Annotated in this window: 47 protein-coding genes, 1 tRNA gene, 1 other RNA gene and 1 pseudogene (2 of these 50 only partly in view); 13 read left to right on the plus strand and 37 right to left on the minus strand. The window is 72.1% G+C overall.

From position 1 onward, the window contains the following. Positions 1–2,026, minus strand: partial view of an immune inhibitor A domain-containing protein gene (locus E6R62_RS17735; RefSeq protein WP_206308756.1) — the 5' portion only. Its footprint begins 386 nt before the window's first position; 2,026 of the gene's 2,412 nt are visible here — the first part of the coding sequence; the start codon lies at positions 2,024–2,026; its stop codon lies beyond the left edge, outside the window. Between the two features lie 435 nt (positions 2,027–2,461). On the opposite strand from E6R62_RS17735, the gene E6R62_RS17740 reads away from it, so the two are divergent. Continuing rightward, positions 2,462–2,761, plus strand: coding sequence for a hypothetical protein (locus E6R62_RS17740; protein WP_136214414.1), 300 nt, complete (start codon positions 2,462–2,464; stop codon positions 2,759–2,761). Between the two features lie 81 nt (positions 2,762–2,842). Here the strand turns inward: E6R62_RS17740 and E6R62_RS17745 are convergent, their stop codons facing one another. Together E6R62_RS17745 and E6R62_RS17750 are read right to left on the minus strand one after the other, a co-directional pair. After that, positions 2,843–3,568: an RDD family protein gene (locus E6R62_RS17745; protein WP_136214415.1), complete on the minus strand. Its 726-nt coding sequence runs from the start codon at positions 3,566–3,568 to the stop codon at positions 2,843–2,845. Between the two features lie 132 nt (positions 3,569–3,700). Beyond that, complete coding sequence (locus E6R62_RS17750) at positions 3,701–5,053, minus strand: RDD family protein (RefSeq protein ID WP_240801730.1); 1,353 nt, start codon at positions 5,051–5,053, stop codon at positions 3,701–3,703. A gap of 272 nt (positions 5,054–5,325) precedes the next feature. On the opposite strand from E6R62_RS17750, the gene E6R62_RS17755 reads away from it, so the two are divergent. Beyond that, positions 5,326–5,805: an SsgA family sporulation/cell division regulator gene (locus E6R62_RS17755; RefSeq protein ID WP_136214417.1), complete on the plus strand. Its 480-nt coding sequence runs from the start codon at positions 5,326–5,328 to the stop codon at positions 5,803–5,805. Positions 5,806–5,847: 42 nt separating this feature from the next. Here the strand turns inward: E6R62_RS17755 and E6R62_RS17760 are convergent, their stop codons facing one another. Next, entirely contained in the window at positions 5,848–7,329 is a 1,482-nt protein-coding gene (locus tag E6R62_RS17760) for an FAD-binding oxidoreductase (RefSeq protein ID WP_136214418.1), read from the minus strand. Positions 7,330–7,425: 96 nt separating this feature from the next. Between E6R62_RS17760 and E6R62_RS17765 the strand changes: the two genes are divergently transcribed. Then, positions 7,426–8,934 carry a lipopolysaccharide assembly protein LapB gene (locus E6R62_RS17765; protein ID WP_240801731.1) on the plus strand — a complete coding sequence of 503 codons (1,509 nt, stop codon included), beginning with the start codon at positions 7,426–7,428 and terminating at the stop codon, positions 8,932–8,934. Between the two features lie 95 nt (positions 8,935–9,029). Here the strand turns inward: E6R62_RS17765 and hppD are convergent, their stop codons facing one another. Further along, the gene (hppD, locus tag E6R62_RS17770) at positions 9,030–10,184 is read right to left on the minus strand and encodes a 4-hydroxyphenylpyruvate dioxygenase (protein ID WP_136214419.1); all 1,155 of its coding nucleotides are present in this window, start codon (positions 10,182–10,184) and stop codon (positions 9,030–9,032) included. Between the two features lie 134 nt (positions 10,185–10,318). Between hppD and E6R62_RS17775 the strand changes: the two genes are divergently transcribed. From E6R62_RS17775 to E6R62_RS17785, 3 genes are all read left to right on the plus strand, one after another. Beyond that, the gene (locus E6R62_RS17775; RefSeq protein WP_136214469.1) at positions 10,319–10,789 is read left to right on the plus strand and encodes an Lrp/AsnC family transcriptional regulator; all 471 of its coding nucleotides are present in this window, start codon (positions 10,319–10,321) and stop codon (positions 10,787–10,789) included. A 65-nt stretch (positions 10,790–10,854) separates the two neighbouring features. Further along, a complete protein-coding gene (locus E6R62_RS17780) occupies positions 10,855–11,457 on the plus strand; it encodes a transcriptional regulator (RefSeq protein WP_136214420.1) in 603 nt (200 codons plus the stop codon). Then, positions 11,454–12,800, plus strand: a complete 1,347-nt coding sequence (locus E6R62_RS17785; protein ID WP_136214421.1) for an MFS transporter — start codon at positions 11,454–11,456, stop codon at positions 12,798–12,800. The genes E6R62_RS17780 and E6R62_RS17785 overlap by 4 nt, the downstream gene beginning before the upstream one ends. Here the strand turns inward: E6R62_RS17785 and E6R62_RS17790 are convergent. From E6R62_RS17790 to E6R62_RS17805, 4 genes are all read right to left on the minus strand, one after another. Next, positions 12,769–13,566 carry a S16 family serine protease gene (locus E6R62_RS17790; RefSeq protein WP_136214422.1) on the minus strand — a complete coding sequence of 266 codons (798 nt, stop codon included), beginning with the start codon at positions 13,564–13,566 and terminating at the stop codon, positions 12,769–12,771. The two genes, E6R62_RS17785 and E6R62_RS17790, sit on opposite strands and share 32 nt — an antisense overlap. A 225-nt stretch (positions 13,567–13,791) precedes the next feature. Beyond that, entirely contained in the window at positions 13,792–14,433 is a 642-nt protein-coding gene (locus tag E6R62_RS17795) for an IclR family transcriptional regulator (RefSeq protein ID WP_136214423.1), read from the minus strand. Between the two features lie 459 nt (positions 14,434–14,892). Beyond that, positions 14,893–16,677: a DEAD/DEAH box helicase gene (locus E6R62_RS17800; RefSeq protein WP_136214424.1), complete on the minus strand. Its 1,785-nt coding sequence runs from the start codon at positions 16,675–16,677 to the stop codon at positions 14,893–14,895. Between the two features lie 464 nt (positions 16,678–17,141). After that, on the minus strand, positions 17,142–18,656 hold the full coding sequence (locus E6R62_RS17805; RefSeq protein WP_136214425.1) for an MFS transporter: 1,515 nt from the start codon (positions 18,654–18,656) through the stop codon (positions 17,142–17,144). Between the two features lie 181 nt (positions 18,657–18,837). Here E6R62_RS17805 and E6R62_RS17810 point away from each other — a divergent pair. After that, positions 18,838–18,909, plus strand: a tRNA-Cys gene (locus tag E6R62_RS17810). A gap of 60 nt (positions 18,910–18,969) precedes the next feature. Here the strand turns inward: E6R62_RS17810 and E6R62_RS17815 are convergent. The 12 genes from E6R62_RS17815 to E6R62_RS17870 form a co-directional block, all read right to left on the minus strand. Further along, a complete protein-coding gene (locus tag E6R62_RS17815; protein WP_136214426.1) occupies positions 18,970–19,683 on the minus strand; it encodes a hypothetical protein in 714 nt (237 codons plus the stop codon). Beyond that, positions 19,680–22,028 carry a hypothetical protein gene (locus E6R62_RS17820; RefSeq protein WP_136214427.1) on the minus strand — a complete coding sequence of 783 codons (2,349 nt, stop codon included), beginning with the start codon at positions 22,026–22,028 and terminating at the stop codon, positions 19,680–19,682. Before E6R62_RS17820 ends, E6R62_RS17815 begins: the two co-directional genes overlap by 4 nt. Before the next feature lie 50 nt (positions 22,029–22,078). Then, entirely contained in the window at positions 22,079–22,504 is a 426-nt protein-coding gene (locus tag E6R62_RS17825) for a hypothetical protein (protein ID WP_136214428.1), read from the minus strand. A 37-nt stretch (positions 22,505–22,541) separates the two neighbouring features. Next, complete coding sequence (gene mycP / locus E6R62_RS17830) at positions 22,542–23,684, minus strand: type VII secretion-associated serine protease mycosin (protein WP_240801732.1); 1,143 nt, start codon at positions 23,682–23,684, stop codon at positions 22,542–22,544. Positions 23,685–23,735: 51 nt separating this feature from the next. Next, positions 23,736–25,157, minus strand: coding sequence for a WXG100 family type VII secretion target (locus E6R62_RS17835; protein ID WP_136214430.1), 1,422 nt, complete (start codon positions 25,155–25,157; stop codon positions 23,736–23,738). Beyond that, entirely contained in the window at positions 25,157–25,675 is a 519-nt protein-coding gene (locus E6R62_RS17840) for a DUF2563 family protein (protein WP_240801733.1), read from the minus strand. The genes E6R62_RS17835 and E6R62_RS17840 overlap by 1 nt, the downstream gene beginning before the upstream one ends. Positions 25,676–25,842: 167 nt before the next feature. After that, positions 25,843–28,146, minus strand: a complete 2,304-nt coding sequence (locus E6R62_RS17845; protein WP_136214471.1) for a xanthine dehydrogenase family protein molybdopterin-binding subunit — start codon at positions 28,144–28,146, stop codon at positions 25,843–25,845. 29 nt (positions 28,147–28,175) lie between these two features. Then, a complete protein-coding gene (locus tag E6R62_RS39575) occupies positions 28,176–30,152 on the minus strand; it encodes a 2Fe-2S iron-sulfur cluster-binding protein (protein WP_168714091.1) in 1,977 nt (658 codons plus the stop codon). After that, positions 30,149–31,063 carry a xanthine dehydrogenase family protein subunit M gene (locus E6R62_RS17855; RefSeq protein WP_136214472.1) on the minus strand — a complete coding sequence of 305 codons (915 nt, stop codon included), beginning with the start codon at positions 31,061–31,063 and terminating at the stop codon, positions 30,149–30,151. The genes E6R62_RS39575 and E6R62_RS17855 overlap by 4 nt, the downstream gene beginning before the upstream one ends. A gap of 331 nt (positions 31,064–31,394) precedes the next feature. Beyond that, entirely contained in the window at positions 31,395–33,020 is a 1,626-nt protein-coding gene (locus E6R62_RS17860; protein ID WP_136214431.1) for a beta-N-acetylhexosaminidase, read from the minus strand. A 269-nt stretch (positions 33,021–33,289) separates the two neighbouring features. Next, a complete protein-coding gene (locus tag E6R62_RS17865) occupies positions 33,290–33,574 on the minus strand; it encodes a DUF3039 domain-containing protein (protein WP_007264396.1) in 285 nt (94 codons plus the stop codon). 29 nt (positions 33,575–33,603) lie between these two features. Then, positions 33,604–34,164, minus strand: coding sequence for a YqgE/AlgH family protein (locus tag E6R62_RS17870; protein WP_136214432.1), 561 nt, complete (start codon positions 34,162–34,164; stop codon positions 33,604–33,606). Positions 34,165–34,525: 361 nt separating this feature from the next. On the opposite strand from E6R62_RS17870, the gene murA reads away from it, so the two are divergent. After that, positions 34,526–35,866, plus strand: coding sequence for a UDP-N-acetylglucosamine 1-carboxyvinyltransferase (gene murA, locus E6R62_RS17875; protein WP_136214433.1), 1,341 nt, complete (start codon positions 34,526–34,528; stop codon positions 35,864–35,866). Between the two features lie 138 nt (positions 35,867–36,004). Here the strand turns inward: murA and E6R62_RS17880 are convergent, their stop codons facing one another. The 8 genes from E6R62_RS17880 to E6R62_RS17915 all read right to left on the minus strand — a co-directional run bounded on the left by E6R62_RS17880 (position 36,005) and on the right by E6R62_RS17915 (position 46,052). Next, complete coding sequence (locus tag E6R62_RS17880; protein ID WP_007264399.1) at positions 36,005–36,286, minus strand: HU family DNA-binding protein; 282 nt, start codon at positions 36,284–36,286, stop codon at positions 36,005–36,007. A gap of 307 nt (positions 36,287–36,593) precedes the next feature. Then, positions 36,594–38,018, minus strand: a complete 1,425-nt coding sequence (locus tag E6R62_RS17885) for an NAD-dependent malic enzyme (RefSeq protein WP_136214434.1) — start codon at positions 38,016–38,018, stop codon at positions 36,594–36,596. Between the two features lie 474 nt (positions 38,019–38,492). Then, positions 38,493–40,808, minus strand: coding sequence for a UvrD-helicase domain-containing protein (locus tag E6R62_RS17890; protein ID WP_136214435.1), 2,316 nt, complete (start codon positions 40,806–40,808; stop codon positions 38,493–38,495). Between the two features lie 163 nt (positions 40,809–40,971). Further along, entirely contained in the window at positions 40,972–41,541 is a 570-nt protein-coding gene (locus tag E6R62_RS17895; RefSeq protein WP_136214436.1) for an ABATE domain-containing protein, read from the minus strand. Positions 41,542–41,728: 187 nt separating this feature from the next. Next, a complete protein-coding gene (locus tag E6R62_RS17900; protein ID WP_136214473.1) occupies positions 41,729–42,271 on the minus strand; it encodes a GNAT family N-acetyltransferase in 543 nt (180 codons plus the stop codon). A gap of 69 nt (positions 42,272–42,340) precedes the next feature. After that, positions 42,341–43,501 (minus strand): uroporphyrinogen-III synthase, encoded by a 1,161-nt coding sequence (locus E6R62_RS17905; RefSeq protein ID WP_136214437.1) that lies wholly within the window; start codon positions 43,499–43,501, stop codon positions 42,341–42,343. A 114-nt stretch (positions 43,502–43,615) separates the two neighbouring features. Continuing rightward, positions 43,616–44,989 carry a nitrate/nitrite transporter gene (locus E6R62_RS17910; RefSeq protein ID WP_136214438.1) on the minus strand — a complete coding sequence of 458 codons (1,374 nt, stop codon included), beginning with the start codon at positions 44,987–44,989 and terminating at the stop codon, positions 43,616–43,618. Positions 44,990–45,086: 97 nt separating this feature from the next. Continuing rightward, complete coding sequence (locus E6R62_RS17915; RefSeq protein WP_136214439.1) at positions 45,087–46,052, minus strand: LysR family transcriptional regulator; 966 nt, start codon at positions 46,050–46,052, stop codon at positions 45,087–45,089. A 97-nt stretch (positions 46,053–46,149) separates the two neighbouring features. On the opposite strand from E6R62_RS17915, the gene E6R62_RS17920 reads away from it, so the two are divergent. The 3 genes and pseudogenes from E6R62_RS17920 (at position 46,150) to E6R62_RS17930 (ending at position 47,845) form a co-directional block, all read left to right on the plus strand. After that, entirely contained in the window at positions 46,150–47,505 is a 1,356-nt protein-coding gene (locus tag E6R62_RS17920; protein ID WP_240801734.1) for an MFS transporter, read from the plus strand. Beyond that, a complete protein-coding gene (locus E6R62_RS17925) occupies positions 47,426–47,656 on the plus strand; it encodes a type II toxin-antitoxin system Phd/YefM family antitoxin (protein ID WP_136214440.1) in 231 nt (76 codons plus the stop codon). Before E6R62_RS17920 ends, E6R62_RS17925 begins: the two co-directional genes overlap by 80 nt. Further along, a pseudogene (locus E6R62_RS17930) lies at positions 47,653–47,845 on the plus strand (type II toxin-antitoxin system YoeB family toxin). The gene E6R62_RS17925 and the pseudogene E6R62_RS17930 overlap by 4 nt, the downstream one beginning before the upstream one ends. Positions 47,846–47,965: 120 nt before the next feature. Here E6R62_RS17930 and ssrA read toward each other — a convergent pair. The 5 genes from ssrA to ftsE form a co-directional block, all read right to left on the minus strand. Beyond that, positions 47,966–48,354: a transfer-messenger RNA gene (gene ssrA, locus E6R62_RS17935) on the minus strand. Between the two features lie 111 nt (positions 48,355–48,465). Continuing rightward, positions 48,466–48,951, minus strand: coding sequence for an SsrA-binding protein SmpB (gene smpB, locus E6R62_RS17940; protein WP_136214441.1), 486 nt, complete (start codon positions 48,949–48,951; stop codon positions 48,466–48,468). A gap of 18 nt (positions 48,952–48,969) precedes the next feature. Continuing rightward, positions 48,970–50,157: a S41 family peptidase gene (locus E6R62_RS17945; RefSeq protein ID WP_136214442.1), complete on the minus strand. Its 1,188-nt coding sequence runs from the start codon at positions 50,155–50,157 to the stop codon at positions 48,970–48,972. Between the two features lie 87 nt (positions 50,158–50,244). After that, positions 50,245–51,228, minus strand: coding sequence for a permease-like cell division protein FtsX (gene ftsX, locus E6R62_RS17950; protein WP_136214443.1), 984 nt, complete (start codon positions 51,226–51,228; stop codon positions 50,245–50,247). A 9-nt stretch (positions 51,229–51,237) separates the two neighbouring features. Continuing rightward, positions 51,238–51,927, minus strand: a complete 690-nt coding sequence (ftsE, locus tag E6R62_RS17955; protein WP_136214444.1) for a cell division ATP-binding protein FtsE — start codon at positions 51,925–51,927, stop codon at positions 51,238–51,240. 222 nt (positions 51,928–52,149) lie between these two features. On the opposite strand from ftsE, the gene E6R62_RS17960 reads away from it, so the two are divergent. Then, positions 52,150–52,338 carry a hypothetical protein gene (locus E6R62_RS17960; RefSeq protein WP_136214445.1) on the plus strand — a complete coding sequence of 63 codons (189 nt, stop codon included), beginning with the start codon at positions 52,150–52,152 and terminating at the stop codon, positions 52,336–52,338. A 179-nt stretch (positions 52,339–52,517) separates the two neighbouring features. Here E6R62_RS17960 and prfB read toward each other — a convergent pair whose 3' ends face one another. Then, the gene (prfB, locus tag E6R62_RS17965; RefSeq protein WP_136214446.1) at positions 52,518–53,627 is read right to left on the minus strand and encodes a peptide chain release factor 2; all 1,110 of its coding nucleotides are present in this window, start codon (positions 53,625–53,627) and stop codon (positions 52,518–52,520) included. A gap of 317 nt (positions 53,628–53,944) precedes the next feature. Here prfB and E6R62_RS17970 point away from each other — a divergent pair, with 317 nt between their 5' ends. Continuing rightward, on the plus strand, positions 53,945–54,985 hold the full coding sequence (locus tag E6R62_RS17970; RefSeq protein ID WP_206308758.1) for an isopenicillin N synthase family oxygenase: 1,041 nt from the start codon (positions 53,945–53,947) through the stop codon (positions 54,983–54,985). Between the two features lie 61 nt (positions 54,986–55,046). Here E6R62_RS17970 and E6R62_RS17975 read toward each other — a convergent pair whose 3' ends face one another. Both E6R62_RS17975 and E6R62_RS17980 read right to left on the minus strand, forming a co-directional pair. Beyond that, positions 55,047–56,303, minus strand: coding sequence for a serine/threonine-protein kinase (locus tag E6R62_RS17975; protein ID WP_136214447.1), 1,257 nt, complete (start codon positions 56,301–56,303; stop codon positions 55,047–55,049). A 167-nt stretch (positions 56,304–56,470) separates the two neighbouring features. Continuing rightward, positions 56,471–57,346 carry the 3' portion of a serine/threonine-protein kinase gene (locus E6R62_RS17980; RefSeq protein ID WP_136214448.1) on the minus strand. The gene runs 837 nt beyond the window's last position, so the window shows 876 of its 1,713 coding nt (coding positions 838–1,713); its start codon lies beyond the right edge, outside the window — the gene reads right to left on this strand; the stop codon is at positions 56,471–56,473.

Consider the following 57,346-nt stretch of genomic DNA (forward strand, 5'->3'; position numbering starts at 1 on the left):
GACCGTCCTGGTAGGGGTAGTGCTCCACCCAGTTCGGCTTGGTGTTGGCGAAGCCGAAGTTGTACGGGCCGACCTTGAGGGTCGAGTCGTACGAGACGTAGCGACGGTTCTCCGCCAGGTAGTACTGCGCGTACTCCTTGGTGAAGCCGGCGCCGACCCGGGAGAAGCCCTTGCCGGTCCAGCCGTTGTCGCCGTTCTCGGCGCCGTCGGTGAACAGCGCGGAGCCGTCCGCGGTGAGGGTGATGGCGTCGGCCGTGAAGCCCTTGCCGCCCGCGCCGCCGTCCGTCTGGTAGCGGAAGCGGAGGTCGATCTTCTTGCCCGCGTAGGCGTCGAGCGGGAAGTTCAGCTGCTTCCAGGCGCCGGAGACACCGGTCAGCGAGGGGGCGCCGGAGGCGTCGGCCGGGATGGCCGCACCGTCGGCGGTGCCGGCGAGGGGCGTCCAGGTGGCGCCGCCGTCCGTGGACACCTCGGTGTACAGGAAGTCGTAGTCCTGCTCGATGTCCCACCAGCCCTTGAGGGACAGGGCGGCGGAGGACTTGCCGGTCAGGTCGACCGAGCGGGTCAGGGTGTTCTTGAGGTCGTCACCCATGTTGCTCCACCACTGCGAGGAGCCCTCGGCGGGAGCGACGATGTCCGTCTTGACCTGCTTCTTCGGCAGCTCGACGAGCAGACCCTGCTTGTCCTTGGTGTTGTACTCGGCGACGCCCAGCTTGTGGGTGGACTTCGTCGCGGCCTTGGCCTTGTCGTAGTTCAGCCAGCCCAGCTGGAGCTTGCTCCAGGCGTCCATGTCGCCCGGGAGGTTGCCTATGGAGTCCTTGCCGTCGCCGAGCCAGGAGCCCGCCGACATCAGGGACCAGAAGCCGACGCTGTTGTCGCCGCCGCCGGAGGTGTCGTAGAGGTCCGGCAGACCGAGGTCGTGGCCGTACTCGTGCGCGAAGACGCCGAGGCCGCCGTTCTCCGGCTGCATCGTGTAGTCGCCGACCCAGATGCCGGTGTCGCCGATCTGCGTGCCGCCGGCCTTGTTGTTCGCCGGGCCGGTCTTGCCGACATCGGTGCCGTAGGCGTACCAACGGTGCGCCCACAGGGCGTTGGTGCCCTGCACGCCGCCGCCGGCCGACTCGTCCTCGCCCGCGTGGACGATCTGGAAGTGGTCGATGTAGCCGTCGGGCTCGTTGAAGTTGCCGTCGCCGTCGTAGTCGTTGCGGTCCCACTGGTCGTACTGCGCCAGGGTCGCCTTGATCTCGGCGTCGGTCTTGCCGGCCTTCTTCTGGGCGTCGACCCAGGCGTTGACGCCGTCCTTGACGGTGTCCCAGACGTTGGAGCAGTTCGTCTGGCCGCAGTAGTTCGAGCCGTAACGGGCCTCGTTGTACGGGATCTTGACCCAGTCGGCGACCTGGCCGTCGACCGAGTAGCGACCCGAGGAGGTCTTCTCGTAGTAGGTCTTCAGCGAGTTCTTGCCCTGGCCGGTACCGAAGTACAGGTCCTGGAAGTAGTCCCGGCTGAAGTCCTTGCGCCAGGCCGTGCTGTTGTTCGTCGCGCGGTCCGGCTGCGCGATCGTGTTGTGCGCGGGCCCCGGGGTACCGCCGTACTTCGGCGCCGGCGGCTTGGGACCGTTGGGGCCGTCCGGGTCGTACATGGTCGTGTTGTCGACCTGGTCGCCGAACTCGACGAGGATCGTGAAGATCTTGTCGGTCTTCTCGCGACCCAGCTCGACGTACTTCTTGTCGTCCAGCTTGACGACCTTGGAGGCCCCGCGCTGCTCGACGGCCTTCTTGCCGCTCAGCACCTGGTCGAGGGCGGCCTCGCGCGCCTGCGCCTGCTGCTTGCTGAACGGGCCGGGCAGGTCGTGCTTGACCTGCTCCTTCGCCGCAGCGGTCGGGTCCTGACGCTCCGCTGCGGGTGCGCCACCCCAACTCGTGTCCGCTTGTGCCGTGGTGAAGAAGGCGCCCGCGGCCGCGGTCGCGGCCAGCGTCACGGCGATTGCCGCGCCGCGCAGCGCACGCCTTCCCTTGGAGTTGCCGGTCACTTGATGTCGTTCCCCTCCCGCGGCCGCAGCGTTGGTCGGAACGTCTCCAAAGGAGTGGGGGGTTCCGCGCGGCGCGCGTCTCAAGTGACGACATTTGACCGGAGAGACGCGAGAAAAGACAGACCTTGACTTGTTCCTTACAAGTGCACTATGCGGGCAAGGAGTTCCGCTATTCGGACGTTCGTCGCCAGTCGGGGCGAAGGGGCGCTTCCCGACCTCCACACGCCCCTGGAGTCATACCGGAGGACGGCCGGAGAACCACCCGGGGATGCACGGGAAATGACGCCGTGCGCCCCCCGTGCTCCCGCGCGAAGCCACCCTCCGGTTAGGGCACGCTTACTGACGGTTCCTCTCGGGCATGCCCCGTCGTAGAGTCTCTTGACGCGCGACGAGTTGAGCCGACTCTCCCTCACCGCCTTGAGGACGGATACCGCCATGCCGCGTCCGACTGCCGCACAGCTCGCCTACGGCTCCGCCACCGTCATCGTGTCGACGATCGCCATGCTGCTGCTGTCGCAGACGAGCACGGGGATCGGGATCGCGGTCATCTCCGCCGCCGCGCTCGCCCTCGGACTACTCGTCGCGCTCACCGTGCCCATCCCCCGCCGGCGCGGCAGGCACGCCGCCGGACGGTCCGCCGCGGCGCCGACGGCGACCGAACTCCCCCTCGACGCGCCCTCGCGGGCGCGGGTCCCCGAGCCGAGGGCCGCCTCCGAGCACCCCGTGCACCACTGAGCCCGGGCGTACGGCGGCGCGGACGACCGGTCCCCGAGGGGACGGCCGCCCGCACCGGTCGCCGTGACGGGCCCGAAGGGCTCAGGCCGAGCGCACCACCACCGTCTTCGCCACCTTGTCGTGCAGCCCCTGCTTGTACGGCTTGTCGATCAGCATCGACACGATCAGCGCGAGCGGCCACAGGCAGAAGCAACAGATCAGCGTCGGCACCCACAGCACCGCGCCGCGGCTGAGCGCGGCTCCGGAGGGCGGCACGCTGCCGTCGTTGAGCATCGCGACGCGCAGCCCCAGCAGCCGCTTGCCGACGGTCTGGCCGTTCTTCTTGGTGAACCACCAGTCGTAGCCGACGTACGCGAGGATCGAGATCAGCGTCCAGAGCAGACCGCTGCCGTTGTACGACTTGGTGATGACCTCGGTGACGTCCTCGCCCTTGCCCGTGTCGACGGCGTACCTGCGGGAGCCGAACGGCAACTGGATGAGGAACAGCGGGACCGCGACGATGATCAGGTCGATGATCCGCGCGCCGAGCCGCTTGCCGAAGTCCGCGAGCGGGGGCATGCCCGCGAGGGGGTCCGGCACCCCGTACGGGTGCCCGGCGCCGCCGCTGCCGTTGTACGGGGGCGGCGGGGGCGGATAGCCCCCGCCGCCGGGTCCACCGGGTCCGCCGGTGGGCGGGGGGTACCCGCCGCTGCCGGGCGGCGGCGAACCGTACGGCGAACCGCCCGACGGCGGCGTCGGTTCCTGGGGCCTCTTGCGGAACGGGTCGTCCTCGGGCGGCTGGTCCGGCGGCGGCTGATCGGTGCTCATGGCCCGAGTCGACCCCGGACGCGCGCACCCCGCAACGGGACGGCGTCCGTCCGGGGGGCGACGGTCCCCCGGGCAGGCCCCGCCGGGCCGCACCGGGGGCGAGGCGGGGCCTCGGGAAGCCGCCCGCCAGGCCTAGCGGGCCACGTACGTCTTCGCCGCCTTGTCGTGCCAGGCCTGGCGGCGGGGGCGGTCGACCAGGCACCAGAGGCTGCCCGGGATGCCGACGGTCGCGTACACCAGCCAGCGGCACAGGGCCGCGGCGAAGGTGGGCGGACGCCGGGTGGTGGTGGCCAGGACGCGGACGCCGAGCAGCTTCTTCCCCGGGGTGCGGCCCCAACGGGCGGTGGGCAGGACCTCGTAGAGGACTCCGAAGAGCAGGACGGCGGCGAGTACGAGGCCCAGGTAGCCGGTGACGGTGGCGTCGAGCAGCCAGACGGTGGTGTGCCGGCCGATCCCCCGGGCGGCGTCGACCTTGGCCTCGACGTGGGCCGTCACCCGGGGCACGAGGGGCCGGGCGACCGCCGCCGCGACGCCGCCGAGGACCAGGGAGTCCAGGAGACGGGCCAGGGCTCGGCGGAAGAGGCCGGAGGGGCGGACCGCGCGCTCGGCCATGCGCTCGAAGACGGCGTGCGCGGTGGGGGGCGAGACGGCGGGGGGCGGGACGGCGGGAAGGGGAGCGGCGGGGGCGGCCGGTCGTTCGGGGGCCTCCGACGCGGTCGGTGGGGTGCGCTCGGCGGCGGGCTCGGGTCGCGCCGGCTCGGGGGCGGGCCTGGGCGCCGACACCGCCGGGCGGGGTCGGGCCGGGGCGGGCCGGGGGGAGGTCGCCTCGGGCCAGGAGGAGGTGACCCCGGACGGCGCGTCGCCGCCGCCGGGAGCGGCGGGCCACGCGAGAGCCGGGGCGGGCTCGGGGGCGGGCGCGGCGGGGGCGGGGGGCGCGGCCACCGGTGACCGGGCCGACAGGATGCCCACCTGCGCGGGCGCCTGCGCCGGGTACCGGTCCACCGGCGGCGCGGCGAGCGCCGCGGGGGCGGACTTCGCCCCGGCGGGCTCCTCCGGGTGACCCCAGGACACCCGGACGTCGCGCGGGCCGCCGAAGCCCGCCTGGTGCGCGGGGTCCGCCTGCCAGGCGGCCTGCTCGCCCACTGCGGCGGCGCCGACCGGCTGCCGGTCGCGGTCCCGGTCGCGGTCGGATGCCCGCTCGGGTTCCCGGCCGGGGCCGGTACCGCGGTCGCGTTCCCGGGTCGGTTCCGGCTCCGGGTCGAGGTCGGCGTCGGCATCGGCATCGGCATCGGCGTCGGGCAGCGCCTCGGTCATCGACGTTTCGTCCAGGAAGACCGGGCCCGTCTCGTCCGCGGGCGTGGCGGGCCGGCTCGTACCCGGAACCCACGCCGAGCCGTTCCAGTACCGCATGTACCCGGGGATGGAGGGATCGGGGTAGTAGCCCTCGCGGGCCGCGTGCTCGCCGTCACCAGGGGAGGCCGTCAATGTCCCCAACTCCGATCGTGGCTTGAGGCTGTGAAGGGCAGGACCATAGCGAAGAACCTCCCTCCGGCAGGTCCGGTAACGGGAGAATCCAAGCCTTCGAGCGAACCCTTTCCCCAGCCGCCCGGTTTCGGTCATCCGACAGATTTCGGCCAATCTCCGCCCGACCGCGCGAAGTCGCGTCATACCCCGGCAGATCGGGGCTCTCTCCGGGCGTGGGGCTCGATCCCGGCCCCGCGCACCGGACGCGAGATCCGCAACGAAGTGAGGCCGTCATGCACCACCCCGTCATCGAGCGCGAGCTGGAACTCAAGCTGGTCATGTCCCCCGAGCGCACCATCCCCGTCCCCGCCAGGCTGCTCTACCTGACGGACGACCCGTACGCCGTGCACATCACCTTCCACACCGGCTCCAGCGCCCCGGTGCACTGGACCTTCGCGCGCGAGCTGCTGGTCGAGGGCGTGTTCCGTCCGTGCGGTCACGGGGACGTCCGGATCTGGCCCACGAAGATCGACAACCGGGCCGTGCTGTCGATGGCGCTCAGCTCCCCCGACGGCGACGCCCTGCTGGAGGCCCCCGCCGCCTGCGTGTCGGCGTGGCTGGAGCGGACCCTGCGCGCGGTCCCGCCGGGGACGGAGGCCGAGCGGCTGGGCCTGGACGCCGCGCTGGCGGAGCTGCTCACCCCGACCCCGGCGGACGACCTGTGGCTGCGGGACCCGTGGCCCTCGGACGAGTCGCCGGACGGGGACTCCTGAGGGCCTCGGGGTGCGCGGACCGGGGGCGCGGGACGACCGGCGTCAGAACACCTTGCCGGGGTTCAGCAGGCCCAGCGGGTCGAAGGCGCGCTTCACGTTGCGCTGCACCTCCAGCCCCACGGGTCCCAACTCACGGGCGAGCCAGTCCTTCTTCAGGACGCCGACGCCGTGCTCGCCGGTGATGGTGCCGCCCAGGGACAGCCCGAGCGCCATGATCGCGTCGAAGGACGAGCGGGCCCGTCGCGCCTCGTCCTCGTCGGCCGGGTCGAAGCAGACCACCGGGTGGGTGTTGCCGTCACCCGCGTGCGCGCAGACCCCGATGAGCAAGTCGTGCGCACGGGCGATCTCGCTGGTCCCGTCCAGCATCTCGGCGAGCCGCGAGCGCGGGACGCACACGTCGTCGATCATCGTCGCGGGCCGCAGCGCCTCCAGCGCGGTCAGCGACATGCGCCGGGCCTGGAGCAGCAGTTCCGACTCCGCCTCGTCCTCGGCCGGCACGACGGCGGTGGCCCCGGCGGCGGTGCACAGTTCCGCGACGGCGGCGAGGTCGTCGGGCGCGTGCGGGGTGTCGAAGGCGGCGAGCAGCAGCGCCTCGGTGCTCTCCGGCAGGCCCATCTTGCCGAGGGCGTTGACGGCCCTGACCGTCGTACGGTCCATCAGCTCCAGCAGCGAGGGCGTCAGACCCGCCTCCATGACGGCGCAGACGGCCGCGCAGGCGGCCGCGGCCGAGGGGAACTCGGCGGCGAGCGCGAGCTGCCGCGGCGGCGCGGGGCGCAGCCCGAGCACCGCCCCGACGACGACGCCGAGGCTGCCCTCGGAGCCGACGAACAGGCGGGTGATGTCGTACCCGGCGACGCCCTTGGCGGTGCGTCGGCCGGTGCGCAGGAGCCGCCCGTCGGCGAGGACGACATCGAGGCCGAGGACGTACTCGGCGGTGACGCCGTACTTGACGCAGCACAGGCCGCCGGACGCGGTGCCGATGTTGCCGCCGATGGTGCACTGCTCCCAGCTGGAGGGGTCGGGCGGGTAGTACAGGCCCTGGGCGGCGACGGCGCGGGAGAGGACGGCGTTGACCACGCCAGGCTCGACGACGGCGATCCGGTCGACGGCGGAGATCTCCAGGATGCGGTCCATCTTCACCAGGGAGAGCACGATGCAGCCGTCGGAGGCGTTGGCGGCGCCCGACAGGCCCGTACGGGCGCCCTGGGGAACCACGGGGACGCGCAGGGCGGTCGCGGTGCGCAGCACGTGCTGCACCTGCTCCACGGTCCGGGGCAGGACGACGGCGGCCGGTGTGCCGGCGGCGCAGAAGCTCGCCATGTCGGTGGCGTAGGAGGCGGTCACCTGGGGGTCGGACAGGACCGCTTCCGCGGGCAGCCCGTCGAGGAGCGCTTGGAGGAGGGCCTCGCGGGACGCCTCGTGGCGTGCCTCGTCGGGTTCCTCGCGGGGTGCGGCGTCGTGGGGGTTCGCGCGGGGGGTGTCGTGGGGGTTCGCGCGGGGTGAGGTGGAGAGGTCGTCATCCATGGGCTCAGCGTGGCACCTGGGGCCATAGGTGTGAACACGGACGCGACCCTCTTCGGACACCCCGGCGCACTCTTCATATTGACGCACAGTGAACGCATGGACCGTATCGACTACGCATCGGAGCAGGCCGAGCCGGCCGTGACGTTCACCGGCCGCAAGACGCTCGTGGCGGCCGCGGTCGCGGTGGTCCTGATCGTCGGGGCCCTGGTGATCAGGCCCGCCCGCACCGGGGACGACGCGCGCCCGCCGGGGCCGAGCCAGCGGGCGGCGTCGGCGATGGGCCTGGGCGCCCCGGCGGCGGCCGTGGACCTGACGGCGCTGGTCGCGGACCGGGAGAAATGGCTCGCCAAGCACCCAGATGACGATGCCTCCTGGGCCGTGCTCGGATCGGCCTATCTGGAGCAGGCGCGGCGCACGGCCGCCCCGGACTGGTTCCCGAAGGCGGAGGGGGCCCTGAAACGGTCGCTGGAGTTGCGGCCCCCCGAGAAGGGCAACTTCGACGCGATGACGGGCATGGGCGCGCTGGCCAACGCCCGGCGCGACTTCGGGACCGCGAAGAAGTGGGGCGAGTTGGTACGGGCGCAGGCGCCGCGGCGCTGGACGGCGTACCCCGTGCTCGTGGACGCGTACTCCGGGCTCGGCGACTACAAGGCCGCGCAGAAGGCGCTGGAGCGGCTGGACGAGCTGCACTCGGGGCTGGCGGCGTACGTCAAGGCCTCCGAGGTGTACCGGGACCGCGGCTGGCGCGAGGACGCGGTGATGGCGATGGAGCACGCGGCCGGCGCGGCGAAGGCCCCGGCGGAGAAGGCGTACACGCTGTTCCGGCTCGGGGAGCTGTCCTGGGAGCGGGGCGACCCGGAGGAGGCGCTGAGCCAGTACGAGGCGGCGCTGCGGACGGATCCGGCGCAGGCGGAGGCCTTGGGCGGCCGGGCCCGGGCCCTGGCCTCGCTGGGGCGGGGCGGTGAGGCGGTACGGGACTACCGGATGGCGCTGGGGCGGGCGGCGCTGCCGCGCCTGCAACTGGAGCTGGGCGAGCTGCTGGAGTCGATGGGGCGGGCGGAGGAGGCCCGGGTGCCGTACGAGGCGCTCGGGGCCCTGGCGGCGGCCGAGGGCGCGCAGCCGGTGGACGAGAACGTGGTGCTCGGGCTCTACGAGGCCGACCACCGCGATCCCGAGGCGGCGGTGCGCCGGCTGACGCAGGAGTGGGGGCGGCACAAGAGCATGGAGGTCGCGGACGCGCTGGGGTGGGCGCTGCACCGTACGGGCGACGACGCGATGGCGCTGGAGTACGCGAAGAAGGCGACGGAACCGGGGCTGCGCAGCGCGGAGTTCTCCTACCACCGGGCGGTGATCGAGCGCGGCCTGGGCGACGAGGCGGGGGCGCGGCGGCACTTGCAGGAGGCCCTGCGGACGAACCCGGGCTTCTCGCCGCTGCGGGGCCCGCTGGCGAAGGAGACCCTCGCCGCCCTGGCCCAGCCCCCTCCGGGCGGCCCGGAGAACATGCAGCCGGCCACCCCCTGGGTCGCCCCGGACCTCCCGAAGGCCGCCCCCAAACCGAAGCCCTCGCAACCCGGCCCCGCCAAAACCGACCAGACGGGCACCTGAGACGCCTCCCCGGCCCCGGCACCGACCGGCCCCGCACGCCACGGCCCCGCCGCCCCCTGAGGGGGGCGGCGGGGCCGTGCGGCGGTCGGCGCGGCTTACAGGTTGCCGCGCTTCTCCTGCTCGCGCTCGATCGCTTCGAACAGCGCCTTGAAGTTGCCCTTGCCGAACCCCATCGACCCGTGCCGCTCGATGATCTCGAAGAACACGGTCGGCCGGTCCTGCACCGGCTTGGTGAAGATCTGCAGCAGGTAGCCGTCCTCGTCGCGGTCGACGAGGATCTTGAGCTCGCGCAGCGTCTCCACCGGCACCCGCGTCTCGCCGGCCCACTCGCCGAGCGTGTCGTAGTACGAGTCCGGGGTGTCGAGGAACTGCACGCCCGCCGCCCGCATGGACCGAACCGTCGCCACGATGTCGTTGGAGGCCAGCGCGATGTGCTGGACGCCCGCACCGCCGTAGAACTCCAGGTACTCGTCGATCTGCGACTTCTTCTTCGCGATCGCCGGCTCGTTGATCGGGAACTTCACCTTGAGGGTGCCGTCCGCGACCACCTTCGACATCAGCGCCGAGTACTCGGTCGCGATGTCGTCGCCCACGAACTCCTTCATGTTCGTGAAGCCCATGACCTTGTTGTAGAACGCCACCCACTCGTTCATCCGACCGAGCTCGACGTTGCCCACGCAGTGGTCGATCGCCTGGAAGGTGCGCTTGGCCGGCGGCTCGACCATCGGGTCGACGGCGACGAAGCCCGGCAGGTAGGGGCCGGAGTACTCCTTGCGCTCCACCAGGGTGTGGCGGGTCTGGCCGTAGGTCGCGATCGCGGCGAGGACGACCGTGCCGTGCTCGTCCTTGACCTCGTACGGCTCGTCCAGCCCGCGCGCGCCGTGCTCGACGGCGTACGCGTACGCCGCACGGGCGTCCGGGACCTCGATCGCGAGGTCGATCACGCCGTCGCCGTGCTCGGCGACGTGCTCGGCGAGGAACCGGCCGTGGTCCGTGGCCGCCTTGATGACGGAGGTCAGGACGAAGCGGGCGGAGCCGTTGGTCAGGACGTAGCTGGCCGTCTCGCGGACGCCGTTCTCCGGTCCGGAGTAGGCGACGAGCTTCATGCCGAACGCGGTGGAGTAGTAGTGCGCGGCCTGCTTGGCGTTGCCGACGGCGAAGACGACCGCGTCCATGCCCTTCACGGGGAAGGGGTCGGCCTCACGCGCGGTGGCCGGGGTGGTTTCGAGGTTCGCCAAAGACTCAGTCATGAGCGCAGAGTCCCGCCGATCCACAAGCTGCGCAATAGTTTCGATTTCCGCTGTACACATTGCCCAGCACGGTCCGAGACTGGCTGGGAGATCTGTGCAGTATGACCACCCCGCCGCTCGGTCCGGAGGAAGCCATGGGAATCGACGAACTGGACGGGCGCCTGATCGTGCTCCTGGCGCGTGAGCCCCGGATCGGGGTGCTGGAGGCGTCCCGGCGGCTCGGCGTGGCGCGCGGCACGGCGCAGGCGCGCCTGGACCGGCTCCAGTCGAAGGGGGTCATCCGCGGTTTCGGTCCGCAGGTCGATCCGGCGGCGCTCGGCTACCCGGTGACCGCCTTCGCCACGCTGGAGATCAAACAGGGCCAAGGGGCCGACGTACGGGCCCACCTGGACGGGGTGCCGGAGGTGCTGGAGCTCCACACGACGACCGGGCAGGGGGACATGTTGTGCCGGCTGGTGGCCCGCTCCAACGCGGACCTCCAACGGGTGATCGACCGGGTGGTCGGCTTCGAGGGGATCGTGCGGGCCTCCACGGCGATCGTGATGGAGAACCCGGTGCCCCTGCGGATCATCCCGCTGGTCGAACAGGCCGCCGCTGACGACTGATTGACCCCCTGACGAGTTGCAAAGAAACCCTTGCATAGGACTCTTTGCAACTCTACGGTGAGTCCGTGCCCGAGACGCCGGAAGTCCCAGAGCCCCAGGTCCGCACCCTCGACGCCCGCTCACTGCGCGGCATCGCCCACCCTCTGCGCATGCGCATGTTGGCCGCCCTCCGCCACGACGGGCCGGCCACCGCCTCCCGGCTCGCCGAGCGGCTCGGCGAGTCGAGCGGGTCCACCAGCTACCACCTGCGCCAGCTCGCCGCCTACGGGTTCGTCGAGGACGCGCCCGAGCACGGCAAGGGCCGCGAGCGGTGGTGGAAGGCCTCCCACGACGGCATGCGGTTCGACGAGTCGCTGCTCTACGACGACGACCCGGCCACCCGCGGCGCGGCGGACTTCTTCCTGCACGAGGTCGCGACCATCCACGCGCAGGAGGTGAGCACCTGGCTCGGCAACGCCCACACCTGGTCGGCCGCGTGGCGACGCGGCTCCGATCTCAGCGACTTCACGCTGCACCTGACGGCCGAGGAGAGCCTCGACCTGATCCACAAGATGCACGACCTGGTCAACGGCTTCCGCGACCTGCCACCCGCCGAGGGCCGATTGCCGGTCCGCGTCCACACCCACGCGTTCCCCCGCCAAGGCGCCCGCGCGCGGCGCACGTCATGAGCAAACGTCCCCTCGCCGCGGTCCTGACCGCCAACACCGTCTCCATAGCGGGCAGTTCCCTCACCCTCATCGGGGTGCCCTGGTTCGTGCTCCAGACCACCGGAAGCGCCGGCCGGGCCGGGGTCGTCGCCTTCTGCGCCACTCTGCCCGTGATCGTGGCGGCCCTCGTCGGCGGCCCCGTCATCGACCGGATCGGACGCCGCCGGGTGTCCGCCGCCTCCGACCTGATCTGCGCGCTGTCCGTCGGCGCCATCCCGCTGCTGCACTACGCGGGGCTGCTGGAGTTCTGGATGCTGTGCGCCCTGATGGCGCTCGGCGGCCTCGTCCACACCCCGGGCCTGACCGCCCGCGGCGTCCTGCTCCCCGACCTCGCCGAACACGCCGGCACCCCCCTCGCCCGTGCGGCCGGTTTCTACGACGCCGTCTCGCGCGGTGCCCGCATGATCGGGGCCGCCCTGGCCGGACTGTTGATCGCCGCGTTCGGGGCCGAGTCGATCCTGCTCGTGGACGCCGCCACCTTCGCCGCGTCGGCTCTGCTGGTCACCGCCTTCCTGCGGGGCGTGCCGGCGGCCGAGCCGCAGCGTGCCGCGGGGAAGATCTCGTTCGCCGGCTACCGGGGCGAACTCGCGGAGGGCTGGGGCTTCGTGACCCGGTCGCGGCTGCTGCTGGGCATCACCTTGATGGTGATGACGACCAACGGCCTGGACCAGGGCTGGTCCTCGGTCCTGCTGCCCGTGCACGGCCGCGAGGCCCTCGGCGGTCCCGCCGCGATCGGCCTGATGGTGTCCCTGTTCGGCGGCTCCGCGCTGCTCGGCGCGCTCCTCTACGGGATGTGGGGCGAGCGGCTGGACCGCCGGACGGTGTTCGCGGTGGCGTTCCTGCTGTGCGGGGCGCCCCGGTACCTGGTGGCCGCCGTCACCGACACCCCGTGGCCGCTCGCGGTGACCATGGCGCTGTCGGGGCTGGGGGCGGGCGTGCTCAACCCGATCCTGTCCACGGTGGTCTACGAGCAGGTGCCGGACGCGCTGCGCAGCCGGGTCGCCGGGGTGACCACGGCGGGCTGTGAGTTGACGATGCCGCTGGGCGGTCTCGCGGCGGGCATGCTGGTCGACGGTTTCGGCGCCGCCCCGGCGCTCCTCGCCTTCGGCGGCGTCTGCCTGTTGGCGACGCTGAGCCCCCTGGTGTTCCCGGCCTGGCGCGGCATGGACCGTCCGGCGCTCCCGGGAGGACCGGAGGTGCCGGGAGGGCCGGAGGGCGCGCGGGTGGCGGCGGCCGGTGCCCCCGTGCCGGCGGCGGGTCCGCCCGTACCGGTCAGCAGGACGGAACCGGCGCCCCTCGGTTGAGTGCGCGGAGGGCGTCCACCGCGCTGGTCAACGAGGTGACGGGGATCAGCCGGAGTCCCTCGGGGAGCTCGGAGCGGGCGTCGGAGCACTCCGCCTTCGGGACGAGGAACACGCTCGCCCCGTCGCGCTTGGCGGCCTGCGTCTTGAGGGCGACACCGCCGACCGCGCCGACGTCGCCCCCGGCGTCGATGGTTCCCGTACCGGCGATGACGCGGCCTCCGGTGAGGTCGCCGCCGCTGCCGTCGCCGTCGAGCTTGTCGACGATGCCCAGGGAGAACAGCAGGCCGGCGCTGGGGCCGCCGACGTCGGCCAGGTGGAGCTCGGCCTTCACCGTCTTGGGGTCCTTGCGCAGGTAACCGAGCGCGGCCTCGGAGGCGCTCGACTGGGACGTGGCCATTTCCTCCAGGTTGTGCTGCTCGATCTCCTTGTCGCTTCCGCCCGACGGGTAGACGGCCTCCCGGGGCATGACGGCCCGGGTGTGGTCGAACCAGCGGGAGACGAGTTCGGGCAGCCGTACCGTCGAGGAGGGGCCGGTGGCCTGGATGGTGGTCATCCGCAGCTGGCCCCTGGTCTCCCGGGTGGGGGCGCCGGTGACGACGATGACGGGCTTGCCGTCGCGCGCGCCGAGCACGTCGGCGGTGAGCCCCGGCTGGGCGATCACGAAGGGCAGCGGCGCGAAGGCCGCCGCGACGAACAGCCCGAGGACGGGCAGGGCGCAGAGGCCCAGGGCAGCGGGACGCGGCAGACGTGTGAGGCGAGAGAGCACTCGGTCAATCTATCGGGCCCGTGCGGAACGCCATCGTGCGCACGCCAGTGCCCGCGCCCCGGCGGACCGGGACCCGGCGCCCGCCCCGCCCCGCCGCAGGAGGCCTCGGCGCGAGCCCGTAGGCGCCACATCACGCGCGCCGGCCCATCGGCGCGGGCCGGTGGCGCGGGCGTCGGCGCGGGCCGGTGGCGCGGACATCGGCGCGGGGCGGTGGCGCGGAAGGGCTCAGCGCAGGGCGTCGGCGACCTCGCGGGCCGCGTCGACCACGCGCGGGCCGACCCGCTCGGGCACGGCGTCGGCCAGCATGACCACGCCGACGCTGCCCTCCAAGCCGGTGATGCCGACCAGTGGCGCCGCGGCGCCACTGGCGCCCGCTTCGAGCTCCCCGTGGGTCAGGGTGTACCCGGGCTCCGTGAGCGCGCCCTGACGGGCGGCCAGGATGGCCCGCCCGGCGGCCCCGCGGTCCAGCGGGTGGCGGAAGCCGGCCCGGTAGGCCACGTGGTAGTCGGTCCAGGTCGGTTCCACGACGGCCACCGCGAGCGCCTCGGTGCCGTCGACGAGCGTCAGGTGCGCGGTGGCCCCGATGTCCTCGGCGAGGGAGCGCAGCGCGGGCAGGGCCGCCTCGCGGACGAGCGGGTGGACCTGACGTCCCAGCCGGAGCACGCCGAGCCCGACCCTGGCCCGGCCGCCGAGGTCGCGGCGGACCAGGGCGTGCTGTTCGAGCGTGGCGAGCAGACGGTAGACGACGGTGCGGTTGACACCGAGGCGGTTGGAGAGCTCGGTGACGGTCAGACCGTGGTCGGTGTCCGCGAGCAGCTTGAGAACCCTGAGCCCTCGGTCGAGGGTCTGGGAGGTTTCCGCAGTCACGACGCCTCTCCCTCTTTCACTGGGCGGCGGTGACTCTCGCGGGGTGGAGCGCTGCCGGTCCCTCGGCGACGCACGGAGAGGCCGCCGGTTGCGGCCATGGCATGGCTCCGGCTGCGCTCCCGCGGCGGCGCTGCCACGGGGCGTTCGATGCGGGGACAGTAGCGAGCAGGTCCGCTTAGCGGAAGACCTCGTCCACAATCCGGGCGCCTAGCGCCGGTTTGTTCCGTTTTTTTCCGGCCCGTGTGTCAATTCGTGATGTTCTTGCGTCTGAATTTCTTTCGAGTGACAACCACTGCCCCGCGTTCATGTCCGTAGCGGACCCGCGCCGCGTCGAGCGACCGACCGAGGGACGAACGCCCCATATCGAATCCGACGTCGATCACGTCGATCAACGGTACGAGGGCCGATCGCGCACGGACCGGTCCTCGTACCCGCGGCGACGCGCGGTGACGACACGCGTCACCGCATCCGGGTGGCCCACTCCTGGACCTTCTTGATGCGCTCCCGCAGCTGCCCCGCCGTCGCCTCCGCGCTCGGCGGGCCGCCGCACACCCGGCGCAGCTCCGTGTGGATCACCCCGTGCGGCTTGCCGCTCTGGTGGACGTACGCGCCGACCATCGTGTTCAGCGACTTGCGGAGCTCCAGCAGCTCCTTGTGCGAAACCACAGGGCGCCGGTCGGCGGGCAGCTCCAGCAGGTCCGCCTCGGTGTCCGGCTTGCGCCGGCTGTGCGCGATCTGCCGGGACTGCCGCTTCTGGAGCAGCATCTGCACCTGGTCGGGCTCCAGCAGTCCGGGGATGCCCAGGTAGTCCTGTTCCTCCTCGCTGCCGGGGTGCGCCTGCATGCCGAATTCGGCGCCGTCGTAGAGCACCCGGTCGAAGACGGCGTCGGACTCCAGCGCCTCGAAGGACATCTGCTCGTCCTCGCCGGTGTCCTCGTCCTCCAGTTTGTTCGCCTCGTCCATTTCCTTCTCGGACTCGGCATAAGGGTCTTCCTCACCCTGTTTCTTCGGTTTGTCGAGAACGTGGTCCCGTTCGACTTCCATCTCATTGGCGAATCCGAGCAGGTACGGAATCGTCGGAAGGAACACGGAAGCGGTCTCGCCGCGCCGGCGTGAACGTACGAAACGACCCACGGCCTGCGCGAAGAACAGCGGTGTCGAAATGGTGGTGGCATAAACGCCCACGGCGAGGCGCGGTACGTCGACGCCTTCCGACACCATCCGCACCGCGACCATCCAGCGGTCGTCGCCCGCGCTGAAGTCGTCGATCCGCTTCGAGGCCCCGGTGTCGTCGGACAGGACGACGGTCGGCTTGCTCCCGGTGATCTCCCGGATCAGCTTGGCGTACGCGCGCGCCGAGTCCTGGTCGGAGGCGATGACGAGGCCGCCGGCGTCGGGGATGCCCTTGCGGACCTCCGTCAGCCGCTGGTCGGCGGCGCGCAGTACGTTCGGCATCCAGTCGCCGCGCGGGTCCAGCGCGGTGCGCCAGGCCTGCGAGATGGCGTCCTTGGTCATCGGCTCGCCCAGGCGGGCGGCGATCTCGTCGCCCGCCTTGGTGCGCCAGCGCATGTTGCCGCTGTAGGAGAGGAAGATGACGGGCCGCACGACGCCGTCGCCGAGGGCGTTCCCGTAGCCGTAGGTGTAGTCGGCCGACGACCGCCGGATGCCGTCGTTGCCTTCCTCGTACGTCACGAACGGGATCGGGTTGGTGTCGGACCGGAAGGGCGTACCGGTCAGCGCGAGCCGGCGGGTGGCCGGGTCGAACGCCTCCAGGCAGGCCTCGCCCCAGGACTTGGAGTCGCCCGCGTGGTGGATCTCGTCGAGGATCACCAGGGTCTTGCGTTGCTCGCACCGGTTGCGGTGCAGCATCGGGCGGACGCCGACGCCCGCGTAGGTGACGGCGACGCCGTGGTAGTCCTTGCTCAGCGGTCCGGCGGAGTACTCCGGGTCGAGCCGGATGCCTATCCGGGCGGCGGCCTCGGCCCACTGCTTCTTGAGGTGCTCGGTCGGCGCGACGACGGTCACCTGCTGCACGACGTGGTGGTGCAGCAGCCAGGAGGCGAGGGTCAGCGCGAAGGTGGTCTTGCCCGCGCCGGGGGTCGCGACGGCGAGGAAGTCGCGCGGCTGCGTCTCCAGGTATCGGCCCAGCGCACTCTCCTGCCAGGCACGCAGCTTGCTGGCGGTACCCCACGGCGCGCGACCGGGGAAGGCGGGTGAGAGGTGGTGGGAGGCGGTAGTAGTCACGGTCTCCGGTTCGTCGCTCTCGGCAGTCGTACGTAGGACAACCGGGCCACCCTACCGGTGCGGGACCGCCCCCCGACGAGGGACAGGCCCGCGACCTCGACGGGTGCGGCGAGCGTCACACGGGCCCGGTGCCCACCACCCGACTCGGCGCAGGCCCCGGGCTCGGGCCCGGGCCGAACCACGGGAGTGCCGCCCGGCCGGACCGGGGTCGCGGCGGGGTCGCGGGTCCGGGTGGGGACTTGGCCGGGTCGGGGGCCGGCGGGGCGGGGGCGGGCCTGGCCGGGGCGGCGTCAGGGTTCGGGCAGGGACGGGTCCGGCCTGGCCGGGCGGGGTCCAGCCCGGGTCGAGATCCGACGGGTCGGGGCCCGGGTGGGACTTGGCCGGATCGGAGGCCGGCGGGGCGCGGGCGGGCCTGGCCGGATCGAGGGCTGGCGGGTCGGGGCCCGGGCGAGGTCAGGGCGGGGTCAGGCCTGGCCCGGTCGAGGGCCGGCAGGGTTGGGGGCCCGGGCGGGGTCAGGGCCTGGCCGGGGGGGGTCCAGCCGGGTCGCGACCCAGGCGCCGACCAGCGCCACGGCGGCCATGGGCAGGAACACGGCCACGAACGCGGTCGGGTGCGAGGCGGTCGCGCCCGCGCCCCGCGCGAGGCCGTGCCCGGCGCCGACCGCACCCCCGCCGAGCGCCGCGAACGCCGCGCCGCCCGCCGCCAGCAGCACCACGTTCGCCAGCGCGTCCGAGATCTGCAGCGCGGCGGAGTTGGCCCCGGCCTCCTGCGGCGGGGACAACTTCATCAGCAACACACCCGTCGGTCCGATGACGAGGCCCATGCCGAAACACCCCAGACCCCACGCCAGCGCCGGCGTCCACACCGGCACCCAAGGCACCAGCACGGCCGGCGCCGTCGCGATGGCCACGGCCACCATCACCATCCCGGCCACCATCAGCCGCTGCCGGTACGGCTCCATCCGCCCCTTGGACTGCACCCACGAACCGACCGCCCACGTCAGCCCGCCGAGCGCCAGCGAGAACCCCGCCATGGTCGGGCTCAGACCCCGCTGGGTGACCAGCATCAGCGGCACGAAGCTCTCCGCCGCGATGAACGCCCCGGCCGCGACCCCGCGCAGCAGCACCACCGACGGCAGCCCCCGCCGCGCCCGGTACGTCCCGCGCGGCAGCAACCCCCGCACCGCCGGCACCAACAGGGCCGCGCCCACGACGCCCGGCAGCAGCGACAGCCACCGCAGGTCCTGGGCCGCGTACTGGAGCAACCCCGCGCCCGCGGAGATGCCGAGGGCCAGCCGGATACGCCGTCGGTCGAACGGGTCCGGGCCGTCCGCCGTCCGCACCGGGCCGCCCGCGGTCCGGCGGATCGCCGGCAGGGCCACGACCAGCGGTACGACGACCAGCACGGGGATCGCCAGGAACACCCAGCGCCACCCGAGCCGCTCGGTCACCGTCCCGGCGGCCAGCGGCCCCACGATCGACGGCACCACCCAGCTCGCGGCGAAGGCCGCCATGATGGCGGGCCTCAGCCGTTCCTCGTAGGCCCGGCTGACGACGACGTACAGGGCGACGATCACCAGCCCGCCCCCGAACCCCTGCACCGCCCGCCCGAGCAGGAACACCCACATCACACCGGCGGTCCCCGACACCACCAGCCCGGCGGCGAACGCCCCGATCCCGACGGCGAGCGGCCGCAGCGGACCCTGGAGGTCGGCCCACTGGCCGGCGAGCACCATGCCGAAGAGGCTGGTCGTGAAGTAGGCGGAGAAGGCGAAGGCGTAGAGCCCGATCCCGTCCAACTCGCGGGCCGCGACGGGCATCGCCGTGCCCACGGCGGTGGCCTCGAAGGCGATCAGGAATATGACGGAGACCATCCCGATGCTCAGCGTCCGGTACGGCGGTGCGAGGACCCCACCCTGCGACGGGGGCGGAACGGACGCGTCGGCCGTCTGGGGGACACGGGGCTTCAGGACACTCATCGCCCCAGGGTAAGGTCCGTAGCCCGGTCTCGACCCTGTCATTTTGACGGATCCGCCGCTCCGCCTCCGGGCCTACGCCCGCCCCGGTTGTGAACGGAGCATGGCAGTCGCATTGCACCCCGGCCGCCCCCCTTCCCCGCCTCCCCCACCCCCTCGTACGGTCGACCCATCACCACCACCCAGCCGTGTGCCCGAGTGGTTGAGGGACTCGCCTGCAAAGCGAGTTACGCCGGTTCGATTCCGGTCACGGCTTCCGAAGCGGCCCGCCCCGGGACTCCACCCCCGGGAGCGGGCCGCGGCTTTGCCCGTTCCGCTACCGGGTGGGGGCGGCCTTCTCCTTCACCACCAAGCGCTCCGGCAGACCACCGCCGTCCTTACAGCCCAGCTCCTTGGCCATGGCCCGCGCGGCGGAGTGGACGATGGTGAGGTTCGCCTCGCGCGGGGCGGCATCGACCGTGGTGCTCGACATGTCGCCGACGCTCGCGCGCGCCGCGATCGGCACGGACTTCTCCGGGCCACCCAGCCGCGTGCTAACACAGTCGAAGTAGAGCCGCGCCTGCCGTGCGTTGGCGAGGGCATTGCGGCCCAGGTCGTACTCCCAGTAGTAGCCCTGGCCGCTCTCACTGTGCTCGTACTTGCGCGTGGCCTCGCTCTCAATCTCGAAGCTCACGAAGACAACGTGGCGATTCATCGAATCGACCGGCCTGGCTTCACACACAGCGTCGACGTGGGATTCCCCGTTCGCTTGAAAGCCCTGCACCAACGCACGCGCCGCCGAGGACACGTCCTGGACGTCCCTGGGCGGCGGCTTGAACGCGGCTCCGGCCGTCAGCAGGTTCAACGCCCGGACGGCATCGGCAGTGAGTAGCCCCCCGGGGCACACCTCGGAACCGGTCAACTCGCGGGGAGCCTGATCCGGCTCATCGGCCCCGCATCCGCCGAGGAGCATGCCGATGGCCAACAACGGTACGGGCAACCGTCGCCAAGGCATCGCACCGAATCTGCGGGCCGGAACCACGTTGTTCATCCTCCCCACTTCTTTGGGGTCACGGGATCGTTGCCCATGTTCGCTTCGTTGCGCCCGCCTGTGGAGTAGCCGGAGCTGAGAGACTCCCGGAGATCTTCGTCGAACGGGTCCTTGTCGCTCACCGGGTGTCGACGCAAGAAGTTGTCGACCGGTGCGTACGCCAAGGCCTCACCCTGTGCGTACACCTCCGCCCTGTCGGCGTGGACCTTGCCGTCGTGGATGTCCTTCTGCCGTTGCTTCTCGTCCGCGGACCAGTCACCGACGAGGTCACCGGCAACCTGCTCCATCGCACCGGTGCCCAGGTCGACTCCGAGCGGCACCAGTACAGCCGCAGCGCCCGCGGCGGCAGCGGTAGCCGGCAGGAAGGCGACACCAGCGGCGATCACGCCAGTCGCCGCGGACTCCGTCCATCCCGTCTGCTTCTCCAGAGCCCTCTCGTAATTCTCGTTCCATTTGTCGGCCTCAGCCTGGATCTGTTTCCCACGGGACTCGTCCAAGGTTCCTTGGAATTCGCCACTCGTTCGTGCGGCCTCCCTCAAGCTGCTCTGGTTGAGCGTGCCGTCCGGGCCCACCTGGGCTTCCAAGACGGAGGCCGCGAAGAGCGATTCCGCTCTGGACATGGTCAAGTACGAGTCAGGATGCTGACCGAGACTGCTGAGGAACCTACGAGCCTCCGCGCGCTCGACTGTGACGTGGCCGTCCCCTTCTTGCCTCGCGAAGACGCTTTCACTGTCATTGCCACGTAGCGCGTAGTTGAGATCGTCGATGTAGCCGGCGCCCATACGCCCCAGGCTGTCGGAAATCGTTTCCTGCTCTTTGAGTAGCTCGGCGTCCCCGCCGTACTTGGTAACCACTTCGTGCATGACACGCGCACCGGCCTCGGTGCGGACCAGGTGGGGCGCGGGGTCGTCCCAGGCGTGGCCGAGGGTGGCGGCTTCGAGGGCGTGCCCCAAGGCGTCCGGCATGTACTTTTGGATCTTGGGGAAGTCGTCGGGGTTGAACCCCTCCATGTCGATGGTCGCGTCGTACTTCGCATGGCCGAAGAAGTCGAGGTAGTTCTTGATCGGCTTCTTGTCCGCGCCCGTACCCAGGTCCGGGTGACCGGACTTCTCCGTGCCGTCCTGGTTGTAGGCATGCGGTTCGCGCTCCGGGTCGAAGAACTGGGACGCGGCGTCGGGGCTGTGGCCCAGCGCCTCCAGGAAGCTGGTCACCGGGTCGTAGCCCGCGCCGTTGATGCCGGAGGGGTTGAGCATGTTCTTGCCGTAGCCGTTGAGCTGCCGCGACTGGTTGAAGAAGTCAGGATCCTTGGCGTGGATCTGGGTCGCGTGTTCCGCGATCGGCAGCAGAAACTTGGGGTCGTAGTTCCCGTACCGCATGATGCCGCCGAGCAGCTGGTAGCCGAAGGGCGGATTCTGCTCGTACTTCGCAAGCGGGATGCGCTCGGTGCCGAGCTTGCGCAACTCCAGCGCGAAGCTCGGCGGCAGGCTCGGTTCGGACGTGGACCGGGTCGCCGTCGCGAGGTTAAGGCCCAGGTTCTGCTGAAGCTGCTGGACGTCCTTGAGACGCTGCGGGTCCTGCTTCGCGTAGTCGTAAGTATCGGTCGACATCTGCCCGTAGAACTCCAGCGCGCCCTTGGGGCCGAGCGCCCCGTAGAACGCGGTGGAGAACTCCGCCTTCTTCGCGTTGTCCGCCAGCAGCTCGTTCAGTTCTGTCAGCTCGGCATGGGAGAGAGCGCGCCCCTTGTGCGCCAGATCGATGGCGTGCCCGGCCTGTTCGGCGGTGAGGTCGGCGTACTTGGGAGCACTGAAGTTGTGATCCTCGGCCACGTTCGCGTTGAGCAGGCGGGCCAGCGACTGGTCGACGTCGTCACAGGTGTCGATGATCGCGTCGATCTTGGCCTGCCACAGGGGCAGGTTGTCGCGGATCGACTGCTGGTAGTCGGGGTCGTGCCGTGCGGCGTTGCGCTCCGCGTCGGTGACCAGCGGGGCGGGCGAGACCTTCCCCTTGCCGTCCACCCGGAAACCGGCGGCGGGGGCCTCTTCGTCGGTGATTTTCTTCAGCTGTTCGCGGGAGGATTTGAAGGTGGCGTGCCCCTCGGTCAGAGCTTGGTGGATGCCCTTGGCCTCCTTGGCGGCGTCCTCGAACTCCTTGGCCGTCTTGTCGACGAACGACCGTCCCACGCTGGCGGTGACCCCGCGCCATTCGGCTTTGTCGGCCTTCGCCTTCATGCCGTTACGGGCTGCCTCGGCGAGTTCGTCCAGTTTCTTGACCATCGCCGCCCAGTCGCTTATCGCGGTCGCGAGCTGGTCGATGGGGGCGTTCAGGACGTTCTCGTACGACAACACGGGTCTACGCCGCCTTCCAGCGTGCCGGGGCCACTACTTGAGGTACTCGTCTACTTGAGGTACTCGTCGATCTTGGAGCTGGTGAACTCGGCGTAGAGCTGCTTCTCCTCCTTGTTGTGCGAGGAGAGGGAGTAGTTCAGGCCGTTGGAGATGGTGGCGCATCCTGCGACGAGGGTCTTCACCTGACTCTCCCAGCGGTGCGCCGCCTTGAGCAGGGCGGCCCCGGTGGCGAACCCCTCCTTGGACAGCGCTCCGGCGGCCGTGGCGGTGGAGGTGTCGGCGTGCTTGCCGTCGGTGGACAGACGCTCGTGGAGTGTGAAGGCTTCAGTGCCGACGGCCCCGATGTGGTCCTGATTGAGCTCCAGGTCCCCGCCACCGGTGCCGCCGCCGGGTTCGGTGGGGACGCGGTTGAGCCGCATGGACACGTTGGCCGCGGCAGTGGCGCGCGCGGTGGCCCACTCTTCGTCGAAGGACATGCGGTGCTCTCCTTGGGTGGGTGGGGTGTCGGGGCCCTCAGCGTCGTGAGCGCTGCTGGATGACGACCGCCGTGACTGCACCGCCGATGATCAGGCAGGCTCCGAGTCCGAGGGCGATCCAGGGCAGGGCGCTGCCGGTGTCGTCCTTCTTCGCCTGGGCCTGCGGCGCGGACTTACCGGGCGCGGGGGCGGCTTTGCCGCCGGGCGCGGGGCTGGGCGACGCGGCCGCCGCGAGGTCGGGCAGCGGGTACACGTCGGCCGGCCCGGGGTCGCCGGGCGTGGGGACCGCGATGCGGGGGCGGACGACGCCGTAGCCGACGTAGTCGTTGCGCTGCGCGCCGTCCTTGGGCTTCCCGGCGGTGTTCAGGAGGACGCGGAGGATCTGGTTGTTGGTCCAGTCGGGGTGGACGGACCAGAGCAGCGCGGCGGAGGCGGAGGCGAGGGCAGTGGCCTCGCTTGTACCGCTGCTATTACAAAGTCCTGTTCCGCCGTCGCAGCCAGAAACGATATCTTTCCCGGGCGCCACAATGTCCACGTAACGGTTGTGCTGGGACTCCTTCGTTGGCCCGCCCTTGGCGTCGACCGCCCCAACACCCACCACTCCAGGTGTCGCCGCTGGCCAAATTACGCCCTCATTGCCGTCGTTCCCAACGCTGGCAAAGATCAATTTGCCTTTACCTAGGGCGTACTTGACGGCACTGTCCAAATCGTCGCTTTGATTGATGCCGCCCATCGAAACGTTGAGAATCTTGGCGTCCGAATCAGCGGCAAAGCGGATAGCCTGAATCATCGAACGGAAGGGGGCGGTGCCATCGCCCCCGAAATCGACCCGCAGAGGTAGGATTTTCGCACCAGGTGCCAGACCAAACGCACTGTCCGCACCGCCGGGACCCTTGCCATTGCCTGCGATGACCGCAGCGATGGCCGTACCGTGGTGGCTGTGGTCAGTGCGTTCGTCACCCGTGTAGCTGGCGGAAGCGAAATTCTTACCCGGCAGCACCTGACCCTCAAGCTCAGGGATGCGCTTTACGCCGGTGTCTATTACCGCAACGGTGACATCCTTGCCCGTGCTGATCGACCAGATGTCGTCGGCCTTCATGGCATCGAGATGCCACTGCGTAGACCTAACGGTCTCCGCTTGAGCCGGAGTCGCGGCGACCCCGGCCAGCAGCAGACCCACCAGGGCTGAGGTCGCCTTCCGCATGCGCATCCCGTGCAACGTCCGTTCTGCTCAGTCGATCACTGGCGGCATAGTAGGGCGATCCGCCTGCCAGGTTTCTTCGTCCTCAGCCAGGTAATCGGGGCGTTCGCCCCCTCGGCCGTCGCGCCGCTTACCCGGGGCATGACTACCGGCGCCTGCGACGGGACCAGCTCCCGTCCCGTTGCGTACAAGGCCGGAGCCGCCTTGGGTGAACGGTCGACCACCTGTGGCTGACTGCCCGCCGATGCCGGTCTGACGGCCGCCGACGACCCCGCCCGGCTCCATGGCCAGTCGACGGCCCGCAGTTGCACCAGGGCCCCCGTGGGGACCACTCATGCCGCTTCCCATGCCACCGCCCGTCATTCCGCGTCCCATCTGGGAACCTTCCGCGCCGATGACCGTACCGCGCGGGATACCCGCGCTAGGCCCTCGGGGCGTCACCGGGCGCCCGCCGACGATGCCGGTCTCGCGCGGAGGCAACCCGAGGCTGCCGCTGGCCTTGCCGGGAGGCATGGTCGGACGCGGGAATGTACCTCCGCCGACCGGCTTGGCCGAGTTGGTGGTCGGGGGAAGCGTAAGCGGGGGAACTACCTGAAGAGGGGAAGGGCCGCCTCTCGGAACGACCGGCCCCGGGCCAGTCGGCAGATTAACCGTCGGAGGAAGGCTCGCAGGCGGCAGCGTGCCGACGGTGTTCAGGTCTACGTTGACGTTACGGTCGGGAGCTGGCTGAAGTCCTCCGGTTGTCGGAGCCACAGTTGGGGGCAGTTCCGATCCGGAGTGCGGGTGGTATGCGGACTTACTTGCGCTCCCGCTGCTGCCCGGTGTCGATGTCGTGTACCCGGAACCGACGCCCGAGTCAGAGCTATCGCTAGGCCCAGTGCCCGGGCGCGCCACATCGGAGGAGGTGACGGCATAGTCCCCGCCTGGTACGAAGCGCGCCGGCGGCGGCGGGAACGTCGGGGCCTGCGCCGCGTTCATGTTGCGCGACGACTCGTCGTACGACTCTGCCAGCTTCTTCAGCTGCTGCACCGCCTGGAGGCGGTCCGCCTCCAGCTTCTGCGCCGCCAGTGAGCCGATCTTCGCCGAGTCCGGGTCGTTATGGAACTTGCGCGCGGCCTCCAGGTTTTCCTTGGCCGACGTGTCGACGCCCGGTGTGGTCTGGGCCTCGTACATGTGCTGCGTCGCGATCGTCATCCACTTCGAGGCGTCCTTGCTGTAGTCCGCCAGACGCAGCGTCGCGTTGCCCGCCGAGTTCACCCAGGTCTGGAAGGACGTCGCGGCCTCGCCTTCCCAGCCCGACACCTTGTGGTTCTTGAGGTTCTCGCCGATCTCCTTGATCGCGATGGCGGCTTCCTCAAGCTGGGTCGCCCGGGCGCGGACCACCTCCGGCTTGATCGAGGCGATCATCGCCATGAGCTGTTCGTGGGTGTAGCCGTCGAAGCTCGTCACCATCAGTAATCGACCTCCGTCTTGCTCGGCGCCGGCGTGGGTGTCTGGCCGCCCTGCGGTTGCTGCTGCGGCTGGTCGTGCCCGGCCGAGGGATCGCGGTCGCGGACGTAGTGTTCCTTCGCCCGCTGCGCGATCGCCAGCATCCGCTGCCGCGTCTCCTCGTCCATGTCCGCGAACCCCTTGCCGCCCGTGAGGATCGCGATCCCGAGACCCTCGATCTGGTCCGCCAGGCCCTTCGACAGGGTCGTCAGCTGCGTGTGCACGGTCCCGTATGCCTTGAACAGCGCGTCCGCCTCCGCGAACCCTGTGCCCAGCGTTCCCGCCGGCAGCGTGCCGTCCTGGAGCTTGTTCGGGTCCGCCTGGGAGCCGCCGAGCTTCTTGAGCTGGGCGTCGACCAGCTTCTTGAAGCCGTTCAGCGTTTCGTACTCGACTTCCAGCGCCTTCGCCTGGCGCATGATCGCGTCCGCCAGGCCGTTGCTCGCGCCGACGATGCCTGCCAGCCCGCCGTTCTCCTCCGCCACGATGGCCTCCCCGACTCCCCGTCATCCCCGTGAACCCCTTCGGGAGCGGCGCCCGCACAGCGTCCCCGCCCCCGTACCGATCACTCTAGCGACCGGCGCCGACAGCCCCAAGCGCCGGGTTGCACCTGCAAGGCGGGGTCGACCGGGCCCCAACCCCGGTCAGGGGGTCAGGAGTTCGGTACCGCAACCGCCGCCGATGGCCGGATCGGGAGCCTGTTCACCGGGCGGCCCGTCGCCGATCGGACCGCCGAGGCGATGGCCGCCGGGGTCGTCACCACCGGGACCGCGCTCGCCGCCTTCGCGCCGAACGGGGCCACCACGTCCCGCTCTTCCACCAGCTTCACGATCCGCACCGCCGGGGCGTCCAGCGACGTCGGCAGGGCGTAGCCGGTCAGGTCGGGGTGGCGGATCACCCCCGCCACCGAGCGGAGGTTTTCGGTCAGCGCAGCGCCCACGCCCTGCGTGACGCCCGCTTCGATACGGGCCTCCAGCTGGGCGGGGTTGAGGATCCGGCCCACGTCCTGCGCCACGGCCAGTTCGACCACACGCACCGAGCCGAGCTCCACGTCGACGTCCACCACCGCGCGGATCGCGCAGAACGCGAGGCCTACGAAGGCGTCGCCCTGGCCGTGCTCGTCCAGGGGTTCGGTCGGGTGGGGGCGGCACTGGGCCGTCGCCCAGAGTTCCTTGCCTGTCATGGCCTCCGCCACCGTGGTGGAGAACGCGCCGTCGTACGACGTGATCCGGCCGTCCTGGATCTGGAGGAGCTCCGTCGACATCCCCAGCTTGTGGGCCATCGGCTGGAGGAGTTGGGTGCGGACCATCTTCGCGGCCCGCTCGACCGCGCCCCCCGACACCCAGGTGTGGCGGCCGTGCGCCGCCGGACCGGCCGGCGGCTGGTCGGTGTCGACCGGGGCCGTCACGACCTCCTCCACGCCCAGGATCTCCTGGACGATCTGGCGGGCGAGCGTCGAGAAGCCCTGGCCGGTGTCGACGGCCGCGCAGATGACGGTCGCCACGCCGTCGACCACCTTCACGGTGGCGGTGGAGACCTCGTCGGCCCCCTCCGCTCCGAGCATGTGCACCATGCCCACGCCGTACCCGACCCCGCGCCGGACCGCGCCCGGCTCGCCGGCGCCCTCCGGGCCGCCCGGCAGCAGCCACTCCTCCTCCGGGGTGTCCTTCGGGAGTGGGGGAAGGGGGAAGTCGCGTACGGAACGCAGGAGTTCCGCGACCGGCGCCGGGCAGGTCACCGTCTGCCCCGTCGGCAGCAGGTCGCCCGTGGCCAGTACGTTGCGCATCCGCAGTTCCGCGCCGTCGATGCCGAGCGCGGCGGCCAGCTTGTCCATCTGGCCCTCGTAAGCGGCGCACACCTGCATCGCGCCCTCGCCCCGCACGTGTCCGGAGGGCGGGTTGTTGGTGCGTACCGCCCAGCCCTCGACGAAGGCGTGCGGCACGACGTACGGGCCGCACGCGAAGGCCACGGCCGCCGCGAGGGACTCCGCGGAGGCGTCGGCGTAGGCGCCCGCGTCCATCAGGATCTGGGCCTCGACCTTGACCAGTCGGCCCTCCGCGTCCGCGTGGTGGCGGTAGCGCAGCAGCGTCGGGTGGCGGTGGGCGTGGCCGAGGAAGGACTCCTCGCGGGTGGCGGCCAGCTTCACCGGGCAGCCCGTGCGGAGCGCCAGCAGCCCGAGCGGGAGTTGGAAGGCGGGGTCCTCGCGGTCGGCCGTCGCGCCCGGGACGCCGGTGACGACGACCCGTACCCGGTCCGGCTCCAGCCCGAAGCAGGCCGCGGCCAGGTCGCGGTCGGTGTGCGGGTCGGTGGAGGCGGTGTAGATCTCCACTCCCCCGTCGGGTCGCGGCACGGCCAGCCCGGCCTCGGCGCCGATGGGTGCGGGGTCCTGGCGGCCGATCCGGTACAGGCCCTCGACGACCACCTCGCCGGTGGCCTCGGGGTCGCCGTAGCGCAGCGGGATGTGTCGGATCAGGTTGCCGTCGGGGTGCAGGGGCGGGGCGCCGAAGGAGTGCTCGGGGTCGGTGATCGCGTCCAGCGGCTCGTACTCGACCGTGATGGCGGCCGCGGCGAGGCGCGCCGTGTCGGGGTGGTCGGCGGCGACGGCGGCGATGGGCTCGCCGTGGTGGCGGACCACGTCGTGGGCGAAGACGGGCCGGTCGGCGATGCGGCGGCCGTGGGTGGTGGCGCCGGGGACGTCGGCGTGGGTGACGACGGCGCGCACGCCGGGCATGGCGGCGGCGGCCGTGGTGTCGATGGAGAGGATGCGGGCGTGGGCGTGCGGGGAGCGGAGCACGGCGGCCCAGAGCAGGCCCTCGGCCCACAGGTCGGCGGCGTAGGGGAAGGTGCCCTCGGTCTTGGCGCGGGCGTGCGCGGAGGGGACGGAGACCCCGATTCCGCGCAGGACTTCGGGGGCTTCCTCCCCGCTGCTGCCGCCGGTCGCCACCGTCGTCGTCATCAGGGTGGTCGTGGCCGCGTCGTGCCCGCTCACGCCATGCCTCCGTTGTGGTGGATGCCGCCCTCGCCCGGTGCGGCCTGGTGCGGGATGCGGGGCTCGGCGGTCGCCGAGTCGTCCGCGGTGACGGCCTCGCGCTCGGCCACGACCTCGCGGACCGCCTCGATGACGCCCTTGTAGCCGGAGCAGCGGCAGAGGTTGCCGCAGAGCGCCTGCCGGGTCTCCAGCTCGCTGGGGGCGTGGTTGCCTTCCAGCAGGTCGTGGATGGTCATGGCCATGCCCGGTACGCAGAAACCGCACTGCACCGCACCCGACCTGCACAACGCCTGCTGCACGTCGGAGAGTTCCCCGTCCGTCGCGAGCCCCTCGACGGTGCGGACCTCGCTGGACGCGGCCGTCGCGGCCGGGACCAGGCAGGACGCGACGAGGCGTCCGTCGACCTGCACCGCGCAGGCCCCGCACTCGCCCTGCGAGCAGCCGTCCTTGGCGCCGGCCAGCCCGAGGCGTTCGCGCAGCACGTACAGGAGGGATTCGCCGATCCACGCACCGGTGACGGGCCGGTCGGCCCCGTTGACGCGCAGGACGTACGAGGCGAGCGGGTGCTCGTGGTGCGGGGCGGGGGTGTCGATGGGGATGTCGTCGTACGTCGCGTCCCCGGCCGGGAAACCGGCGGTGGTGTCCGCACCCGGGAGTGCCTCGCCGCTGTCGGTGTTTCCCGCACCCGGCGCGTACACCGCGGCGGCTTCGCCCACCGGCACCTGCGCGGCCCCGCCGAAGGTGTGCCCAAGCTCCGGCTCCGGCTCCGGCCCGTGCCCCGGCTCCGGCCCGGCCCCGGGAGCGCCGAACCCGTGCCCCGCCTCGGGCTCCGACCCGTGCGCCGCCTCGGGCTCCGATCCGTGCGCCGGCCGGGGCTCCGGTCCCGTGCCGGACTCCGCCATCGACCCCGCGAATCCGTGCCCGTCCCCGGGCCCGGCCTCCGCGCCCACCGGACGCGGCCGTTCCTCCTCGACCGGCATCCGCGCCGCCCCGTGGGCCGCGTCGATGTCCGGAGCGGCGTACACGGCGGGCTCCGGCTCCGGCTCCCCCATCGACCCGGCACCCGACACCGGGACCGACCCGGTCATCGAGACCGACTCCGGCAGCGGGACCGACTCCGGCAGCGGCGTGCCCACGCCGGGGCCGCCCAGCACGCGGGGACCGCGCCCCGGCGCACCATCCGCCGGGCCCGGGTCTTCCGCGCCCGGCAACACGCCGGAGCTCATCGAGGTGTCGTACGCCGGCGTCGCCCAGGGCGCCGCGGCGCCGCCCGGCAGGGTCGCCGGGGCCTGGCTCCAGTCGGAGGACGCCGTACCGGCCCCGAACGCCCACTGACCGGTGGCCTGCGGGTCCTCGGCCTGTTCCGCGCCCGGGAAGTGCCATTCGGCCGTGGACCCCGGGTCGGGCTCGTGTCCGGTGTCCGGCCGGTACCCGTCCTGCCGGCTCCCGTCCGGCCGGTATCCGTCCGACTGGTAGCCGTCCGACTGGTAGCCGTCCTGTTGGTAGCCGTCCGGCCGGTGTCCCGCGTCCTGTCCGGGGCCCGCGTCGTCCCGCGCGCCATCGGCGAACGCCGCCGCCACCGAGGCCGGGAGCGGGATCGAGGCCGGGATCGGCGCGCGCGCCGGAGCGGCACCCGCGCCACCGTCCGTACCGGCCGCCTCGGGCCAGGGCGTCGGCATCGTCCACGTACCGGTGGCCGAGGGGTCCGTACTGGCCGAGCCCAGCGGCACGATCATCGGCGGGGGCACGTACCCGTGCCCGGGCGCCGCCAGCGGCTCCCCGCCGTCGAGGGCGTCCAGCATGTCCTGCGGCAGCTTCACGAAGGCCGTGGCCTCGGAGTCGTACTCGCCGCCCTGCGGCACCGGTTCCCAGCCCCAGGCGGCCCCGGCGTGACCCGCCGCGTCCGCGCCTGCGGCGGTCCCCGCGGAGCCCGCGCCCCCGGTCGTTCCGCTCACGTTCTCGTTCTCACTCATGAGGTCAGCGCCCTCCCCAGGGCCCTCCGTGCCAGTACGGCCACCGTCCGCCGCAGATGCAGTACCCCGGCGGCCACCGGTTCCCCCTGGTCGGGCACGCAGGCGGCCGCGACGTACTCGCCGAACGCCTCCAGCGCCTCGGGGGCCAGGCCGCGTTCGCCGTCCCAGTCGATCAGCGAGGCCACCCACTGCTCGGCCTCCAGCGGCCGCAGCGGCATCGGCGCGACCGCGCCGATCGCGCAGCGCACACCCCGGCGCGCGGGGTCCAGAACAAGCCCCACGGACGCCACCGCGCGCCCCGGGCCGGTGCGCCCCGTCGCCTTCAGGAACACCTGCGGCGCGTGCAGCAGCGGCACCCGGACGAAGCCGATCAGCTCGCCCGGCCGCAGCATCTCGCGCCCGGCCAGCAGGTGGGAGACCGGGATCTCCCGCCGGGCCACGCCCGAGTCGCCGAGGCCACCGGGCCCGACGATGACGAGGACCGCCTCCAGCGCCGCCAGCACCGGCAGCGCGTCACCGGTCGGGGCGGCCGAGGCGATGTTCCCACCGAGAGTGCCCGCGTTGCGGATCTGCGGCGGCCCGGCGGCCCGTGCGGCGGCAGCGAGCGCCGGGATGAGGGCGGCGAAATCCGGCCGCCCCATCCGGGCGTGGGTGAGCCCCGCGCCGAGCAGCGCGTGGCCGTCCTGGTACTGCCAGCCGCGGATCTCGTTGATCCGGCCGAGGCCGACGAGCGCGGCCGGCCGCAGCAGTCCCGCGTTGACGGCGGCCATCAGGTCGGTGCCACCGGCCACGGGCACGGCGGCGGGCATGGCGGTGAGTGCCGCGACCGCCTCGTCGAGCGAGGTCGGCAGCGTGACGGACTGCACCGCCTGAGGCCCCTGAGGCCCCTGAGGTGAATGCGGTGTGTGCAGTGCATGCGGTGCGTGCGTGGTCAACCCAGCTGCCCCTTCCCGATGTCCCGGTCCCGGCGCTCACGCCTGTCCGCCGTACGGTACGTGCTCACCGCCGGGACGTGGCAACTCTGGCACATCTTCCGGGTCTCCCGGCGCGAGGGTCGCCCTCGCAGCACGCGCGCCCCCGCCACCTTCGCCGTGACCCCACAAGTCCCCCGCTTTCGCCGGGTTTCGGCCGAATCGGCAAAGAATTCCGACAAATCCCGCAAGTTTTCCCAACCCACCGGAACGCTTGCGAAACCCTGCGAAGCACCCCGTCCGGCGCTCCACCGCGAACCGGTTGCCCGGGTCACACGATTGGGGGCTCCCCTTCGATCGGCCGTCCGCGCACACCCGGGCGCCGCTGCCGGGGCGACGGCCCCCCGGGCGGCCGGTAGTCCACCCCGAGCGCGTCGAGCCGCGCGTAGTGGCCGGCCATCCGCGCCTCGAAGGCCTCCGCGTCCCGCTTCGCCGGCTCCGGCAGTCGCGACCACACCACCTCGGCGAAAGCGGCCAACCGGGGGAACGCCTGGTAGTCGACGCGGCTCTGGTTTTCCGTCACCTCGGTCCACAAGTTGGCCTGCGCGCCCAAAACGTGCGCCGCCGCCTCCGGCGACAATGTCGGAGGAACCGGCTCGAAGCGGTACACGTCGGCCAGGGTCCGCACGTATCCGATCGGCATCGGCTCATCGGGGCCGGCCGCCTGGCGGTGGTCCAAGTACACGTGTTCCTGGGGGCACATCACCACGTCGTGGCCCGCCTCGGCCGCGGCGACGCCGCCGGCGTAACCGCGCCAGGAGGACACCGCCGCGCCCGGTGCCAGGCCGCCCTCCAGGATCTCGTCCCATCCGATCAGGCGTCGGCCGCGCTCGGCGAGCCAGCGGTCGAAGTGCCGGATGAACCAGGACTGGAGGCCGTCCTCCCCGTCGAGTCCCAACTCGCGGATGCGTGCCTGCGCCGCCGCGGACGCCCGCCACTGTGCCTTGGGGCACTCGTCGCCGCCCACGTGCACGAAGGGCGAGACCTCCGCCGGGAACAGCTCCAGCAACTCCTCGAAAACCCCTTCGTAGAAGCGCAGTACCGCCTCGGAGGGCGCCAGTACGTTCTCGCTGACGCCCCAGTCGTCCCACACGCCCAGCGCGGCCGTGTCCACGACGTCGGTGTTCCCCAACTCGGGATAGGCCGCGATGGCCGCCTGCGAGTGCCCCGGCACGTCGATCTCGGGAACCACCCGGACGTGGCGCTGCGCCGCGTAGGCGACGATCTCGCGGATGTCGTCCTGGGTGTAGTGCCCGCCGTGCGGCGTCTCGTTCCACAGGGGCGAGGCGCGGTGGCCCCAGCGGCTGCGCGGCCGCCACGCGCCGACTTCGGTGAGTCTCGGGTGGCGCTTGATCTCCACCCGCCACCCCTGATCGTCGGTCAGGTGCAGGTGCAGGACGTTCAGCTTGTGCGCCGCGAGCAGGTCGATGTAGCGCAGCACGCCGTCCTTGGGCATGAAGTGCCGGGCGACGTCGAGCATCATCCCGCGCCATCCGAAGCGGGGGCCGTCGTCCACCACCCCGTGCGGGAGTTCCCAGACGCGTCCCGGCAGCGGGGCCCGGCGGTAGGCGTCGGGGCCGAGCAGTTGACGCAGCGTCTGGGCGCCCCAGAACACGCCGGCCGCCGACCCGCCCGCCAGCTCCACCCCGTCCCCGGCGATCACGAGCCGGTACTCCTCGCCCGCCAGGCCCGCGTCCAGCGCGAGCCGTACGTCGCCGCGCGCGCCCGGCGCCGCTTCGGGGAAGGCGAATCCGGTGGCGGCCCCCAGTTCCCGCCGCAGCCAACCCGCCACCCCCTCGGTCCCGGGGCCGGCGGCCGACGTCGTGGCGGGCCCCAGCCTCAGTCGTGGCGCGCCCGGGCGGAAGTCGGCACGCCGGGGTTCGGGGATCAGGTCCATGCTCGGCCCTTCGCGACAGCGCGTCGCGCCCCGCGCAACACCCGTTCCGCGCGGCGCCCGTCGGGCCGACCCTACTGGCGCGCGCAACGCCCCCGGAAGCATCCGGGCGCTACCCGGCCCCGCGAGGCCTGCGCCGCCGAGGGGGCCCGTGCCGCCGAGGAGGCGGGTGCGCGAGCGGCGGGGGGCCCGCTTCCGTACCCGCCTCGGAGCCGCCCTGCGCGCGCCACGGCACGCTCCCGGACGGCGCGCCGGGGCGTGCGCGCGGGGGCCTACTTGTCCTTGCCGCCCTTGTCCTTGTCGCCGCCGGCGCCCATGGACTCGTAGATCTCCTTGCACATGGGGCAGACCGGGTACTTCTTCGGGTCGCGACCCGGGACCCAGACCTTGCCGCACAGCGCGACGACGGGGGTGCCGTCGAGCGCGCTCGCCATGATCTTGTCCTTCTGGACGTAGTGGGCGAAGCGCTCGTGGTCGCCGTCGCCGTGGGACACCTGCGGCGTCGGCTCTACGAGGGTCCCCGTACCAGTCCCGCGCTCGGGCTCAAGAGTGCTCATGAAATCCAGGGTACCGACCCCGGCGCGGGTCAGTTGAGCGACGGGTCGTCCGGATAGGTGGCGACCATCGCGAGGTCGCTGCGCTGGCGGCGCAGCACCGCCCGCCAGAGCCGTTCGGGGTCCGGGAAGGACACGTCGCCGGGCTCGGAGTCGACCACGTACCAGGCGCCCTCGCCCAGCTCCGCCTCCAGCTGGCCGGGTCCCCATCCGGAGTAGCCGGCGAAGATCCGCAGCGAGCCCAGGGCCGCGGCCAGCAGTTCCGGCGGCGTCTCCAGGTCGACGAGCCCGATCGCCCCGTGCACCCGCCGCCACCCCAGCGGCCCCTCCTCGCCCGGGATCACCGCGATCCCGAGGGCCGAGTCCAGCCCCACCGGTCCGCCCTGGAACACCACCCCGGGGTCGCCGGCCAGCGGCGCCCAGGGCAGCAGGATGTCGACGACGCCCACCGGGGTGGGCCGGTTGAGGACGACGCCGAGCGAGCCCTGCTCGTCGTGGTCGAGCAGCAGCACCACCGCGCGGTCGAAGTTCGGGTCCGCGAGGGCGGGGGTGGCCACGAGCAACCGCCCTGTGAGGGAGGACACCTCGGTCATGCGGACATGATCCCGCATTTCGGCCCCCGAGGGAGACCCGGGGAGGGGATCGGATCGCGCCGGGACCGCCGGACGCGCGCCGGGGACCCTCCGGCGGGCGTCGTTCGCGGGCCGACCCCGACGGCCTCGCACCGCCCCGGAGGGTCCCGGGCTGCTCCGAACGGCTCCGAACGGCCCGGAAGGCGACACTCCGCAACGCCGCGCGCACAGTGGGTGCCAAGCGGGTGCCGTGCCTAATGGATGACAGTCCTACGGCCGCGTCAGCCATACGAAGAAGGGGGTGGTGCCCCTTACCCTTTTCACTGGCCCCTGCCCACACTCCCCTGTTCGCCGGGGAGTCCCTCTTCGGAACGCGAGATCCATGACCGGCACTGACGATGTCCTGCTTGTCCACGGCGGTACCCCGCTCGAGGGCGAGATCCGTGTCCGCGGCGCGAAGAACCTCGTGCCGAAGGCCATGGTGGCCGCTCTGCTCGGCAGCGCGCCCAGCCGGCTGCGCAACGTGCCCGACATCCGTGACGTCCGGGTCGTCCGCGGTCTGCTCCAGCTGCACGGCGTCACCGTGCGCCCCGGCGAGGAGCCGGGCGAGCTGATCCTCGACCCCACGTATGTCGAGGCAGCCAACGTCGCCGACATCGACGCGCACGCGGGATCCTCGCGGATCCCGATCCTGTTCTGCGGCCCGCTGCTGCACCGCCTCGGCCACGCCTTCATCCCCGGCCTCGGCGGATGCGACATCGGCGGCCGTCCCATCGACTTCCACTTCGACGTGCTCCGCCAGTTCGGCGCGACCATCGAGAAGCGCGAGGGCGGCCAGTACCTGGAGGCGCCGCAGCGCCTGCGCGGCTGCAAGATCCGGCTGCCCTACCCGTCGGTCGGTTCGACCGAACAGGTGCTCCTGACGGCCGTCCTGGCCGAGGGCGTGACCGAGCTCAGCAACGCCGCCGTCGAACCCGAGATCGAAGACCTCATCTGCGTCCTGCAGAAGATGGGCGCGATCATCTCCCTCGACACCGACCGGACCATCCGGATCACCGGTGTGGACGAACTCACCGGCTACAACCACAAGGCGCTCCCGGACCGCCTGGAGGCCGCCTCCTGGGCTTCCGCGGCGCTGGCCACCGGCGGCAACATCTACGTCCGCGGCGCGCAGCAGCGCTCGATGATGACCTTCCTGAACACCTTCCGGCGGGTCGGCGGCGCGTTCGAGATCGACGACGAGGGCATCCGCTTCTGGCACCCGGGCGGCCCGCTCAAGGCGATCGCGCTGGAGACGGACGTGCACCCCGGCTTCCAGACCGACTGGCAGCAGCCGCTCGTCGTGGCCCTGACGCAGGCTTCCGGCCTGTCCATCGTGCACGAGACGGTGTACGAGTCGCGGCTCGGTTTCACCTCCGCGCTCAACCAGATGGGTGCTCACATCCAGTTGTACCGCGAGTGCCTGGGCGGTTCGGCGTGCCGCTTCGGGCAGCGCAACTTCCTGCACTCGGCGGTCGTGTCCGGTCCCACCCGGCTCCAGGGCGCCGATCTGGTCATCCCCGACCTGCGCGGCGGGTTCTCGTACCTGATCGCGGCGCTGGCGGCCGAGGGCACCTCGCGGGTGCACGGCATCGACCTCATCAACCGCGGCTACGAGAACTTCATGGAGAAGCTCGTGGAGCTCGGCGCGAAGGTCGAACTGCCGAACGGCGACCTCGTCTAGCACGCACCGTTCCCGGGGTCCGCGAGGGCCCCGGGAAGGCCGAAGGGCGGCCACCCCGCACGGGGGTGGCCGCCCTTCGCCGTTCTACGTACCACTGCCGTCCCGAGGGCCTGCGCGGCCCTCGGCACAAGGGCGGTACTACTTGCCCTTGGCGGCTTCCTTGAGCTTGGAGCCCGCGGAGACCTTCACGCTGTAGCCGGCCGGGATCTGGATGGGGTCGCCGGTCTGCGGGTTGCGCGCGGTGCGAGCGGCACGGTGGGTGCGCTCGAAGGTCAGGAAGCCGGGGATGGTGACCTTCTCGTCGCCCTTGGCGACGATCTCGCCGACGGTCTCGGCGAGCGCGGCCAGAACGGCGTCGGCGTCCTTGCGGGTCACCTCGGCGCGCTCGGACAGAGCGGCCACCAGCTCACTGCGGTTCATGTTGTACTCCCGTGTTCAACTTGCCTTAGAGGCGTGAGATCGAAGCCGATGCTGCCAGGGCCCTCGGACAGTCCCCGGACCCGGGTCTGAACGTCAGACCCTCTCGCCCGGTTACGCATCCTGCCCCCACCAGCGGCGGGAAAGCCAATCCGGCACCCGCCAGGGTCACACGAAAAGCGCCACAGTCACGCCGCGGTGACGCTCCGTCCGCACCCGTCGTACCGGTGGATGCGGATCGCGGGCCCCGCGGGCATCCCCGCAACCCTAGAGGCGCCCGGCCGGGCCCGCATCCCGCGACGCGCCGGGATCAGGCGGAGGTGGCTGCCGTCACAGAGGCCGAGGCGGCCTTGCGGACGGCGCCGGCGACCGCGCCCGCGACCTTGTCGTTGAACACCGACGGGATGATGTAGTTCGCGTTCAGTTCTTCCTCGCCGACGACGTCGGCCAGCGCGGTGGCGGCGGCCAGCATCATGCCCGTGTCCACGGTCCGGGACTGGGCGTCCAGCAGGCCGCGGAAGACGCCCGGGAAGACCAGGACGTTGTTGATCTGGTTGGGGAAGTCGGAGCGGCCGGTGGCCACGACGGCGGCGGTCTGACGGGCGACGGCCGGGTCGACTTCCGGGTCGGGGTTCGCGAGCGCGAACACGATCGCGCCCTCCGCCATGGCGGCCACGTCCTCGCCGTTCAGGACATTGGGGGCCGAGACGCCGATGAAGACGTCGGCGCCGACCACGGCCTCCTTGAGGGTGCCCGTGTAGCCCTCGGGGTTGGTGTTGTCGGCGATCCAGCGCAGCGGGGAGTCGGGGGCCGCGTCGACCAGGTCGGGGCGGCCCGCGTGCACCACGCCGTTGATGTCGGCGCTGACGGCGTTCTTCACCCCGGCCGCGAGGAGCAGCTTGAGGATGGCGGTACCGGCCGCGCCGGCGCCGGACATGACGACCTTGATGTCGCCAACTGCCTTGCCCACCACGCGAAGCGCGTTGGTCAGGGCGGCGAGGACGACGATGGCGGTGCCGTGCTGGTCGTCGTGGAAGACGGGGATGTCGAGGGCCTCGCGCAGCCGGGCCTCGATCTCGAAGCAGCGCGGCGCGGAGATGTCCTCCAGGTTGATGCCGGCGAAGCCGGGCGCGATGGCCTTGACGACGGCGACGATCTCGTCGGCGTCCTGCGTGTCGAGGCAGATCGGCCACGCGTCGATGCCGGCGAAGCGCTTGAAGAGGGCCGCCTTGCCCTCCATGACCGGCAGCGCGGCCATCGGGCCGATGTTGCCCAGACCCAGTACGGCGGAGCCGTCCGTCACGACTGCGACGGAGTTGCGCTTGATGGTCAGGCGCCGCGCGTCCTCGGGGTTCTCGGCGATGGCCGTGCAGACGCGGGCGACGCCGGGGGTGTAGATCATCGAGAGGTCGTCGCGGTTGCGGATGGGGTGCTTGGACGACATCTCGATCTTGCCGCCGAGGTGCATCAGGAAGGTGCGGTCGGAGACCTTGCCCAGGCTGACGCCCTCGATGCCGCGCAGCTTCTCGACGATCTCGTCGGCGTGCGCGGTGGAGGTCGCGGCGATGGTGACGTCGATACGGAGCTTCTCGTGACCGGACGCGGTGACGTCGAGACCGGTGACCGATCCTCCGGACGACTCCACGGCGGTGGTGAGCTGGGAGACCGCGGTTCCGCTCGCGGGCACTTCCAAGCGGACCGTCATCGAGTACGAGACGCTGGGCGCCGTTGCCATGGCCGTGTTCCTCTTCTGTCCCTGGTTTTTCTGTACACAGGCCCCCCGCTGCGCCACCCGGAGATGGCGGGTGCGGCAGGACCTGTTGTCCGATCGTCCCACCTACCAGCCGGTACAAGGTAACCAGCTACAAATTTCGGAAGAACTCTTCCACCATACGAGATTTCCAGACGGTCTGGAACCCCGGCGGCGGCCATTTCCGGCCACCCGGCCGTCCGGCGGCCCCACGCAAAACAGGTCTGCCCCTCCACGACGGCGGAGGGGCAGACCTGTCTTCACGCTTGAACACCGACCCGCCATGCTCGCCTCGCGGCAAGTGGTCGCTCTAGGCGACGAAGGTTGGGCCCGGGGGCTTGGATCGAGCCGGTGTCGTAACCAGGCTAACAAAGGATCGCCGAAAGCGATCCCCCTCCCGGCAGTCGTTGCCGCCACCACACCACCGGCGGCGGGCCATCCGGCCCAGTGGGCCCGGGATCAGCCCGCGTCCGGGGCGAGCAGCGAGGCGACGCCCGAGGCGTCGGGTTCGTCCCGGGCGGTGGAGACCACCGTCAGCTGCTGCGTCGCGCGCGTCAGCGCCACGTACAGCACCCGCAGCCCGGCCGGCGACTCCTCGGCGATCTCCGCCGGGGAGACGACCACCGTGGCGTCGTACTCCAGGCCCTTCGCCTCCAGGCTGCCCAGCGCCACCGCGCGTCCGCCGAGCTCCACCAGCCAGCCGGCGGCCTCCGCTCGCCGGTCCATGGCCACGACCACGCCGACCGTGCCGTCCACCTGCTCCAGCAGCCGGCGGGTCTCCTCCCGCACCGCCTGCCCCAGATCACCCTCGGCGGCCGTGAAACGGGGCTCCAGGCCCGTCGAACGGACCGCCCGAGGCGGCTCCATCCCCGGCATCGCCCGCCGCAGGACGCGGGAGGCGACCTCCGCGACCTCCGCCGGGTTGCGGTAGTTCACGGTCAGCGTGAACCGGCGGCGCGGCCGGGTGCCGAGCGCCTCGTCGCGCGCCGCCGCCGCCTCCTGCGGGTCCGTCCAGGAGGACTGGGCGGGGTCCCCCACCACCGTCCAGGTGCCGTGCCGGCCCCGCCGGCCCACCATCCGCCACTGCATCGGCGTCAGGTCCTGCGCCTCGTCCACGATGACGTGCGCGTACTCGGTCCGCTCCGCCGCGATCCGCTCCGCCCGCTCCCACTGGGTCTCCTCGCGGGTCGGCATCAGCTCCTCCAGCCCGCTCAGCTGGTCCAGCGGATCGAACTCCCGCTTGCGACGGGGCCGCGCGGGTGCGCCCAGCAGCTGCTGGAGCTCGTCCAGGAGCGCCACGTCGTGCACCGACAGGGGCCCCTTGCCCTCGGGGCCGATCCTGCGCAGCGAGCGGGCGAGCTGCCGGGCCTCACGCGGGTTCAGGTCCCGGCGCGACCACCGGCCGAGCCTGCGCTCGTCGGCCATCGCGGCCAGCACCCCGCGCGGCGTCAGCTCGGGCCACCAGGCGTTCAGGAAGTCGATGAAGGCGTCTTCCGTGGAGATGTCCTCGTCGAACGCGGAACGCAGGTCGGCGGCCAGCTCCGGGTCGCTGTGCCGCCCGTTGGCCCCGGACTTCGCGTACAGGGCGTCGAGCAGCAGCTTGCGGGCGCGCGGGCGCAGCAGGTTGACCGGCGCGGTGCCGCCGAGCACGTTCTGCCGGATGCGGTTCAGTTCGTCGGCCTCCAGCTCCTGGCGCCGCCCGAAGGCCACGACCCGCAGCCGGTCCGGGGCGTTCCCCAGCTCCAGCGCGCCCCGGACCGCCTTCCGGAGCACCTTGGGCATCCGGGACGAGCCCTTGATCCGGGCCACGGAGGGTTCGTCGTAGGTGGTCGCCTCCGCGCCGTCGACCAGCGAACCCAGCGCCCGGATGGCGACCTGCCCCTCCTCGCCGAGGGAGGGCAGCACGCCCTCGGTGTACGCGACGAGCAGCGGCGTCGGCGAGACGATGAGGATGCCGCCGGAGTAACGCCGCCGGTCCTGGTAGAGGAGGTAGGCGGCGCGGTGCAGGGCCACGGCCGTCTTCCCGGTGCCCGGACCGCCCGCCACCTCCGCGACGGACGCGGCGGGAGCCCGGATCACCAGGTCCTGCTCGGCCTGGATGGAGGAGACGATGTCCCGCATGGAGTGCGTACGGGCCCGCCCGAGCGCGGCCATCAGCGCGCCGTCGCCGATGACGGGCAGTTCCTCCCCGTCGAGGAAGGCGGTGACCTCGGGGCGCATCAGGTCGTCCTCGACACCGAGCACCTTGCGGCCCTTGGAACGGATCACGCGGCGGCGCACGACGCGGCCCGGGTCCTTCGGCGTCGACCGGTAGAACGGCGCGGCCGCCGGGGCCCGCCAGTCGATCACCAGCGGCGCGTAGTCGGAGTCGAGCACGCCGATGCGCCCGATGTGCAGCGTCTCGGCGATGTCGGCCGTGAGATCGGCGCGGATGGCGTCGTCGGCGGGCTCGACCGAGGTGTACGCCCCGTCGGGGCCGCGTTCGCCGTCCTTTCCGAGGACCAGGTCGACGCGGCCGAACAGGAAGTCCTCGAACTCGTTGTTCAGCCGGTTGAGGTGGATCCCGGCGCGGAAGACCTGCGCGTCGCGCTCGGCGAGCGCGCCGGGCGTGCCGACCTGCCCGCGCTTGGCGGCGTCGTTCATCAGGAACTCGGCCTCGTGGATCTTCTCCTCAAGGCGTCGGTACACCCGGTCGAGATGCGTCTGCTCGACCGCGATCTCCCGATCGCGGACGGAATCCGCCGTGCTGTCGACAGCGGCATTCTGCGCGGCCACCAAGGCCCCCTTCTGACGTGCATGGGCGACCGTCAACCGTACGCGAAGCCGGGCCCGGTCCGCACGCCCGTTCCGGGACCGTTCGCGGATCGCTACCAAGATCACCGCAAAGGGTGTCGCGGAAGGCGTCGCGGCCGAACGGCGTCGGGGTCGGGCGCCGGCGTCAGGAAGATCCGGCCGCCAGGACCCTCCGGCGGTGGCGGGCGACCCGTTCGCGGTTGCCGCACACCTCGCTGGAGCACCAGCGCCGGCGGTGGCCGCGCGAGGTGTCGAGGTAGACGCGGGCGCAGCCCTCGCCCTCGCAGGCACGCAGCAACGCCCGGTCACCGGGGTCGGTGAGCAGCTCGACGGCGTCCCGGGCGATGGCGGCGAGCAGCCCGGCGCATTCCACCGCCCCGCACAACTCCCGCACGAGGTGCCCTTCTTGGTCCCGCACCGCACACAGCCCCGGGGGTGGACCGGCGGCCGCAGCGTTGACCCGGGCCAGGGCGTCCCCGTCGGGCGCGGCCCCGTGCAGCTCGGCCCGTACGAGGCTCTCCACATCCCTACGCAGCTCGCGGAAGGCCCCGACCCAGTCGGGTCCGACCCGGCCGAGGGGTGTGCGGTCGGGGACGAGCCCGGCCCCGACGAGCCACAGCCGCAGCTCGTCGCCGTCCCGGATGCCTTCGGTGTCCCGCCGGGGGGCGAAGGTGGCGAGCAGGTCCAGGCAGACCCGCCCGGAGTCGAACCACATACCGGTCACCGCCTCGGTTGCCGTGGGCCGCCTCCCCAGAGTGCCCGTCAGGTGCCCGGTCGGCTAGGCCCCGTCGTCAAAGTTCCTCCCCCGGCTGCCGCTGGGAGGTGTCCCCCGGGGCGGCACCGCTTTGACGCCCGGACCCAGGCCGTGTCTTTCGGATCAGGCCTGATCCGAAAGACACGGCCTAAACCCCGTCCGGGGGGTTGTCGTGCAGCAGCAGTTGGAACAGCCGGTGGTCGCGCCAGGCTCCGTCGATGTGCAGGTAGCGCGGCGCGAGCCCGAACCGTTCGAAGCCGACCTTGGCCAGGACCCGTTGGGAGGCAACGTTGTCCACGAGGGTGCCCGCCTCGATCCGGTGCAGCCCGACCTCGTCGCGGGCGATCCGGCAGACCTCCCGCAGGGCGGCGGTGGCCAGCCCCTTCCCGGCCCACGCCCGGTCGACCCAGTAGCCCACTCCGCCGCTGCGGAACGGGCCGAGGGCGATGCTGCCGAGGTTGATCGCGCCGACGGGCGTGTCGCCCGCGACGAGCACGAACGGCAGCAGCCGCCCTCCGTCCCGGTCGGCCAGCAGCGCCCCGATCCGCTCGCGCTGGCCGGCCTCGGTGTAGAACTCCTCGGGCCGCCGCGGTTCGTACGGCGCCATGTAGGCCCGGTTCCGCGCCAACGCCCCCGCCAGCCCTGCGGCGTCATCGACCGTGACGCCCCTCATCTCCACCCCGTCGATCATCACGGCGGCACGCTAACCCGCCCCCACGCCCGACCACCAGCCCGGCCCGGCAGGCTCCGGCCCCGGCCCCTACACCTCCGGCGGCACCCCGCACCCGTCCCCACCCGGGTCCAGCGACAGCCGGTACCCCCGCTTGACCACCGTCTGGATCAGCCTCGGCACCCCCAGCGCCGCCCGCAGCCGCGCCATCGCCGTCTCCACGGCGTGCTCGTCCCGCCCCGCCCCCGGCAGCACCCGCAGCAGCTCCGCCCGCCCCACGACCCACCCCGGTCGCCGCGCCAGCGCCCCCAGCAGCGCCATCCCCGCCGGCGGCACCGGGCGCAGCTCCGCGTCGACGAGCACCCCGTGCCCCCGGATCTCCAGCCGGTGTCCCGCCACCGGCAGGACCCTGGCCCGCCCCGGCAACTCCTTGCACAGCACCTGCACCAGCGGCCCGATCCGGAACCGCTCCGGCTGCACCGTGGCCACCCCCTCCGCCTGCAACGGCAGCGCCGTCACCGGCCCCACGCACGCCGACAGCACGTCCCCGCGCAGCCCCTCCAGCACCGCCTCCCGCATGCCCCGTTCGGTCGCCCGGGACAGCAGCGAGGCCGCCGCCGGAGCCGAGGTGAAGGCGAGGGCGTCGACCCCGCCGGTGGCGACGGCGTCGAGGAGCCGGTCCAGCGGGCCCGGATCCTCCGGGGGCATCCACCGGTACACCGGTACGACCACCACCTCCGCCCCGCCCGCGCGCAGCGTCTCCACGAACCCCGGCAGCGGCTCGCCGTGCAGCTGGAGCGCGACGCGCCGGCCGGCCACTCCCTGGGCGAGCAGCCGGTCCAGTACCTCCGCGAGGGACTCCGACCCGGGCGACCAGGCCTCCACCAGCCCGGCCGCCCGTACGGCGCCCTTGACCTTCGGCCCGCGTGCCAGCAGCTCCGTGGTGCGCAGCAGGGCGAGCAGTTCCTCTCCGATCCCCCAGCCGTCGGCGGCCTCGATCCACCCGCGGAAGCCGATGGCGGTGGTGGCGACCACCACGTCCGGGGTTCGGCGGATCAACTCCTTTGTGGATTCCATGAGTTCGCCGTCATCGGCCAGGGGCACGATCCGCAGGGCCGGGGCGTGCAGCACGGTCGCCCCGCGCCGGCGCAGCAGGGCGATCAGCTCGTCGGCGCGGCGGGCGGCGGTGACCCCGACGGTGAACCCGGAGAGGGGGCCGGTGGCCGTTTCCGTGGCGGCGTCGTCGTCCATAGTGGTGTCCTGCCTCGCGCATGGGTTCTCACGTGTGTCGCTCAACGGGAACCGAGCCTGCCAAATCGCCGTGACGGACTCGGTTCCACCGTATTTCGCCGCCGTTAACCCCCGTTACACCGAGGTGAGCTGCCGCTTCGTCGCCGGCCCGGCCACCGGCCGCTCCCCGGAGGCCGGCCGGCGAAGGTATACCGCCCAGGTGACCGCGCAGCACACGGCGTAGAAGCCGAGGAAGGTGACGAAGGCGGCGGTGCCCGACCCGGCGGCCGTGAAGGCCTGCCGGAACACCAGGTTGATGCCGAGCCCGCCGAGGGCTCCCACGGCGCCGATCAGTCCCATGGACGCCCCGGAGAGCCTGCGTCCCCAGGCGGCGGCGTCCTCGCCGGTCATCCCGCGGGCCAGCGCCTTCGCCTGGAAGATCCCGGGGATCATCTTGTACGTGGAGCCGTTGCCGATCCCGCTCAGCGCGAACAGGGCCACGAACCCGACGAGGAAGACCGGCAGCGACTCGCGGACCGAGGCCGCCACGACCACGCCCGTCGCCGCCGCCATCGCCACGAACGTGGCCAGGGTGATCCGCGCCCCGCCCAGCCGGTCGGCGAGCGCCCCGCCCACCGGGCGGACGAGCGAGCCGAGGAGCGGTCCGATGAAGGTGAGCGAGGCGGCCTGGAGCGGGGTCCGGCCGAACTGGGTCTGCAGGACCAGCCCGAAGGCGAAGCTGTAGCCGATGAAGGAGCCGAAGGTGCCGATGTAGAGGAACGCCATGATCCAGGTGTGCGGGTCGCGCGCCGCGTCCCGTACGGCGCCCGCGTCCCGGCGCACCGGCGCCAGGTTGTCCATGCGCAGGAAGGCCAGCGCCGCGGCGGCGACGATCAGCGGGACGTACGCCGCGAGCAGCAGCCGCGGGTGCCCGGCCCCGGCCGTCCCGATCACCAGCAGGGCGGCGAGCTGCACCACCGGGACGCCGATGTTGCCGCCGCCCGCGTTCAGCCCGAGCGCCCAGCCCTTCTTGCGCAGCGGGAAGAAGGCGTTGATGTTGGTCATGGACGAGGCGAAGTTCCCGCCGCCCACGCCCGTCAGGGCGGCGACGGCGACGAAGACCCCGTACGGGGTGCCGGGTTCCATCACCGCGAGCGCGGCCACGGTCGGCGCGAGCAGCAACAGGGCGCTGACGACGGTCCAGTTCCGGCCGCCGAAACGTGCGACGGCGAAGGTGTACGGGATGCGCACGAGCGCGCCGACGGCGGTGGCGGTCGCGATGAGGAAGAACTTCCCGGCGGGGTCGATGCCGTACCCGGGCCCCATGAAGAGCACCATCACGGACCAGAGCGACCAGATGGAGAACCCGATGTGCTCGGAGAACACGGAGTACAGCAGGTTCCGGTTGGCGGTCTTCTCCCCGGTCTCCTTCCAGAACGTCTCGTCCTCGGGGTCCCACCGCTCGATCCAGCGGCCCCCTTCGCGCGGTGCGGTCGTACCGGTGCTCATCACACGCCTCCACAGCTGTCGCGTCCGTGGTGACGACCGTAGGAACGGCGCGTTTCGGTTCCGGTCCCCGGCTGATGACCGCCGGGAAACCTTGCTCTCACCCGCCGCCGGAGGCGTCTGTGAGCGCCGCCGGAAGCCAGGCGTCCGGGGGTACGTCCAGCCAGCCGCGAGTGGCCGCGCCGGCGGAAGCGGCCGCGAGGAGTGCGTCGAGGCCGGGGTGGACGAGGCCCTCGCGCCACACCATCGACAGCGGGGACAGCGGCACGGGGTCGACGAGGGGCCGTTTCGCACAGCCCGGCATGTCGGGGAAGTCGACGGTGACCAGGACCGGATTGCGGGTCTTGGCCATGACCCGGCGGAACTCGTCCTTGCCGACGGCCACCGGCGCGGGCGGCGCGGGCAGGATGCCGCGTCCGGCGAAGAGTTCGCGGGCGAGCCCGGTCCATTCCAGGGTCCGCGGGTTACCGGCCCCGGCGTACACGGTCTCCCCGGCGAGCGCCGCCAGCGGTACGACGTCGCGCGCGGCCAGCGGGTGTCCCTCGGGCAGCAGCACGGCCAGCGGCTCGTACCGTACGGGCCGGTGCGCGAGGCGGGCGCGCAGCGCGGGGGCCAGGCCGTCGGCGTACCCGAAGGACACGTCCAGGCGCCCGGCGGCCATCTCGGCGGCGGCGTGCGTGAGGCCGCTCTCGAAGCGGGCCATCAGCTCGCACTCCGGGGCGAGTTCGCGGGCTTGTTCGAGGACGGTGCGGGCGGTGCTCGGGCCGTCGGTGTTCAGGTCGACGAGCAGCGCCCGAGGGCCGGTGAAGGCGGCGGCCAGCTCCTCGTGCGCGGCGAGTACCTTGCGGGCGGGCGCCAGCAGTCGTTCCCCGTCGGCGGTCAGTTCCACGGCGCGGGTGGTGCGCAGGAACAGGGGGGCGCCGAGGAGTCGTTCGAGCCGTCGTACGTCCCTGCTCAGCGCCTGCTGCGCCACATACAGGCGGGCCGCGGCGCGGGTGAAGTGGCGCTCTTCGGCGACGGCCACGAAGCCGCGCAGCAGCCTGGGTTCCACATCGCGGGGGATCACCCCGGGAGACTAACAACGGAGACTGACAACACAGGGCGGTGAATGGCCCCGGAACAGGTGTTGGACCCCCCGGGCCGTCCGGCCGGAGGCTGTTCCCATGCCGTACGCGACCTCGTCCCGCAGCCCCCTCATGACCGTCTCCGGCTCCACCCTCGTCCACGCCGCGCCCGGCTCGTCACGCCCCTCGCCCTCCCGGGCGGCCCGCGAGGGCGGCCCGTACCGGCGGTTGTTCGCCGTGCCCGGGGCCCGCGCGTTCACCGCCGGGAACCTCCTCGCCCGCCTGCCCATGGGGATGTTCGGCATCAGCGCGGTGATGATGATCGCCGGCCAGCGGGGCTCCTACGCCCTGGCCGGCGCCGTCACCGCGACGGGCATGGCGGCCACCGCGCTGGTGGCGCCCTGGACGGCCCGGCTGGTCGACCGCCACGGCCAGGCCCGGATCGCCGTCCCGGCCAGCGTGATCGCGGTGCTCGGCTCGCTGGCCCTGGTGCTGAGCGTCCGCACCCACGCACCGGCCTGGACCCTGTTCGCCTCGTACGCGGCGACCGCCACCACCCCCAACATCGGCGGGATGTCCCGCGCCCGCTGGACCCACCTGCTGCGCGACCGCCCCGCCGAGCACCACGCGGCGATGTCCTTCGAACAGGCCGCCGACGAGCTGTGCTACATGCTCGGCCCGGTCGTGGCGGCGTTCCTGTGCTCGGCCGTCTTCCCCGAGGCCGGGACCCTCGCGGCGGCCGCCCTGCTGCTGACGGGGATGCTGCTGTTCACCTCACGGCGCGCCACCGAGCCCCCGGTCTCCCCGCTGCGCCCGCCCGGCTCGGCGCTGCGCGCCGTGGCTCCGCTGCTGCCGCTGTTCGCCGCCCTCGGCGTGATGTTCGGCGCGATGGAGGTCACCTCGATCGCCCACCTGGGCGCCCTGGGCCTGGGCGCCGCCGCCGGGCCGGTCCTGGCGCTCCAGGCGCTGGGTTCCTGCGCGGTCGGCCTGCTCTACGGGTCCTTGCGCCCGCGGGGACTGACCACCTGCCTCGTGGCGCTGGCCGCGGCGATGGCCCTGCCCTGGGCGACGGCCGGCGCGGGCTCGCTGCCGCTGCTGGCGGGCGCGCTGCTCGCCGCGGGCATGGCGACGGCCCCGACGATGGTGACTGCGATGTCCCGCGTCCACGCCGTCACCCCGGCCGGCCGGCTCAACGAGGGCATGACGGTCGCCGTCACCGCGATCCTCGCCGGCATCGCCGCCGGCTCGGCCGGCGCCGGCCAACTGATCGACCACCTCGGCCCCCCGACCGCCTACGCCCTCCCGGCGGCCGCCGCCCTCCTGGCCCTCCTGATCACCACCCGCCGGGGCCTGTGGTCGTACCGCTTTTCCGCTCATCGAGTGCGTGAAGACCGACCACGACCCCGTCCGGATCACCTCTGGCCACGGGGACGCCGTCCTGATGTCCGCCGATGACTACGACTCCAGGCAGGAGACCGTCTGTCTGCTGCGGTCGCCGGCAAACGCGCAGCGTTTGCCGGCGGCGGTCGCCCGTGACCGGGCGGGTGCCCCAGCCGTCGCCAAGGCGTTGGACGAGCTTCGGGATCTGGCCGGGGGCGAGGGGTGAGGAGCACCCATTTCGATGCCGCCGCCTGGCGGGATTTCTTCCTCCGGCCCGCCTCCGACCGGAAGATGGGTCGGCGGATCACCCGTCTGCTCGGGGAGATCCAGCGGGACCCTTTCACCGGGATCGGGAAGCCCCGGCCGGGCCGACCAGAAGGAAGTGAAGATCCTCAAGGTCCGCTACCACTACTGATGTCCGTCACGGACCGGCCTACCCGGACGGCTCGACACGCAGGCGCACCGGTTCCGACGGGTCCGGGCATGACGAAGGCCCCGCGGTCAGATGACTACGGGGCCTTCGCCCACATGGGGTTTGTGGAGATGGCGGGAATCGAACCCGCGTCCAACGGTGCAGAAGCAGGGCTTCTCCGAGCGCAGTCCGCTGCGCTTTTCTCGGCCCCGGAGATCACACGGACAAGTCTCCGACGGGCTCAGTCACTGTTTGATTTCCCTCAGGCCCCCGTGACCGGGGCTAGAGGTTTAGATCCCTAATTGACGCCAGGATCCGGACCGGGACCACTTCCGGGCTGACGCTCCTCACAGAGGCTTCAGCTCACTGTTATTAGGCAGCGAGGGTGAAGCGGGAGTTATCGCTCTTGGTGTTGGCGATTATTTTTTGCGACATAGGGTTTACGAGATCATTGCCGCTTCCTCGGCTCGCTTCCCCTGCATCGACATCCGCTGTCGAAACCGATCATCCCCATGTTTTATTGACAAACCACGCCACCCGGGGGTGGTGCGGTGCTGGAGCCCATGGTACGCGAAGTGGACCACGGGATGCCAGGCGATTGAACGGCGTGCCCGCCGCGCCGCCTACACCGTCCCGCGCTGCTTGCGGCGGATCGCCGAGATCGCGCGGTTCGTCTCGCGGGTGTCCTGCTTCTCGCGCAGGGTCTGACGCTTGTCGTACTCCTTCTTGCCCTTGGCGAGCGCGATCTCGATCTTCGCCCGGCCGTCCTTGAAGTACAGCGTCAGCGGCACGATCGTGTGACCCGACTCGTCCGCCTTGCGCTCCAGCTTGTCGATCTCCTCCCGGTGCATGAGGAGCTTGCGCTTGCGCCGGGCGCTGTGGTTGGTCCACGTCCCCTGGCTGTACTCCGGCACATGCACGTTGTACAGCCAGGCCTCGTTGCCCTCCACCGACACGAAGCCGTCCACGAGGGACGCCCGGCCCTGGCGCAGGGACTTGACCTCGGTGCCCGTGAGCACGAGACCGCACTCGTAGGTGTCGATGATCGTGTAGTCGTGCCGCGCCTTCTTGTTCTGGGCGATCAGCTTGCGCCCTTTTTCCTTAGCCATAGTGCGGTCATTTTCGCACTACGGACCCACCCCGAGGCCACCCAATACCCGCCGGGCCCGGTCCTCGGCGCCGTCGCCCGCCGTAAGGTCGGGCGTGATGCCGCTCCCGTCGATGCTGCGACCCTCCGGGGTGCGGTACGTGCCCACCGTCAGCTCCGCAACCGAGCCGTCCGGGAGCCGCGTCGGCATCTGCACCGCGCCCTTGCCGAAGGTGTGGGTGCCGACCGTGACCGCGCGGCCCCGGTCCTGGAGGGCGCCGGTGACCAGTTCGGCAGCGCTCATCGTGCCCCCGTCGACCAGCGCCACCAGCGGCCGGGCGGTGTCGCCGCCCGGCTCGGCGTACAGGGCGCGCTCGGAGCCCCGTACGTCGTACGTCGCCACCAGCCCCCCGTCCAGGAAGGCGGAGGCGGCCGCCACGGCCTCGGTGACCAGCCCGCCCGGGTTGCCGCGCAGGTCCAGCAGGACGCCCGCGCCCGGCGGGGCCGCGCGGACGGCGTCCCGCACGCGCTGCCCCGAGCCCCGGGTGAAGGAGGCCACCTTGATCACGGTGGTGCCGTCGGGGAGGCTCCGTACGGTCACCGGGTCGGCGCTCAGCTCCTCGCGGCGGACCGTCTCGGTGAGGTCGACGCCGCCCCGGCTCAGGCGCAGCACCACCGGGGTGCCGGCCGCGCCGCGCAGCATCGCCACCACATCGGCGACGGAGCGGCCCGTGACGTCCTGACCGTCCACGCCCAGCAGCAGGTCCCCGGCTCGCAGCCCGGCCCGGGCGGCGGGGCCGTCGGGCTGGACCCGGTCGACCTCGATGCGCCCGTCGCGGCGGCGCCCGGTCCACACGCCGACGCCGGTCCAGTGCCCGTCGAGGTCCTCGGTGAAGGCGGCGTACTCGGCCGGGTCGTAGACGGCGGCCCAGCGGTCGCCGCTGCGGCTGACCTCCTCCTCGGCGGCCCTCTTGCCCGACTTGCCCTCCGCCACGGCCTCGGCGACGGCCCGGGCCACGGCGTCCCGGTCGACGGTGGCGGCCCCGGCGCCGGGGGCTTCGGCCGCGCCGGCCGCGGCCCGGACGGCCGCTGGCCGCCGGGCGTCGTCGTCCGCGCCCCAGCAGCCGGTACCGGCGCCGACGGTGACCGCGGCGAGGAAGGCCAACGTCAAAGCGGCCCCGCGACGCAGGTCGCGGGGCCGGAGACAGTGGACGGGGGGACCCGGCATGGCGCCGAGTCTAGGACAAGGCCCGCGCTCCCAAGGTGGGTTGGGCGCGGCTCACACGGGGTTCTCGTCACACCTCGTGGGGGCCGATCACACCTTGAGGTACTTGCGCAACGCGACGAAGGCCGCCAGCGAGGGCATCAGCAGGCCGACGACCAGCACCAGCGGCAGCTTGGTGAGGACGGAGTCCCAGCCGATGAAATTGATCAGTTCCAGCTTGTGCCGCAGGTCCACCCCGTGGTCGATCACGAAGTACTGCCCCGCGCCCAGCATCACGCAGGCCAGCCCCGCGCCGATCAGGCCGGCGACGGCCGCCTCCATGATGAAGGGGACCTGGATGTAGAAGCCGGAGGCGCCCACGAGCCGCATGATGCCGGTCTCCCGCCGACGGCTGAACGCCGAGACGCGCACCGTGTTGACGATCAGCAGCAGCGCCACGATCAGCATGATCATCATGATGCCGAGCGCCGCCCAGTTGAGCGTGCCGAGGAGGCTGAACAGGTTGTCGACCTCGGAGCTCTGGTCGGCCACCGACTGCACGCCGTCGCGGCCGGCGAACATGGACGTGATGACCTGGTACTTCTCCGGGTTCTTGAGCTTGACCCGGAAGGAGTCGGGCATCTGGTCGGGGGTGACGACCGAGGCCAGCGCGGTCTGACCGTACCGCTCCTTGTAGTGCTTGTACGCCTCGTCGGAGGACTCGTACGTGACCTTCTGCACGAGGTCCAGCTTCTTGAGGTCGGCCTCGATCTGCTGCTTCTGCTCGGGGGTCACCGCCCCCTTGGCGCAGGCCTTGCCGGCGCCGCCCCCGCCGCCACCCGATCCCGCGGCGTCGTTCTTGGCGGCCTCGGCGGCCTCGGCGGCGTCTTGGGCGTCGCTCTTGTTGCAGAGGTAGACGGTGACGTTGACCTTGTCGTACCAGTACCCCTTCATCGCGCTGACCTGGTCGCGCATGAGCAGGGAGCCACCGAACAGGGCCAGCGACAGGGCCACGGAGATGATGACCGCGAAGGTCATGGTGAGATTGCGACGGAGACCGACGCCGATCTCCGACATGACGAACTGGGCGCGCATGGCGTCCTTTCAGTGCTGGTAGCCGTAGACGCCGCGCGACTGGTCGCGCACGAGACGGCCCTGTTCGAGTTCGATGACGCGCTTGCGCATCTGGTCCACGATCTGCTGGTCGTGCGTCGCCATGATCACCGTGGTACCGGTCCGGTTGATGCGGTCGAGCAGCTTCATGATGCCGACGGAGGTCTGCGGGTCGAGGTTGCCGGTCGGCTCGTCCGCGATCAGCAGGGCGGGACGGTTGACGAAGGCGCGGGCGATGGCCACGCGCTGTTGCTCGCCGCCGGAGAGCTCGCCGGGCATCCGACCCTCCTTGCCGCCCAGGCCCACCAGCTCCAGGACCTGCGGGACGGCCTTGCGGATCTCGCCGCGCGGCTTTCCGATGACCTCCTGCGCGAAGGCGACGTTCTCCGCCACCGTCTTGTTGGGCAGCAGCCGGAAGTCCTGGAACACGGTCCCCAGCTGGCGCCGCATGTGCGGAACCTTCCAGTTGGAGAGCTTGGCGAGGTCCTTGCCCAGGACGTGCACCTGTCCGTGGCTGGCGCGCTCCTCGCGCAGGACCAGCCGCAGGAAGGTGGACTTGCCGGAGCCGGAGGAGCCGACGAGGAAGACGAACTCGCCTTTCGCGATCTCCAACGAGACATCTCTGAGTGCGGGGCGGCTCTGCTTCGGGTAGGACTTGGAGACGTTGTCGAATCGGATCACGGGTGCACCACGGTCGCCGGGAGTAGGTGTGCGTGACCATACGCGAACGGGCGCCGGGTGTGGGCCCGGCATCCACAGTTGCCCGATATGTCCCGGGGTCCCCGAGGGTCGGACGGTGATTGCCCGGACGGGCCGCGCCGAATGTCGCCGAAGCCGGCACAGTGGTAGAGGGAACGGACCCGTTCCCCGCGCCGTTGTACCAGGGGACGAGAGGAGGAGCGCATGACATATGACCGGCTCGTGTGCGCGAACTGCGCCGCACCCGTGAGCCAGGGCCGCTGCCCTGTGTGCCGGGCGAACCGGGAGCGCCTCCAGCAGGAGAGCCCCTTCGCAGGCCTGAACCCGATGGCGCTCATCGCGCTGCTGGTGGTGCTGGTCGCAGCCCTCACGGTGATCGCCAAGGCCGCGTAAGGCGCGTGGGTCGCGCCTTCGCCGGACCGCGTGGGTGTCCGGCACGGCTCTCCGCCACGTCCCGATCACACGTCCCACGTCGCGCGACCCCCTCGCGCGCGTCATCGTGCGAAGAACCACGCGAACGGGAAGGGCCCGGACACCTGACGGTGTCCGGGCCCTTCCCACATCCGGGTGCGTTACGCGGTCTGCTCCTGCTGCTTGCGCCAGCGGATGCCGGCCTCCAGGAAGCCGTCGATCTCGCCGTCGAGGACCGCCTGCGGGTTGCCGACCTCGAACTCCGTCCGAAGGTCCTTGACCATCTGGTACGGGTGCAGGACGTAGGACCGCATCTGGTTGCCCCAGGAGCTGCCGCCGTCCTTCAGGGCGTCCATCTTGGCCTGCTCCTCCTGGCGGCGCCGCTCCAGCAGCTTGGCCTGGAGCACGTTCATCGCGCTCGCCTTGTTCTGGATCTGCGAACGCTCGTTCTGGCAGGAGACCACGATGCCGGTCGGCAGGTGCGTGATGCGCACCGCCGAGTCCGTCGTGTTGACGCCCTGGCCACCGGGGCCGGAGGCGCGGTACACGTCGATGCGCAGCTCGCCCTCGTCGATCTCGACGTGGTCGCTGGACTCGACGACCGGCAGCACCTCGACGCCCGCGAAGGACGTCTGGCGGCGGCCCTGGTTGTCGAAGGGCGAGATCCGCACGAGGCGGTGGGTGCCCTGCTCGACGGAGAGGGTGCCGTAGGCGTACGGCGCCTTGACCACGAAGGTGGTCGACTTGATGCCGGCCTCTTCCGCGTATGACGTCTCGTAGACCTCGGTCGGGTAGCCGTGCCGCTCGGCCCAGCGCAGGTACATGCGCTGGAGGCGCTCGGCGAAGTCGGAGGCGTCGACGCCGCCGGCCTCGGCGCGGATGTTGACCAGGGCCTCGCGCTCGGCGTACTCGCCGGAGAGCAGGGTCCGGACCTCCATCTCGTCCAGCGCCTTGCGCACGGAGACCAGCTCGGCCTCCGCCTCCGCGAGGGTGTCCGCGTCGTCCATCTCCTGCGCGAGCTCGAAGAGCACGGCGAGGTCGTCGATGCGCCCGCGCAGCGTCTCGGTCTTGCGCACCTCGGCCTGGAGGTGCGAAAGCTTGCTCGTGATCTTCTGGGCGGCCTCCGGGTCGTCCCACAGGGACGGCGCGGCTGCCTGCTCCTCCAGCACGGCGATATCTGCCCTCAGCTTGTCGAGGTCCAGGACGGCCTCGATCGACCCCATGGTCGAGGAGAGGGACTTCAGCTCTTCGGAAACATCGACGACTGCCACGGGTCCAGCGTAGCCGGTCCGCCGGCGGCACTCTCCGGCCAGGCCGGATCGGCCCGTACAGATCAGGGTGGGTACGGGCGTACGCTCACCGTATGACCGTTCTACTCGTGAAGCGTCGCCATGTGGATCACATGCGTGTCACCACCACGAGCTGTCTGCCGCCGGACTTCGCACAAGCCTGATCCAACCCGATCCGACTTCGGTCCTGTACGCGGCTACGCGGCCTCCCGGCGCCACCCTTGCCGACGGCCTTCCCCACCCGCTGCCCCCGCCACCTCCGGGGAACAGGACCCCGTGACATCCGAAACGGAGCCGTCATGCCGTCCGCGCACCCTTCTCCCTCCTCCTCTCCCCTCGCCTCGGCCGTCCCCTCGCTCGCGGTCATCGACCTGTCGCGGGCGGACGATCCCGCCGAGCGCGCCGACTTCCTCAAGCAGTTGCACGCCGCCGCCCGCGACAGCGGCTTCCTGTACCTGACCGGGCACGGCATCAGCGAGGCCGAAACCGCCCGCATCCTCGAACTGACCAGGGCTTTCTTCGACCTCCCCGAGGCGGACCGGCTGGCGGTCAGCAACCTGAACTCGCCCCACTTCCGCGGTTACACCCGGATCGGGCACGAGCTGACGGGCGGGGCCTCGGACTGGCGGGACCAACTGGACGTCGGCGCGGAGCGGCCCGCGACGGTGCCGGGCCCGGACGACCCGGCGTACATGTGGCTGGAGGGCCCCAACCAGTGGCCCGAGGCGCTGCCGGAGCTGCGCGAGGTGGTGCTGGACTGGCAGGCGCGACTCGCCTCGGTCGCCCACCGGCTGCTGCGGGAGCTGCTGGCCTCGATCGGCGCCCCGCCGGACTTCTTCGACGCGGCCTTCGCCGACCGGCCCCACCTGCACACGAAGCTGATCCGCTACCCGGGATCGGCCCCGTCGGGCACGGACCAGGGCGTCGGCGCGCACAAGGACTACGGCTTCCTGACGCTGCTGCTCCAGGACTCGGTGGGCGGGCTCCAGGTGGTGCGGGACGGCGGCTACGTCGACATCCCGCCGCGGCCGGGGGCGTTCGTCGTCAACCTGGGCGAGCTGTTGGAGATCGCGACGGAGGGCTACCTGACGGCCACCGACCACCGGGTGGTGAGCCCGCCGGGGGCGGTGGAGCGGTTCTCGGTGCCGTTCTTCTACAACCCGCGGCTGGACGCGGTGGTGGAGACGGTGCCGGGCGACTACCTGCGGGCGGCGCCGGGTGTGGCCCACGACGCGTCGAACCCGCTGCACGCGGAGTACGGCCGCAACGAGCTCAAGGGATGGGTCCGAGCCCACCCCGAGGTGGCGCGCCGCTGGCACCCGGAGCTGGTCGGGGCGTAGCGCCCCGGGAGCGGGCGGCCGGGGGCGGCCCGAGCCGGGGCCGAACGAGGCGGTAGGGGAACTAGGGCCGGGCCGGGGCGGAGTGCTTGGCGTCCTTCGGGGGCGGGGCGCCGTCGGAGTCGTCCGACACCGCGAGCCAGGTGCCGACGCCGACGGCCGCGGCCAGCGTCACCGCCGACACCGACAGCATCAGCCGGCGCTTGCGCACCGCCTCGGCCCGGTGCCGCGCCGAACCCGGCCGGTGGCCGCCGGCCGGGCGCGGCACCCGGGCCGTGCCCAGTGCGCCGCCGGCCAGCTCGTCCGGTCCGGGTACCCGCATCGAGGTGTGCGTGTCCCGGTTGGAGTCGGTGGCCGAGCCGGGGACGAGCGGCACCACGCCCCGCCGCCGCGTCAGGTCGGCGGGGACGCTCTCCTCGGCCTGCGCGGTCTCCTGCTCCGCGTCGTCCGGCTCGTCCACGTCCAGCGGCGGCATCCCGGCCAGCAGCGGCAACAGGTCCCGCAGCCGGGTCGACAGCTCGGAGGCGCGCAGGCGGGACGCCGGGGCCTTGGCCAGGCACTGCACCATCAGCTGCCACAGCTCGTCCGGGATACCCGGCAGCGGGACCACCGTCTCGGTGACGTGCCGCCGCAGCACCGCGCCGGGGTGGCCGCCCCCGAACGGGGTGAACCCGGCCAGCAGCTCGTAGAGCACCGTGGCCAGGGCGTATATGTCGACGGCCGCCCGCGGGGGCAGCCCCTCCACGATCTCCGGGGCCAGGTAGTCCGGCGTGCCGATGATCCGGGTGCTGGGCGCCGACGCCCGGCCCGCCGCGGTCCGCCGCGGCGAGTCGATCAGCTTGGCGACGCCGAAGTCGGTCAACAGCGCGGGGTGGGCGCCGCCGGGGCCGAGCGGCCCCTGCATGTCCAGCAGGACGTTCTCGGGCTTCACGTCGCGGTGCACGACGCCCGCCGCGTGGGCGGCGGCCAGCGCGTCGGCGACGTCCGCGACGATGGCCACGGCCGCCTCGGGGGCCAGCCGGCGCTCCCGGTCGAGGCGGGTGCGCAGGTCCGTACCGCGTACGAGGTCCATGACGAGGGCGAGGTCGTCGCCGTCCACGACGAGGTCGCGGACGGAGACGACGTGCGGGTGGTCCAGGCCGAGCAGCGCGCTGCGCTCCTGGACGAAGCGTCCGACCAGCTCCTGGTCGGACGCGAGGTCCTCGCGCAGCAGTTTGACGGCGACGGGCCCGTCCGGCCCCTCGCCCAGCCACACCGTGCCCGCGCTGCCGCGCCCCAGGATCTGGTGCGCGGTGTACCGGCTGCCGATCTTCCGTGCCACGACTGCTCCCTCAGCGGCTGGCGTACGCACCAAAGCTACGCGGCCGGGTGCGGGTTTTAGGCCAGTAGGGGGTCCGATTCGCGGCGACCTTCACTTCTGCGGGCGAAAACACGTCCCAGAAGTCGACAAATCCACGAACTGAGTGCCAAGCCCGTCGTGACGGTGCCTCAGGAGCCTCCGCTCCCGGCGGAGTCGCCGAGGGTGGAGACCCAGTCGGCGGCGTCCCGGCCCCAGGTCCACAGCTGGTCCCACCAGCCCTTGCCGGTGCCGATCCACTCCTGGAGCGGGGTCAGCTCCCACACCAGCCAGCCCGCGACGAAGAAGAGCAGGATCATCACCAGGCAGCCCTTGAGGCAGCCGAGACCGGGGATGCGGACCGGGTTGGCGCTGCGGCGGCGCGGCTCGCGCGGCTCCCGGGGGGCCGGCGGCTGCGGCGGCGGGGCCTGCGGCCGGACCGGCGGCTGGTACGGCTGCTGCGGCTGCTGCGGCTGTCGGTACTGGGGCTGCTGCGGGGGCTGCGGCTGCTGGTACTGCGGAGGCTGCGGCGCGTACTGCTGCGGCTGGTACTGCTGCGGCTGCCGATACTGCTGCGGCGGCTGCTGCGGCTGCTGCCGGTACGGGGGCTGCTGGGGCGGCGGGGGTGCCTGCCGCTGCGGACGGCGGCGCAGGGGGTCCTCGTCGGGGCTGAGGTAGTGCATCTGCGTCTGCTCGTTGCGGTCCCGGGCGGCCCGCATCTGCGACTGCCACGGGTGCGGCTGGTCCGGCCGTTCCACCGGCGGCATGACGGAGGTCGCGTCCGCGGCCGGTGCCCCCGTGTTCGGCAGCACGGTCGTCGCGTCGGCCCCGCCGACGGGCGGCATCACGCTGGTCATGGCATTGGGGTCGTAGGCGCCCGTCGGGGAGGACGCCCCGGCGGGCAGTACCTGGGTCGCGTCCGAGGAGCCCTGGGCCGCCGGTACCGGCGCGGGCGAGGGGTCGGGCGCGAGCAGCGCGCCGACGCCGAGCGCGGCCTCCACCTCGGCGGGCGAGGAGTGCACGCCGAT

The organism is Streptomyces sp. A1136 (genome assembly GCF_004795055.1).
In the GTDB taxonomy this organism is placed as follows: domain Bacteria; phylum Actinomycetota; class Actinomycetes; order Streptomycetales; family Streptomycetaceae; genus Streptomyces.

What these genes read in the sequence shown, in the direction of transcription:
- E6R62_RS17885 (WP_136214434.1), bottom strand. Translation starts at nt 38,018, where the DNA reads ATGGCAACGGCGCCCAGCGTCTCGTACTCGATGACGGTCCGCTTGGAA.
- E6R62_RS17860 (WP_136214431.1), bottom strand. Translation starts at nt 33,020, where the DNA reads ATGGACCTGATCCCCGAACCCCGGCGTGCCGACTTCCGCCCGGGCGCG.
- E6R62_RS17870 (WP_136214432.1), bottom strand. Translation starts at nt 34,164, where the DNA reads ATGACCGAGGTGTCCTCCCTCACAGGGCGGTTGCTCGTGGCCACCCCC.
- E6R62_RS17805 (WP_136214425.1), bottom strand. Translation starts at nt 18,656, where the DNA reads ATGAGTGTCCTGAAGCCCCGTGTCCCCCAGACGGCCGACGCGTCCGTT.
- E6R62_RS17785 (WP_136214421.1), top strand. Translation starts at nt 11,454, where the DNA reads ATGAGCAAACGTCCCCTCGCCGCGGTCCTGACCGCCAACACCGTCTCC.
- E6R62_RS17960 (WP_136214445.1), top strand. Translation starts at nt 52,150, where the DNA reads ATGACATATGACCGGCTCGTGTGCGCGAACTGCGCCGCACCCGTGAGC.
- E6R62_RS17920 (WP_240801734.1), top strand. Translation starts at nt 46,150, where the DNA reads ATGCCGTACGCGACCTCGTCCCGCAGCCCCCTCATGACCGTCTCCGGC.
- E6R62_RS17945 (WP_136214442.1), bottom strand. Translation starts at nt 50,157, where the DNA reads ATGCCGGGTCCCCCCGTCCACTGTCTCCGGCCCCGCGACCTGCGTCGC.
- E6R62_RS17825 (WP_136214428.1), bottom strand. Translation starts at nt 22,504, where the DNA reads ATGTCCTTCGACGAAGAGTGGGCCACCGCGCGCGCCACTGCCGCGGCC.
- E6R62_RS17910 (WP_136214438.1), bottom strand. Translation starts at nt 44,989, where the DNA reads ATGAGCACCGGTACGACCGCACCGCGCGAAGGGGGCCGCTGGATCGAG.
- E6R62_RS17845 (WP_136214471.1), bottom strand. Translation starts at nt 28,146, where the DNA reads ATGACGACGACGGTGGCGACCGGCGGCAGCAGCGGGGAGGAAGCCCCC.
- E6R62_RS17895 (WP_136214436.1), bottom strand. Translation starts at nt 41,541, where the DNA reads ATGTGGTTCGACTCCGGGCGGGTCTGCCTGGACCTGCTCGCCACCTTC.
- E6R62_RS17880 (WP_007264399.1), bottom strand. Translation starts at nt 36,286, where the DNA reads ATGAACCGCAGTGAGCTGGTGGCCGCTCTGTCCGAGCGCGCCGAGGTG.
- E6R62_RS17865 (WP_007264396.1), bottom strand. Translation starts at nt 33,574, where the DNA reads ATGAGCACTCTTGAGCCCGAGCGCGGGACTGGTACGGGGACCCTCGTA.
- E6R62_RS39575 (WP_168714091.1), bottom strand. Translation starts at nt 30,152, where the DNA reads ATGAGTGAGAACGAGAACGTGAGCGGAACGACCGGGGGCGCGGGCTCC.
- hppD (WP_136214419.1), bottom strand. Translation starts at nt 10,184, where the DNA reads ATGACTGAGTCTTTGGCGAACCTCGAAACCACCCCGGCCACCGCGCGT.
- E6R62_RS17905 (WP_136214437.1), bottom strand. Translation starts at nt 43,501, where the DNA reads ATGGACGACGACGCCGCCACGGAAACGGCCACCGGCCCCCTCTCCGGG.
- E6R62_RS17745 (WP_136214415.1), bottom strand. Translation starts at nt 3,568, where the DNA reads ATGAGCACCGATCAGCCGCCGCCGGACCAGCCGCCCGAGGACGACCCG.
- E6R62_RS17815 (WP_136214426.1), bottom strand. Translation starts at nt 19,683, where the DNA reads ATGAACAACGTGGTTCCGGCCCGCAGATTCGGTGCGATGCCTTGGCGA.
- ftsX (WP_136214443.1), bottom strand. Translation starts at nt 51,228, where the DNA reads ATGCGCGCCCAGTTCGTCATGTCGGAGATCGGCGTCGGTCTCCGTCGC.
- smpB (WP_136214441.1), bottom strand. Translation starts at nt 48,951, where the DNA reads ATGGCTAAGGAAAAAGGGCGCAAGCTGATCGCCCAGAACAAGAAGGCG.
- E6R62_RS17775 (WP_136214469.1), top strand. Translation starts at nt 10,319, where the DNA reads ATGGGAATCGACGAACTGGACGGGCGCCTGATCGTGCTCCTGGCGCGT.
- E6R62_RS17835 (WP_136214430.1), bottom strand. Translation starts at nt 25,157, where the DNA reads ATGGTGACGAGCTTCGACGGCTACACCCACGAACAGCTCATGGCGATG.
- E6R62_RS17900 (WP_136214473.1), bottom strand. Translation starts at nt 42,271, where the DNA reads ATGATCGACGGGGTGGAGATGAGGGGCGTCACGGTCGATGACGCCGCA.
- E6R62_RS17970 (WP_206308758.1), top strand. Translation starts at nt 53,945, where the DNA reads ATGCCGTCCGCGCACCCTTCTCCCTCCTCCTCTCCCCTCGCCTCGGCC.
- E6R62_RS17765 (WP_240801731.1), top strand. Translation starts at nt 7,426, where the DNA reads ATGGACCGTATCGACTACGCATCGGAGCAGGCCGAGCCGGCCGTGACG.
- E6R62_RS17740 (WP_136214414.1), top strand. Translation starts at nt 2,462, where the DNA reads ATGCCGCGTCCGACTGCCGCACAGCTCGCCTACGGCTCCGCCACCGTC.
- murA (WP_136214433.1), top strand. Translation starts at nt 34,526, where the DNA reads ATGACCGGCACTGACGATGTCCTGCTTGTCCACGGCGGTACCCCGCTC.
- E6R62_RS17755 (WP_136214417.1), top strand. Translation starts at nt 5,326, where the DNA reads ATGCACCACCCCGTCATCGAGCGCGAGCTGGAACTCAAGCTGGTCATG.
- E6R62_RS17760 (WP_136214418.1), bottom strand. Translation starts at nt 7,329, where the DNA reads ATGGATGACGACCTCTCCACCTCACCCCGCGCGAACCCCCACGACACC.